General features: G+C 59.2%; 59 protein-coding genes (2 of these 59 only partly in view). 23 read left to right on the top strand and 36 right to left on the bottom strand.

Annotated elements, in window-relative coordinates; genetic code table 11:
- The 10 genes from JYJ39_RS04620 to JYJ39_RS04575 all read right to left on the bottom strand — a co-directional run.
- Positions 1–177, bottom strand: partial view of a hypothetical protein gene (locus tag JYJ39_RS04620; RefSeq protein ID WP_205202440.1) — the 5' portion only. 156 nt of this gene lie to the left of the window's left edge; only the first 177 of its 333 coding nucleotides appear in the window; the start codon lies at positions 175–177; its stop codon lies beyond the left edge, outside the window.
- 97 nt (positions 178–274) lie between these two features.
- Positions 275–1,735 (bottom strand): VapE domain-containing protein, encoded by a 1,461-nt coding sequence (locus JYJ39_RS04615; RefSeq protein WP_205202438.1) that lies wholly within the window; start codon positions 1,733–1,735, stop codon positions 275–277.
- A 91-nt stretch (positions 1,736–1,826) separates the two neighbouring features.
- The gene (locus tag JYJ39_RS04610) at positions 1,827–2,618 is read right to left on the bottom strand and encodes a hypothetical protein (protein WP_205202436.1); all 792 of its coding nucleotides are present in this window, start codon (positions 2,616–2,618) and stop codon (positions 1,827–1,829) included.
- 191 nt (positions 2,619–2,809) lie between these two features.
- On the bottom strand, positions 2,810–3,259 hold the full coding sequence (locus JYJ39_RS04605; protein WP_205202435.1) for an antirestriction protein: 450 nt from the start codon (positions 3,257–3,259) through the stop codon (positions 2,810–2,812).
- A gap of 462 nt (positions 3,260–3,721) precedes the next feature.
- Entirely contained in the window at positions 3,722–4,201 is a 480-nt protein-coding gene (locus JYJ39_RS04600) for a hypothetical protein (protein WP_205202434.1), read from the bottom strand.
- A gap of 74 nt (positions 4,202–4,275) precedes the next feature.
- Entirely contained in the window at positions 4,276–4,473 is a 198-nt protein-coding gene (locus JYJ39_RS04595; protein WP_205202433.1) for a hypothetical protein, read from the bottom strand.
- 294 nt (positions 4,474–4,767) lie between these two features.
- Positions 4,768–5,175: a hypothetical protein gene (locus JYJ39_RS04590; protein WP_205202432.1), complete on the bottom strand. Its 408-nt coding sequence runs from the start codon at positions 5,173–5,175 to the stop codon at positions 4,768–4,770.
- A gap of 187 nt (positions 5,176–5,362) precedes the next feature.
- Positions 5,363–6,115, bottom strand: coding sequence for a PDZ domain-containing protein (locus tag JYJ39_RS04585; RefSeq protein ID WP_205202431.1), 753 nt, complete (start codon positions 6,113–6,115; stop codon positions 5,363–5,365).
- A gap of 29 nt (positions 6,116–6,144) precedes the next feature.
- A complete protein-coding gene (locus JYJ39_RS04580; protein ID WP_205202429.1) occupies positions 6,145–6,909 on the bottom strand; it encodes a hypothetical protein in 765 nt (254 codons plus the stop codon).
- Complete coding sequence (locus tag JYJ39_RS04575) at positions 6,906–7,394, bottom strand: hypothetical protein (protein ID WP_205202427.1); 489 nt, start codon at positions 7,392–7,394, stop codon at positions 6,906–6,908. The genes JYJ39_RS04580 and JYJ39_RS04575 overlap by 4 nt, the downstream gene beginning before the upstream one ends.
- Before the next feature lie 165 nt (positions 7,395–7,559).
- Between JYJ39_RS04575 and JYJ39_RS04570 the strand changes: the two genes are divergently transcribed.
- Entirely contained in the window at positions 7,560–7,841 is a 282-nt protein-coding gene (locus tag JYJ39_RS04570; protein WP_205202425.1) for a helix-turn-helix domain-containing protein, read from the top strand.
- Positions 7,842–7,843: 2 nt separating this feature from the next.
- On the opposite strand, the gene JYJ39_RS04565 is transcribed toward JYJ39_RS04570, so the two are convergent.
- Positions 7,844–8,575, bottom strand: coding sequence for a hypothetical protein (locus tag JYJ39_RS04565; RefSeq protein ID WP_205202423.1), 732 nt, complete (start codon positions 8,573–8,575; stop codon positions 7,844–7,846).
- Between the two features lie 131 nt (positions 8,576–8,706).
- On the bottom strand, positions 8,707–10,017 hold the full coding sequence (gene aceA, locus JYJ39_RS04560; protein ID WP_205202420.1) for an isocitrate lyase: 1,311 nt from the start codon (positions 10,015–10,017) through the stop codon (positions 8,707–8,709).
- 311 nt (positions 10,018–10,328) lie between these two features.
- Between aceA and JYJ39_RS04555 the strand changes: the two genes are divergently transcribed.
- A complete protein-coding gene (locus JYJ39_RS04555; RefSeq protein ID WP_205202418.1) occupies positions 10,329–12,125 on the top strand; it encodes a methyl-accepting chemotaxis protein in 1,797 nt (598 codons plus the stop codon).
- A gap of 9 nt (positions 12,126–12,134) precedes the next feature.
- Here JYJ39_RS04555 and JYJ39_RS04550 read toward each other — a convergent pair whose 3' ends face one another.
- Genes JYJ39_RS04550 through clpS form a run of 4 tightly spaced genes read right to left on the bottom strand, consistent with a single transcriptional unit; the run spans position 12,135 to position 15,797 of the window.
- Complete coding sequence (locus JYJ39_RS04550) at positions 12,135–12,701, bottom strand: DUF922 domain-containing protein (RefSeq protein ID WP_205202416.1); 567 nt, start codon at positions 12,699–12,701, stop codon at positions 12,135–12,137.
- A 2-nt stretch (positions 12,702–12,703) separates the two neighbouring features.
- Positions 12,704–13,195: a ribonuclease E activity regulator RraA gene (rraA, locus tag JYJ39_RS04545; protein ID WP_205202414.1), complete on the bottom strand. Its 492-nt coding sequence runs from the start codon at positions 13,193–13,195 to the stop codon at positions 12,704–12,706.
- Between the two features lie 32 nt (positions 13,196–13,227).
- Entirely contained in the window at positions 13,228–15,489 is a 2,262-nt protein-coding gene (gene clpA / locus JYJ39_RS04540) for an ATP-dependent Clp protease ATP-binding subunit ClpA (protein ID WP_205202412.1), read from the bottom strand.
- Entirely contained in the window at positions 15,489–15,797 is a 309-nt protein-coding gene (clpS, locus tag JYJ39_RS04535) for an ATP-dependent Clp protease adapter ClpS (protein WP_205202410.1), read from the bottom strand. Before clpS ends, clpA begins: the two co-directional genes overlap by 1 nt.
- A 236-nt stretch (positions 15,798–16,033) precedes the next feature.
- Between clpS and JYJ39_RS04530 the strand changes: the two genes are divergently transcribed.
- On the top strand, positions 16,034–16,237 hold the full coding sequence (locus JYJ39_RS04530) for a cold-shock protein (protein ID WP_028994647.1): 204 nt from the start codon (positions 16,034–16,036) through the stop codon (positions 16,235–16,237).
- Positions 16,238–16,387: 150 nt separating this feature from the next.
- Here JYJ39_RS04530 and JYJ39_RS04525 read toward each other — a convergent pair whose 3' ends face one another.
- The 3 genes from JYJ39_RS04525 to purB all read right to left on the bottom strand — a co-directional run bounded on the left by JYJ39_RS04525 (position 16,388) and on the right by purB (position 18,523).
- Entirely contained in the window at positions 16,388–16,549 is a 162-nt protein-coding gene (locus tag JYJ39_RS04525) for a hypothetical protein (RefSeq protein ID WP_205202408.1), read from the bottom strand.
- Positions 16,550–16,779: 230 nt separating this feature from the next.
- Positions 16,780–17,097, bottom strand: a complete 318-nt coding sequence (locus JYJ39_RS04520) for a DUF2322 family protein (RefSeq protein WP_205202406.1) — start codon at positions 17,095–17,097, stop codon at positions 16,780–16,782.
- A gap of 58 nt (positions 17,098–17,155) precedes the next feature.
- Positions 17,156–18,523 (bottom strand): adenylosuccinate lyase, encoded by a 1,368-nt coding sequence (gene purB, locus JYJ39_RS04515; protein ID WP_205202404.1) that lies wholly within the window; start codon positions 18,521–18,523, stop codon positions 17,156–17,158.
- 110 nt (positions 18,524–18,633) lie between these two features.
- On the opposite strand from purB, the gene JYJ39_RS04510 reads away from it, so the two are divergent.
- Positions 18,634–19,242, top strand: coding sequence for a glutathione S-transferase family protein (locus JYJ39_RS04510; RefSeq protein WP_205202402.1), 609 nt, complete (start codon positions 18,634–18,636; stop codon positions 19,240–19,242).
- Positions 19,243–19,244: 2 nt separating this feature from the next.
- On the opposite strand, the gene mnmA is transcribed toward JYJ39_RS04510, so the two are convergent.
- From mnmA to JYJ39_RS04495, 3 genes are read right to left on the bottom strand one after another with little or no spacing between them, the layout of a single operon-like run.
- Positions 19,245–20,342: a tRNA 2-thiouridine(34) synthase MnmA gene (gene mnmA, locus JYJ39_RS04505; RefSeq protein ID WP_205202400.1), complete on the bottom strand. Its 1,098-nt coding sequence runs from the start codon at positions 20,340–20,342 to the stop codon at positions 19,245–19,247.
- A complete protein-coding gene (locus JYJ39_RS04500) occupies positions 20,335–20,892 on the bottom strand; it encodes a hypothetical protein (protein WP_240189540.1) in 558 nt (185 codons plus the stop codon). The genes mnmA and JYJ39_RS04500 overlap by 8 nt, the downstream gene beginning before the upstream one ends.
- Positions 20,889–21,335 (bottom strand): NUDIX hydrolase, encoded by a 447-nt coding sequence (locus JYJ39_RS04495; protein ID WP_205202398.1) that lies wholly within the window; start codon positions 21,333–21,335, stop codon positions 20,889–20,891. Before JYJ39_RS04495 ends, JYJ39_RS04500 begins: the two co-directional genes overlap by 4 nt.
- 102 nt (positions 21,336–21,437) lie before the next feature.
- Here JYJ39_RS04495 and JYJ39_RS04490 point away from each other — a divergent pair, with 102 nt between their 5' ends.
- The 6 genes from JYJ39_RS04490 to JYJ39_RS04465 all read left to right on the top strand — a co-directional run bounded on the left by JYJ39_RS04490 (position 21,438) and on the right by JYJ39_RS04465 (position 25,794).
- Positions 21,438–22,358: a branched-chain amino acid transaminase gene (locus tag JYJ39_RS04490; protein WP_205202397.1), complete on the top strand. Its 921-nt coding sequence runs from the start codon at positions 21,438–21,440 to the stop codon at positions 22,356–22,358.
- A gap of 18 nt (positions 22,359–22,376) precedes the next feature.
- The gene (locus JYJ39_RS04485) at positions 22,377–22,565 is read left to right on the top strand and encodes a zinc-finger domain-containing protein (RefSeq protein ID WP_205202395.1); all 189 of its coding nucleotides are present in this window, start codon (positions 22,377–22,379) and stop codon (positions 22,563–22,565) included.
- Between the two features lie 66 nt (positions 22,566–22,631).
- The gene (gene waaF, locus JYJ39_RS04480; RefSeq protein WP_205202393.1) at positions 22,632–23,645 is read left to right on the top strand and encodes a lipopolysaccharide heptosyltransferase II; all 1,014 of its coding nucleotides are present in this window, start codon (positions 22,632–22,634) and stop codon (positions 23,643–23,645) included.
- The gene (locus tag JYJ39_RS04475; protein WP_205202391.1) at positions 23,642–24,076 is read left to right on the top strand and encodes a YybH family protein; all 435 of its coding nucleotides are present in this window, start codon (positions 23,642–23,644) and stop codon (positions 24,074–24,076) included. The genes waaF and JYJ39_RS04475 overlap by 4 nt, the downstream gene beginning before the upstream one ends.
- A 15-nt stretch (positions 24,077–24,091) precedes the next feature.
- A complete protein-coding gene (locus JYJ39_RS04470; RefSeq protein WP_205202389.1) occupies positions 24,092–25,468 on the top strand; it encodes a phosphomannomutase/phosphoglucomutase in 1,377 nt (458 codons plus the stop codon).
- 14 nt (positions 25,469–25,482) lie between these two features.
- Positions 25,483–25,794 carry a hypothetical protein gene (locus JYJ39_RS04465; protein WP_205202387.1) on the top strand — a complete coding sequence of 104 codons (312 nt, stop codon included), beginning with the start codon at positions 25,483–25,485 and terminating at the stop codon, positions 25,792–25,794.
- A gap of 32 nt (positions 25,795–25,826) precedes the next feature.
- Here the strand turns inward: JYJ39_RS04465 and rfbC are convergent, their stop codons facing one another.
- The 9 genes from rfbC to gyrA are packed head-to-tail and all read right to left on the bottom strand — an operon-like array spanning position 25,827 to position 36,051.
- Entirely contained in the window at positions 25,827–26,372 is a 546-nt protein-coding gene (gene rfbC / locus JYJ39_RS04460; RefSeq protein WP_205202385.1) for a dTDP-4-dehydrorhamnose 3,5-epimerase, read from the bottom strand.
- Positions 26,369–27,253 (bottom strand): glucose-1-phosphate thymidylyltransferase RfbA, encoded by an 885-nt coding sequence (gene rfbA, locus JYJ39_RS04455; protein WP_430622462.1) that lies wholly within the window; start codon positions 27,251–27,253, stop codon positions 26,369–26,371. The genes rfbC and rfbA overlap by 4 nt, the downstream gene beginning before the upstream one ends.
- Positions 27,254–27,261: 8 nt before the next feature.
- Positions 27,262–28,329 (bottom strand): dTDP-glucose 4,6-dehydratase, encoded by a 1,068-nt coding sequence (gene rfbB, locus JYJ39_RS04450; protein ID WP_205202381.1) that lies wholly within the window; start codon positions 28,327–28,329, stop codon positions 27,262–27,264.
- A gap of 47 nt (positions 28,330–28,376) precedes the next feature.
- A complete protein-coding gene (locus JYJ39_RS04445; protein WP_240189539.1) occupies positions 28,377–29,213 on the bottom strand; it encodes a DNA ligase in 837 nt (278 codons plus the stop codon).
- A 2-nt stretch (positions 29,214–29,215) separates the two neighbouring features.
- Positions 29,216–30,094 (bottom strand): prephenate dehydrogenase, encoded by an 879-nt coding sequence (locus JYJ39_RS04440; RefSeq protein ID WP_205202378.1) that lies wholly within the window; start codon positions 30,092–30,094, stop codon positions 29,216–29,218.
- Entirely contained in the window at positions 30,095–31,195 is a 1,101-nt protein-coding gene (hisC, locus tag JYJ39_RS04435) for a histidinol-phosphate transaminase (RefSeq protein ID WP_205202376.1), read from the bottom strand.
- Positions 31,196–31,207: 12 nt separating this feature from the next.
- On the bottom strand, positions 31,208–32,287 hold the full coding sequence (gene pheA, locus JYJ39_RS04430; protein ID WP_430622464.1) for a prephenate dehydratase: 1,080 nt from the start codon (positions 32,285–32,287) through the stop codon (positions 31,208–31,210).
- Between the two features lie 31 nt (positions 32,288–32,318).
- Positions 32,319–33,425: a 3-phosphoserine/phosphohydroxythreonine transaminase gene (gene serC / locus JYJ39_RS04425; RefSeq protein ID WP_205202372.1), complete on the bottom strand. Its 1,107-nt coding sequence runs from the start codon at positions 33,423–33,425 to the stop codon at positions 32,319–32,321.
- Between the two features lies 1 nt (position 33,426).
- Positions 33,427–36,051: a DNA gyrase subunit A gene (gene gyrA, locus JYJ39_RS04420; RefSeq protein WP_205202370.1), complete on the bottom strand. Its 2,625-nt coding sequence runs from the start codon at positions 36,049–36,051 to the stop codon at positions 33,427–33,429.
- A gap of 134 nt (positions 36,052–36,185) precedes the next feature.
- On the opposite strand from gyrA, the gene JYJ39_RS04415 reads away from it, so the two are divergent.
- From JYJ39_RS04415 to JYJ39_RS04375, 9 genes are all read left to right on the top strand, one after another.
- Positions 36,186–37,529, top strand: coding sequence for a TRZ/ATZ family hydrolase (locus JYJ39_RS04415; RefSeq protein WP_205202368.1), 1,344 nt, complete (start codon positions 36,186–36,188; stop codon positions 37,527–37,529).
- Positions 37,530–37,581: 52 nt separating this feature from the next.
- On the top strand, positions 37,582–38,241 hold the full coding sequence (locus JYJ39_RS04410; protein WP_205202367.1) for an OmpA family protein: 660 nt from the start codon (positions 37,582–37,584) through the stop codon (positions 38,239–38,241).
- A gap of 182 nt (positions 38,242–38,423) precedes the next feature.
- Positions 38,424–40,694: a TonB-dependent hemoglobin/transferrin/lactoferrin family receptor gene (locus JYJ39_RS04405; protein WP_205202366.1), complete on the top strand. Its 2,271-nt coding sequence runs from the start codon at positions 38,424–38,426 to the stop codon at positions 40,692–40,694.
- Between the two features lie 59 nt (positions 40,695–40,753).
- Positions 40,754–41,698 (top strand): ChaN family lipoprotein, encoded by a 945-nt coding sequence (locus tag JYJ39_RS04400; protein ID WP_205202365.1) that lies wholly within the window; start codon positions 40,754–40,756, stop codon positions 41,696–41,698.
- 46 nt (positions 41,699–41,744) lie between these two features.
- Positions 41,745–45,683: a cobaltochelatase subunit CobN gene (cobN, locus tag JYJ39_RS04395; RefSeq protein ID WP_205202364.1), complete on the top strand. Its 3,939-nt coding sequence runs from the start codon at positions 41,745–41,747 to the stop codon at positions 45,681–45,683.
- Positions 45,680–47,839: a TonB-dependent receptor plug domain-containing protein gene (locus tag JYJ39_RS04390; protein ID WP_205202363.1), complete on the top strand. Its 2,160-nt coding sequence runs from the start codon at positions 45,680–45,682 to the stop codon at positions 47,837–47,839. The genes cobN and JYJ39_RS04390 overlap by 4 nt, the downstream gene beginning before the upstream one ends.
- 47 nt (positions 47,840–47,886) lie before the next feature.
- Complete coding sequence (locus JYJ39_RS04385) at positions 47,887–48,369, top strand: MotA/TolQ/ExbB proton channel family protein (RefSeq protein ID WP_205202362.1); 483 nt, start codon at positions 47,887–47,889, stop codon at positions 48,367–48,369.
- A complete protein-coding gene (locus JYJ39_RS04380) occupies positions 48,366–48,713 on the top strand; it encodes a DUF2149 domain-containing protein (RefSeq protein ID WP_205202360.1) in 348 nt (115 codons plus the stop codon). The genes JYJ39_RS04385 and JYJ39_RS04380 overlap by 4 nt, the downstream gene beginning before the upstream one ends.
- 73 nt (positions 48,714–48,786) lie before the next feature.
- Positions 48,787–49,179 carry a DUF423 domain-containing protein gene (locus JYJ39_RS04375; protein WP_205202358.1) on the top strand — a complete coding sequence of 131 codons (393 nt, stop codon included), beginning with the start codon at positions 48,787–48,789 and terminating at the stop codon, positions 49,177–49,179.
- Positions 49,180–49,240: 61 nt separating this feature from the next.
- Here the strand turns inward: JYJ39_RS04375 and JYJ39_RS04370 are convergent, their stop codons facing one another.
- From JYJ39_RS04370 to JYJ39_RS04350, 5 genes are all read right to left on the bottom strand, one after another.
- On the bottom strand, positions 49,241–50,224 hold the full coding sequence (locus JYJ39_RS04370) for a DUF808 domain-containing protein (RefSeq protein ID WP_205202357.1): 984 nt from the start codon (positions 50,222–50,224) through the stop codon (positions 49,241–49,243).
- Between the two features lie 106 nt (positions 50,225–50,330).
- Positions 50,331–50,828 carry a universal stress protein gene (locus JYJ39_RS04365; RefSeq protein WP_205202356.1) on the bottom strand — a complete coding sequence of 166 codons (498 nt, stop codon included), beginning with the start codon at positions 50,826–50,828 and terminating at the stop codon, positions 50,331–50,333.
- Between the two features lie 94 nt (positions 50,829–50,922).
- Complete coding sequence (locus JYJ39_RS04360) at positions 50,923–51,858, bottom strand: SdiA-regulated domain-containing protein (RefSeq protein WP_205202355.1); 936 nt, start codon at positions 51,856–51,858, stop codon at positions 50,923–50,925.
- Between the two features lie 39 nt (positions 51,859–51,897).
- Positions 51,898–52,878 carry a TerC family protein gene (locus tag JYJ39_RS04355; protein ID WP_205202354.1) on the bottom strand — a complete coding sequence of 327 codons (981 nt, stop codon included), beginning with the start codon at positions 52,876–52,878 and terminating at the stop codon, positions 51,898–51,900.
- Between the two features lie 23 nt (positions 52,879–52,901).
- A complete protein-coding gene (locus JYJ39_RS04350) occupies positions 52,902–53,867 on the bottom strand; it encodes a YcjF family protein (protein ID WP_205202353.1) in 966 nt (321 codons plus the stop codon).
- 241 nt (positions 53,868–54,108) lie between these two features.
- Here JYJ39_RS04350 and JYJ39_RS04345 point away from each other — a divergent pair, with 241 nt between their 5' ends.
- From JYJ39_RS04345 to JYJ39_RS04330, 4 genes are all read left to right on the top strand, one after another.
- Entirely contained in the window at positions 54,109–54,375 is a 267-nt protein-coding gene (locus JYJ39_RS04345) for a hypothetical protein (protein ID WP_205202352.1), read from the top strand.
- Between the two features lie 21 nt (positions 54,376–54,396).
- Positions 54,397–55,014 (top strand): 30S ribosomal protein S4, encoded by a 618-nt coding sequence (rpsD, locus tag JYJ39_RS04340; RefSeq protein ID WP_205202351.1) that lies wholly within the window; start codon positions 54,397–54,399, stop codon positions 55,012–55,014.
- A 14-nt stretch (positions 55,015–55,028) separates the two neighbouring features.
- On the top strand, positions 55,029–55,268 hold the full coding sequence (hemP, locus tag JYJ39_RS04335) for a hemin uptake protein HemP (protein WP_240189538.1): 240 nt from the start codon (positions 55,029–55,031) through the stop codon (positions 55,266–55,268).
- 202 nt (positions 55,269–55,470) lie between these two features.
- Positions 55,471–55,548, top strand: the start of a protein-coding gene (locus tag JYJ39_RS04330; RefSeq protein WP_205202346.1) for a DUF2325 domain-containing protein. 1,170 nt of this gene lie beyond the right edge of the window; the window shows 78 of its 1,248 coding nt (coding positions 1–78); it begins with the start codon at positions 55,471–55,473; its stop codon lies off the right edge, out of view.

The following is a 55,548-nucleotide window of genomic DNA, read 5'->3' as shown; positions in this document are numbered from 1 at the left end:
TCCGCATAATTCCTTGGCGGTGTAGGGGGTTGGTCGATTGGGTTCAAGAGAAGCTATTCGCGCAACGAGTATGTTGTGTAATTCCTCGAAAAATTGAGCGGATTCCGCTGAAATGTCTTTAGGTTCATTGTTGATGTGCTGATCAGGCGGCAGAGGTACTGCGTTCTTGTGGTGCATAATTTACTCCACTTGCTTTCAGTGCAGGTGCTACCCCCTCCCCCCCCCTTTTTTTTGCTGGTGGAGGAGGTGGTGGCAGATTTCGAAGTAACAGGGCTCAGTAGAGGTCATCAGGATCTGGTGCTGGCTGGTACCAGCTCGAACCAAAGCTGTTGAACTCTCTGAAAGGGATGCGCCATTTGTAATTGCCTTGGATTTTCTTTGGTTCGCCCAACATCTCGCGCAGGACTGTAGCGGCCTCCTTGCACTGCTGGTTGCTTGGTCGTTCGTAGCCGATCTGCCCAAGTGCCTGACCGGCGGTGTAGGGTTTTGTCTCCTTTTGCGTAGGTAAAGGGTCTGTATTGATTGCCGCGATAAGTCGTTCTCGGATGATGCTGACAGTCCGATGGTCCTTATTGTGATGTTCCAGTAGCTGTTCTTCCTCTTGCGTCAGCCACCAAGGAACGCCGTTTTTGTAATCAACAGCCACCTGGGCAAAAAGTTGCTGCATATCGACGTCGTGCTGGTATTTGATCGCAGTGACAGGGATCGTCCAGAACCGACTGTTCCCTGTTTGATCGACTAGGAATGCGTGATCGTTGACCGATGCACAGAAGACAGTCCTGCGTGGATACTCGGAATCACCGCGAGCGTAGGGGCGCCGAATTTTATCCCGGTCGCTGGTGATGAAGCCTTTCAGGCGGGCGACGTCCTTTTTCAGGCTGCTGTCGAGTTCTCCTATCTCAACGATCCAGTGGCTGATCGCGGTAAGTTTTGAGTCCTTGTTGCCCGCGTCAAGATGATGGTCAATTCGGATTAAATCTTTTTGCAGTTCAGGGACATCGATCAGTTTCCGAATCCAACTCGTCTTGCCGATCGATTGTGGCCCTTGTAGCGTCAGAATGCCGCGACAGCGAAAGCCATTTTCCATTAGGACGGCGGCCACGGCGCTGATCAGCCAACGGTGAATCAACGTCTTTTTCAGCTCGGCAGAGAAGTCAGACCTCTCGGTTAGCGTGCCGCAGAAATCCTGGAGGCGATCTATGCCATCCCACTGCCTACTGTTGATCCAATCTGCTGCCGGGCTGTATGGGTTTTGATTGGCAATCACCTCAAGCATCGCTGGCACCTGAGTGGGGGACATATGGTTCTTGAGCATCAGACTCATGACCACATTCAGTGCGGTAGAGGACAGATTTTCGGATACGCCCCGTTGCCCCTCCCAAAGAATCTCAGGCTGTTTTTTTATGACGTTGTAACGTATGGAAATGCCATGCTCTTTGAGTATGTAGGCGACGTTGCTAGCTGTGGTCGGTGGTGCGTGCTGGCCATGGGGACGATTGGGGAAGCGAGCAGGATCAAGTGCTGGATGCCGATCGAGTTCAGTGACGTATTCAACCCGTTGCGGCTCCTGGAGGGTGACGTCATTTTTCGCGTTAGAGCGAACGAACGGCTGATCGTTCGCTACTTCTGTGGTCGCAATGCTCGTGGTTTCTCGAAGGTGGGTGCCCTCGATGTTTGGCTTAAGGGGGGGCTTCAACTGGGCTGGGTTGAAAGAAGTGGCTAGCTTGCTACTCATCGTCGTTTCTCCTTGATTGGTTACGGCGATGAGGAGTTTCGGCCTGAGTGGGTGTCCCCCTTCAACTATCCCCTAGTGCACAATTTTTGGGTCAGAGGGTATAGCCGATCTTTTTGGCTTTCAGAAGATTTTCCCATTGTCTGTTGAAGAGCTTGGTTTCGTATCGCTTCTGGTGTTCTGTCGAGCGCTCTGGGTGCTGGAATAGCTGAGAACCTGGAGTCACAAGCTGTTTGCGGACTTCGGCTTTAATTCCCCCTCTGTTGCTGGTGTGAGTCTTGGGGAGCTCCGTAGGTTCATAGCCGAGTTCAGTGATTGTTTTCAGGATGACACGGCAAACGAGTTGGCCTTTGTTCCTTGGCTTGGCTACCTTCGCCGGGTCCTGTTCGTCGATATCGATTTTGAATTGCCGCTTCGCCCAGTCACGCAGGCTTGCCGTGACTATCAGGTCAGGGTTGCTCCTGTCAGTTTTGAGCGGGCTGTTTTTCCTGTCCAAGCTTGCTTCAATGGCTTTGAAGTACTTTGCTGCTTGCTCGCCGATGTTGTCCCAATAATCGAAGTCGGCCTCGCGAGCAGCGACGATTTCAAAGAGCTCGTTGCGTTTCTTGTCAGAGAATTCAGACGACTTTGTGCTTGCGAACCATGCATCTGCAGCTTCGAAAAGTTTTAGCCGGGCAGTTTCACGTTCGTCGTGGATGATTTTCATCAAAGGCTCGGGCAGTCGATAAAGTCGAACGAACTGAGTTCGATCAATTCCATCGAGGGTGACCTGCAAATGTGGAATCCGCCGCTCGGTACGCATCCAGCCGATCAACTTTGCGACTGCTTCATCAATCGTGACTGTTCTGTCGTCGGCGAAGTACGTCGTTTCGTATTTTTCATGCATGGTGTTTATGGTCTCAAATCAATAGGGCCCGGTGTGGATGAAATTCGTTTTGAGAGTAGCTATGTCTTGCGCCATGGACCAACTGGCAATGTAGTTAAGCACAGATTTTTTTCTGAACGGCGTTCGTTGCTACCCCTCCCCCCACCACCCCTTAATCTGCAGGGGGGGCAGGTGGGAGCAGGTTCGGTGGGTCAGTCTATTGCTGCCCGGATTTCTCCAACCTCGGGGTGCATCATGGCGAAGTCAAGTAACTGGTGGTAGTGCTCTGCACACGTTTCAGCGAACACGCCTTCGCCAAAGGACAGGTTGCTGAATGCGTACAGGCATGCCGTGATCCCGAGCGCTTCCGCCGACAGATTGCCCGAATACCCATTGTCGGCGATGACGTCGAATGTTTCGTCCATGTTTGGTGCCATGAAGAAGCCGCCGTTAGTCAAGGTGTAGAAGTGCCAGTATCCACCGGTGTATGAAGGCGCAAGCTGTGATGCGAACTGAAAGATCATGGGTTCTACGTTGATCGGAAAGCGGATGCCGAAATGTTTGTCAGCAACATCCAGTCGTTCTGCTTCCTGGACGATGGTTGAATTAATGAAGTGTGCGCTCGTTTCGTGCATATAAATCCCTGAAAGAATGGTGTGCAACCCCCTCCCTGCCGCTAAAAATGGCGTGCAGATGCCTCCGTGCTAACGGATGCGGGTTTGATACTGCTCAGATTTTGTGCTTGTGGGAGGGGGGGGCTATGGGATATCTGCCGCTGGCAGATCAGGTGATGCGGTAATGCGGTTTGCTGATATTCACTGTTCGAAATGAGATACCGCCATGGAATGAGCTGTCGGGATGAACAGTTCAGGTGTTTCGAGTTCCAGCATTTTGCTGATGACAGATTGCAGATGATATTCGTACATGGTGATGCTCCTTTGAGTGTGGTTACTTACGAAACTTGAAGAGGTAAATCCAGGCTGCAATGCATAAGCCGACGACTGCTGCCAGCCAAGGCCGGTCAAAGGCGAGGGCCGATGTAGCAGCGATGCCCAGCCATCTTGTCGTGCTGAAGCACATCCCGAGCAATGCAGCGGTGACCATGGCGGCAGTCATGCCAGTGATCAATTTGCTCTCTTGGTTTTACGCGGCGTGGCTTTATGGCTCGTTGCCTGGTCTTGATCCGGGGGTGATGCTTGCTGCGTGTTCATCGAGATAGCTGACTGCCGGAAGGCCTTGATGTCCCCAGACAGATAGCCTTTGTCTTTGTCATCCTGTGAGATCACCAAAGCTTCAGCTTTCAACGCGGCGAAGAGGAAGGCTGGGCTATTGCTGCTCTTGCCTCTGTATAGCGGCAGCAGCGCCGTAGATGACAGCGCTCTCTCGGGGGGTATTGCTGAAATGATGGCTTCGATATCGTCCAGCGAAATCCAGTCAGCGTTGAACTGACCGCTGCCCGTGTTCTGTGTGATGCGAAAGTGGATATCGCCTGAGGTGCCCTTGGCAATCTGGTAGCTCAGTTGTGACCTTCCGGACAGGCTTGGGCAGGTATCCACCTTGACGATGCTTATTTCGGTGGCGAGAGTGGTTTGCTGATCTTGCATGCTGAATCCTCTGTGTTGGTTGATAGTGCTTCATGAAGTAGTCCTTCATATAAGGTGGCAGGAAGAGCGCCTTTTCAAAGTTGATTCGATTCGTTCCATCTGTATTTTTTGATGACTTCCAGCAGCGCCCATGCTTCAGCCAGGTGTCGATCGACACCGGCATCGAATTCCAGAATTGCGGCGCGTTCTTCGTATGCTTCGCGTTGCGTTTCATCCAGGCTGGCCACCATCTCAGCGACGAGGGGGTGTTGCTTATTACTGCTATGTGACATACAGGACTCCAAAAAAGGAAACCCCCGAGAGGCTGAAACCTGTCGGGGGCGGTTGATTGGTAGGATGGGGTTTGATCGGTGTCGAAGTCTTAGCCACATTTCCGGTGCTGTGAAAGTAGCCAGCAGACCTCTTGCCGGTTCTTCATCGGCTTAGGCATCGGGACCAAGCCCATTTGCTGGGCAACGGAAATGTTCGGGTTTTGCATATTGTTGTCCTCCATAAATGACTAATGCCGCCGAGACCGTGATGGCCAGGGCGGCTTGGATTGAGAAGTGCAGGGTGGTGGTGGTGGTTTACAGTTGATCTGGGTTTTGTGTGGCATAGGCCTGACAAAATGCAAGTAGAACGGGATCAATGCCGGGGGTGTTCTGGATGAAGATGTCGTAGCCATATCCGCCATCGCTGACGATATAGACCAGTTCGAACAGGTGATCCCCATGGGATTCTGCGAACTCGAACGAGGGGGCGAAATTCTCGTCACCAAAGCGGGAATCGTCGAATAGCCCTTCGATGATTGAAAAGCCCGTGACTGCCTCAAGATCGCGCACGGTATCGATAGGCTCGATGACGATGATGGGACCGAGTTCATCGGGGTCCCCTGAGCAGTATTCATTCCGTTCATTAATTCGTTGTTCAATGAGTTGCCTCAGGGGCAGGTTACTGATTGCGGTAGTTTGGGTTTGGTCAGTGATGACGAGCATTTGACTCTCCAGTGTTTAAGCATATGAGGCAGGTGTGTGCAGGAGGGGGTGTATTCGCGATGGACTCCATAAAGAAAAACCCCCGAGAGGTATTCCTGTCGGGGGCTTGTTTTTCAGTGATCTATTGCTAAGAGTAATGATTTTCGCCGAAAATGTTTGCAGATGAACTATCGGTCTGGTGTGGTCCTTATTTTAGATTTAATACAAGGTCGATTGTCTTTCCATCTCTTAGGATTGATAGATCAACAGTTTTCGTATCTTCTGGAATTGCATTGAGTACCCTTCCTAGGTGCTCCGTATTCAATACCTCTCTGTTATTGACATGGGTTATAACGTCGCCCTTGAATAAGTTAGCGTTGAATGCTGGCGTGTCATCGAATACGATCATCACCAGTACTCCTTTATTTGTCCCTAGATTTTTCCTTGTTTCTGGATTTAAATCTTCCGGGCCAATGCCAAATCTAGGTTTTGTTTTTGACTTTGCCATAAATGCTGCTAATTGGTCGAAGCGTAACTGTTGGCCTATCATTGTAGTCGACGAAAATCCACCAAATCCATTAGGTAGTATCAGCGGAGAGCTAGTGATCTGGCTATTCGTGTATTTTGAAGTGTAAACTACGTGCGTAGCCTTAACTTTTGTTGCCTGCTGTATAAGTAGGTCTTTTGAGTGAATTTTTCCGTTAAATAGCGAGTGCCCAATTAGTACGTGATTTTTTGATTTTAATATGTCGATGTCGCGGTCTGGGTTGTCACTCTCATAAATTATTGGCATTTCGCCTGCTTTTAAAAGTATTAGTTCTCTTTCGGCCTCGATGCTGTTCACATTCTGTGTGTAAAAGTCACTAAAGCCGTTCGCGCAGCCCCCTAGGAGTGTTAATGCCACTGTTAAAAGTGCAGCTTTTGCTTTTGTCTTTGTGATTTTGTGGTGTCTCGATGGCATGTTGCTTCCTCAAAGTATGAATGCGTTGTTTATTGATTTCTGCTGTTTTTATCTTTCTGGTTATTTTTATCGCTGTTATTCAAGCTACTTGGCAGTGCTGTTTTGACGGTTTCTATACATTGGCTACCGTAACTTTTTAGTGTGTTTCCCGCAACTGAGGCTGCTTCGACTGACGCTTCAATGACGGAATTTGCTGTAGTGACCGTATGATTTAGAGTGGCTATCACTTTATCTGTGGCGCTGCGAGTGATGTCGTACAGTGTTCTGCCAAACACTGCAGCTTCTTTCTCTATGTATTCCTTCAGAAGCTTTACGTTATTTGAAGTTACAACAGAGGCAATGCCGTTTAGAATGTACTGGATTATTGACTTAATGAGTTCAATGCCAATTTCTAGGCCTCGGCTCAGTTTGTCGAGTATGTCATTGCGTTCGGAATCATTAAGTGCATTCCAGCCATAGTATATTGCCCCGATTGATGCGCACGTCATTGCAATCGGATTCGATATGGTTGCAGCTGTGGCAACTGTCGTTATCACTGACAGAGGGTTTCCAAGTAGCATTTGGCCAGTAGCGATTGCTATGATGGGTGCGGCGTATCCCAAGCCAAATCCAAACTTTGCTCCCTCTAACACTTTGCCGGTGCGTGATACTGTGATGTTTTCACTTTCTTGCATCGACAGAATATGTTTGTTCATCCAGTCGTTAACATCAGTTGCAACTCCATATAATGTAACTATGCTGCTGACAATCGATGATGTGGCGAACGCTGCGAGGGGGACTGCTGCCGGAATCATATCGTTATCCTAATTTCAAATGGCTGGGGATTTTTGGGCCTGTATTTTACGGCTACATACATTTGCAAGGCAGATGCAATTGCGAATATAAATACTCCAGGCCCATTCGATAGCAGTGGCAAGTTGGCCAATGCAAGAAGCAAGAGTAAACTGATTAATATCGATGCTGCCCCAGAGATGATTAGTGCCTTTCTCCCGATCTCTTTTTTTAAAACGTAAAAAATTATGATGCTGACACTCATCGCGATGATTGGGAATATCGATGGATCAAATCCGTCAATATCTTTAAATAGCCGAACCTCCACCCATGTCGAAGTTACCGATACTAGGTACATTATTAGGATTGCTATTAACTTTAGTTTTGTTGCGGTGGTGTTGTGGTTGTCAATCTTGTCTTGTTTTATCTTGCGGATTATGTAATATGCTGTCGCGATTGTTGCGGCTAGTGTAATTGCTATGATCGCGGGGAGAATCCAGTTTTTCATTTGGTTATTTATTATATTTTTTTGTTACGCTCTTGGACTATCTAACCTTCTTGTAAGGTTAATTGTAACGAAAAACGTGACAACACAGCGGCATTTTGTCACGAGACTCGCAACATGTCTCGCCCAACTGCCACCCAATGTTCACCGAGCGTCGTCGGACGTCGGATGCGTCAAGTACGCGAGGCTTTGGGCTGGTCTCAGGAGCGGGTGGGCGTTGCGATTGGAATTGACGAATCAAGCGCCAGAGCGCGGATCAGTCGTTATGAGCTTGGTGTTCATGAGCCGCCCTTGCCAACCGTGAGACTTATCGCTGATTCGCTTCGAGTGCCTGTTGCCTACCTGTATTGCGATGATGATCAAGTGGCTACGTTGCTGCTCAAACTGAGTTACCTTGATGCCGCAGCTAGGACTGAACAGGTGGCGCTGTTCCTTGCTGAACTTGGCTGATGTTATCGGCCTGGTAATTTCATTCCACAAACAGCAGAGTGATCTGTGGCTGGCAGTCCGTGGGCAGACTTCAATTCATTCATGTCCCGGAGTGTGTCGCACATATCCTTGATGTCCCACAGCGTCATTCCTGCCGCCATTACTGTGCCGACGATAGGGGCAACTTTTGCAGGGAGTGACGACGCGCTACGTCTGGCGGTGTTGGTTATGCGCGGAGTGATTCGTTCAGACACGCGCTTTGCAACTGCTGCTTGCTGGGTCTGTTGCTTGGTGAGTGCCGCATGTTCGGAACTGACTCTTGCGTGGCGAGCCTCCAAGTCACCATAGCTCTTCAGTACCGCCTGATGTCGGCTATCAAGATCACGGTGTTTGGCTGCCAAAGCATTGTGCCGCTCAATCTCAGTGCGATGCGTGCTTTGTAGCGTTCTATGCACTGATCGTTCATTGTCGAGTTCAGTACGAATCCCGGCTGTCGCCTGCTTGATATGGACTTCTTGTTTTGAGGTAGGGCTCTGTGCAAGCAGCTTATGTGAGACTGCCTCAGCACCTACTCGCATGAGCAGCGTATCAGCGACGCCGAGAATGTTCTGGATGCCGTTATAGGCAAATTGGTGGGCTCCGTCATGCATGAGTGTCGCGACGTTGAGCGATCCAAGCCCGAAGATCGAGGATGCTGTTACCCACACCCTCAAGCTGGGCTTGCTCTTATGCTTTTTCTCTTGTGCTGTGTCCATGGGTGCTCATGTCTTTGTGATTAGTACATTGTACTCATGGGGGCGATGGATCAGGAACGAAAAAAGCCGATCCCTTTTGAGGATCGGCCTTCTGGATGCCGCAGGATGTCGCGGCAATCGTAAGCGGTTGCTTAGTGGAACTGCTCTTCTTCGGTCGAGCCGGTCAGGGCCTTCACGGAGGAGGAACCGCCCTGGATGACGGTGGTGACTTCGTCAAAGTAACCGGTACCGACTTCCTGCTGGTGCGACACGAAGGTGTAGCCCTGTTCGCGAGCGGCGAATTCCGGTTCCTGAACCATTTCAACGTAGTGCTTCATGCCTTCGCCGCGAGCATAGGCGTGGGCGAACTTGAAGGTGTTGTACCAATTGACGTGGATACCGGCCAGGGTGATGAACTGGTACTTGTAGCCCAGCGCCGACAGTTCTTCCTGGAAGGAGGCGATCTGGCTGTCGTTGAGGTTCTTCTTCCAGTTGAAAGACGGCGAGCAGTTGTACGACAGTAGCTTGCCTGGGCAGGCGGCCTGCACGGCCTGGGCGAATTCGCGGGCGAAGCCGATATCGGGCACGCCGGTTTCGCACCAGACGAGGTCGGCGTACGGGGCGTAGGCCACGCCGCGGGAGATCGATTGCTCCAGACCGTTCTTGACGCGGTAGAAGCCTTCCTGGGTGCGCTCACCGGTGAGGAAGGGCTTGTCGTTGTCGTCGTAGTCGGAGGTGATCAGGTTGGCGGCTTCAGCATCGGTACGAGCCAGGATCAGCGTCGGAACGCCCATGACGTCAGCAGCGAAACGAGCGGAGATCAGCTTCTCGACGGCTTCGCGGGTCGGGACGAGCACCTTGCCACCCATGTGGCCGCACTTCTTGGCGGCAGCCAGCTGGTCTTCGAAGTGCACACCGGCGGCGCCGGCGGCGATCATGTTCTTCATCAGTTCGAAGGCGTTCAGCACGCCGCCGAAACCGGCTTCTGCGTCGGCAACGATCGGCAGGAAGTAGTCGATGAAGCCTTCGTCGCCCGGATTGATGCCACGCGACCACTGGATTTCGTCAGCGCGCTTGAAGGTGTTGTTGATGCGGCGAACCATCGTCGGGACGGAGTCGTAGGCGTACAGCGACTGGTCCGGGTACATGGTTTCCGAGGTGTTGCCGTCGGCAGCAACCTGCCAGCCGGAGAGATACACGGCTTCCAGGCCAGCCTTGGCCTGTTGCATGGCTTGACCAGCGGTGATGGCGCCGAAGGCGTTCACATAACCCTTCTTGGCACCGCCGTTGACCTTTTCCCAGAGGACCTTGGCGCCGCGCTGGGCCAGGGTGTATTCCGGCTGCAGGGAGCCGCGCAGACGAACCACGTCAGCAGCGGAGTAGCCGCGCTTGACGAGCTTCCAACGGGGGTTTTCAGCCCAGTCTTTTTCCAGGGCGGCGATTTGCTGTTCGCGAGTGCTCATGTGTCTTCCTTCGTAGTCAGGGTGGTATTTCTCAAAAAACCGTCGGTTTTTTTGTCCGACAGCATGGGCAAAGTATAGAGCGTTTTTTGCAGAGCAGCAAGAGTCTTATATAAGACACAAGACAAAAATTTTTCCATATTTTTCATTGTATTAAGCAATGTGTTTCACAATGCGGGATTTAATCCACGCCTGTGAAACGCACTGCGGCATACCCCGGATCGGCGCTTTATTGCGAATTTGTTTCATCCGCTTGACGGTTACTAGCAAACCGGTATTGAATTCGATACTTTTAAAAATTCCGGGTGATTCCAATGAAATTATTCTGGCGTCTTTACGATTGGAATGAGCGCACTTTCTGGAACTCATTGACCAAGAAGTTGATGAGTTTTCTGGTTCTTTTCGTCATTGATCTTGGCTATCTGGTGGTCTACTTCCGCGAAAAGCAAGCCATCATGGCGGAGCTGGCGCAATCCAGCATCGGTCAGGATGCGTTATTACGGGTTTCGCAAGGACTGGATACCACCCTGACACTGATGATCGGCCTCACAGTGGTGGCTTTGTGCTGGAACGTGATGCAGATTCTCTACATCCGTTTTCTGATCTTGCGGCCGGTACGCATGATTGCGCAGATTTTCGACGAAATCGGGCGCGGCGAAGGCGATTTTTCACGCGATCTTCCCACCATGACCCATGATGAACTGCGCACCCTGGCCGAGGCATACAACCGCTTTGCCGACAAGATGCGCGAAATCATCAGCGAAGTCCGCCGCGCCAGTGTGGACATCGCCCGGGAAGCCGTCGTGGTGCGCCGTGCCGTGACAGTGACGGCACGCAGCGCCGACGAGCAAGGCGAGCTGGCAAGAGCAGTATTTTCCGCCAGTGGCGAGGCCATCCAGGCCATCCAGGAGGTGTCCGCATCGGCCGCCATGATCTCCAACGATACCGAGCGCAACCTGAGTACAGCACGCAATTCGCTGCTGGAAATGCACGATTTCGTCAGCAAGGTACAAAACGTCAGCAACAAACTGGCCGCCTTCAACGATACGGTCGGCATGCTGGCCGAGCGTTCCGACAGCATTCGCCAGATCGCCAGCCTGATCAAGGATATTGCCAATCAGACCAACCTGCTGGCTCTGAACGCAGCCATCGAGGCCGCCCGCGCTGGCGAAATGGGGCGCGGTTTTGCCGTGGTCGCCGACGAAGTGCGCAAACTGGCCGAACGGGTCGATGTCGCCACGCAGGAAATCACCAGCAATATCGCTGGAATGACTGATTTGGTGCTGGAAACCCAGCAGGAAAACGAAGCCATCAACGCAGACATCATGCAAGCACGGCAGGTTGTCGAACATTCCGCTGCTGAATTCCAGAACATGGTGGGCAATTTCGAGCGCACCGGTGATCAGCTGAACCAGATCGCCAGCGCCATGGAGGAACTGACAGCCACCAACGGTCAGGTGCATGATTCAGTGCATCAGGTGCAGACGCTTTCCGGCAATGTCGCCGCCAGCATGGAAGATTCGAGCAAAACCTCGGAAATGCTCAGCCAGGCTGCGGAAAGCGTGCAGGAGCTGGTGTCGCGTTTCAAGATCGGGCGAGGGGCATTCGACTTCAACGTCGACCAGGCCCGCCTTTTCCGCGACCGGATTCAGGAACGACTGACCGCGCTCGCCGCCGAAGGCGTCAATATCTGGGACCAGAATTACCAGCCACTGGCACGCACCAATCCGCAGAAATACGACGTCAGTTACTGCGCAGCGTTTGAACGCCAGCTGCAGCCCCTACTTGAAGACACGCTGAGCAAGCTGAAGGGCGGTATTTTTGCCCTCATCATCGACACCAAAGGCTACGGCGCCATCCACAACCTGAAGTTTTCCAGACCGCTGACCGGCGATTACCAGACTGATCTGCTCGGCAACCGCACCCGCCGCATATGGAGCGACCCCACCGGCCAGCGCGGCGCGCACAACACCGCCCCCTTGTTGGTACAAACTTACGCCCGCGATACCGGTGAAATTCTGTCGGAAATCAACCTGCCAATCATGATCGACAATCGGCACTGGGGGACCGTGCGGGTTGGCTGCGACAGCACGGTACTGCTGGAGGACTAAGCCGACTGTTCAATCCTCCTGCAAAGTGGCGCCCTGTCGGGCGCCGTGGGCAGTCTGGCGATCCATCTCCCGCTCGGCTGCCACTGCTTCTTGCAGCAGCTTTTCCCCCAAAGTATTGGCAGCACGGCTCAAGGCTGCGCAGGAGGTCATTTGCGGCAGGCGCCGGATACCTTCGTCAATACGACGCGCATAGCGCCGGCCAATCGCCACGTGTTCTATTTCGTGTGCCCGCAGCGCCCCCAGGTAACGGTCAAAACGGCGACGCACCGCTGGATCACTGGTGACCAGGCGAGGCAGCGTGATTTCCACCTGCAGACGGGTCTGATTACTGGTGATGCGGCAACGGCCATCGCGCTCTTCCCACCAGCGGAAATTCCACTGAATATTCCAGCCGGTGTAGGCATGAAAGATCTGGCTGTTCTGGCGGATCGGGGAATAGTGGTTCAGGGTCGCCAGCAGCATCGTCCCGGCACGATGCTCGGCACTGTAATACGTGCTGCGGATATTTTCCTGCAACTCGGCGCAGGCCAGCCCGGCAAACTGCGCCAGCAGCCAGGCCACCGCGACAAGACGCACCTTCAGCGTAGCGGCTTGGCCGAAACGAGAATACCGTCTTCATCGACGTAGATAGACTCGCCCGGATGGAAGGTGACACCGCCAAACATCAGGGGAAGATTGCGGTCGCCGATGCCTTTTTTGACGGTTTTTTGTGGGTGCGTGTTCAGCGCCCGCACCCCGATGTCAATGCCGTTGATGTCCCCGGAATCGCGGATGCAGCCATAAACGACCACACCTTCCCAACCATTCTTGTGCGCCAGAATGGCCAGCTGGTCACCCACCAGGGCGCAGCGCAGCGAACCACCGCCATCGATGACCAGTACCTTGCCCTGACCGGGTTCGTTGAAAATTTCTCGGACCAGCGTGTTGTCCTCAAAAATCTTCAACGTGACGATTTCGCCGGCAAAAGCCGTGCGGCCGCCATAACGCTGAAACATCGGGGCAACAACGCGCACTGTCTTGCCGAGTTCGGCTTCGTACTGGTCGCAGAGGTCGGGCGTCTTGAAGGTCATGATGATTTTCCGTCAATAAAAGAAGAGCCTGCTCAGACTGCCGCTGCCTCACTGGCTTCTTCAACAAAATCCAGGCGCACCTGACCGTCCGCGTCGACATCCACCGTCACCTTGCCGCCGTTGGCCAGGCGACCGAACAGCAATTCGTCGGCCAGCGCGGCACGAATGCTGTCCTGGATCAGACGGCTCATGGGCCGGGCACCCATCAGCGGGTCGAACCCCTTCGCTGCCAGCATTTCCTTGATGGCATCGGTGAAATGCGCCTCTACTTTCTTCTCGTGCAGCTGTTCCTCCAGCTGCATGAGGAATTTATCCACCACCCGCAGGATCACGGCGTGATCGAGCATGCGGAAGGAAATCGTGGCATCCAGGCGATTGCGGAACTCCGGCGAGAACAGGCGTTTGATTTCTGCCATTTCGTCGCCGGCTTCCTTCACGGAGGTAAACCCCATGCTCGATTTCTGTAGATCGGCCGCCCCGGCATTGGTCGTCATGATGATGATGACGTTGCGGAAATCGGCCTTGCGTCCGTTGTTATCGGTCAGCGTCCCATGATCCATGACCTGCAGCAGGATGTTGAAGATATCCGGGTGGGCTTTCTCGATTTCATCCAACAGCAGCACACAATGCGGTTTCTTGCTGATCGCCTCGGTCAGCAGCCCCCCTTGATCGAAACCGACATAACCCGGCGGTGCGCCAATCAGACGTGACACCGCGTGCCGCTCCATGTACTCGGACATATCGAAACGCTGCAGTTCGATCCCCAGGCAAAACGCCAGCTGCCGCGCCACCTCGGTCTTGCCGACTCCGGTAGGGCCGGAAAAGAGGAAGCTGCCGATGGGTTTGCCCGGACTACCCAGACCGGAGCGGGCCATCTTGATGGCCTTCGCCAGCGCATCAATCGCCGGGTCCTGGCCGAAAACGACATTCTTCAGGTCGCGGTCGAGGTTTTTCAGCGCACTACGATCATCCACTGACACGTGTTGCGACGGAATGCGCGCAATCTTGGCGACGATTTCCTCGATGTCACTCTTGCTGATTGTTTTTTTCTGCTTCGATTTCGGCAGGATGCGCTGCGCTGCGCCGGCCTCATCGATCACATCAATCGCTTTGTCGGGCAGGTGACGGTCGGTAATGTAGCGTGCCGACAGCTCCACGGCCGAAGTCAGTGCCGTATTGGAGTATTTGATACCGTGGTGCGCCTCGAAACGCGATTTCAGCCCCTTGAGAATATCAATGGTCTCGGCGACGGAAGGCTCGGGAACATCAATCTTCTGAAAACGCCGGGAGAGCGCACTGTCTTTGTCGAATACACCGCGAAACTCGGTGTAAGTCGTTGCCCCAATGCACTTCAACTGCCCGGAAGAGAGTGCCGGCTTGAGCAGATTCGAAGCATCCATGGTGCCCCCCGAAGCTGCACCCGCACCGATCAGGGTATGAATCTCATCGATGAAGAGCACAGCATTCGGATTGTTCTGCAAAGCTTTGAGCACCGATTTGAGGCGCTGCTCGAAATCACCACGGTACTTGGTCCCTGCCAGCAAGGCCCCCATATCGAGAGCGTACACCTGAGCCTGGGCCAGCACCTCCGGCACATCACCCTCCACAACCCGCCGCGCCAAGCCTTCGGCGATGGCGGTCTTGCCAACGCCGGCCTCACCAACCAGCAGCGGATTGTTCTTGCGCCGCCGACACAATACCTGAATCACCCGTTCCAGCTCGTCATGGCGCCCGATCAAGGGATCAATGCGTCCAGCCAGTGCCTGCGCATTCAAATTATGCGTGAATTGCTCCAGCGGTCCGGCCTCCCCCTTGTCACTGCCGCTCTCCGCCCCCTCTTCCGGCACAGCCTTGGCTGGCTGCACCTTGCTGACGCCGTGAGCTATGTAATTAACCACATCGAGACGGCTGACGCCCTGCTTCTGCAGGTGATACACCGCGTGCGAATCCTTTTCTCCGTAGATCGCCGCCAGCACACTGGCCCCGTTGATTTCCTTCTTGCCGGAAGATTGCGCATGCAGAATGGCCCGCTGCACGACACGCTGAAATCCCAAGGTCGGCTGGGTATCGTAATCTCCCTCGCCAGTCATGGTCGGAGTATGGTCAGCAATGAATTTCGACAGCTCGCGGCGCAGCACCTCCGGCTGGGCCCCGCAGGCGCGCAGGGCATCCGCAGCGGACGGGTTGTCCACCAAAGCTAGCAGCAGATGCTCAACGGTAACGAACTCGTGACGCTTCTGGCGCGCCTCGACAAAAGCCAGATGCAGACTGACTTCGAGTTCCTGGGCAATCATCAGTTTTCCTCCATGAGACAAGCCAGCGGGTGCTGATGCTGACGAGCAAAGGCGCTGACCTGCTCAACCTTGGTTGCGGCAACATCACGCGAAAACACGCCACAGGCAGCACGGCCCTCGTTGTGGACTTTGAGCATGATGCGCGTCGCCTGTTCAGTATCGAGTGAAAAAAAACGCTGCAAGACCGTAATGACGAAATCCATCGGGGTGAAATCGTCATTGAGCAACAGCACGCGGTACATTTTGGGCGGCTGCAACTTGCTGCGTAGTGCTTCAATCTGCCCGTCTTCTATAATTTTGCTAGCCATGGGTAGATTCTAACCATTCCCGCCGCGCAAAGTACGCGCTTTCGTCTTGTTTTTGTAGCAAAAATTGCTGCGCTGCGGCATTCAATTATGTTGACGGAAAAATTCAAGTCGCGTAAAAATCAGGCTGTTGGATTCAGATTGCATCGCAGGTGCGCCAAGTGCCGAGAGGTCGGGATCAAACAGGGAGACGGGGCAACCCGGCAATTCGTTCGTTTTTTGTAGGAAATTAGCACATCATGGCAATCGGTACGGTCAAATGGTTCAACGATTCGAAAGGCTTTGGCTTCATTACGCCGGATGACGGCAGCGAAGACCTTTTCGCACATTTCTCGGCCATCAACATGAATGGTTTCAAGACCCTGAAAGAAGGCGAAAAAGTCTCTTTCGAAGTGGTGCAAGGCCCGAAAGGCAAGCAGGCTTCCAACATCCAGCGCGCTTGATACAGCAACCAGCTCCTTCTGAGCCGGCATGCCTCGTAGTCATTTACTGCGAGGCTTTTTTTTGCCGGTTCACACCGATGCAAGTGCCCCACTTAGACGAAAAAAAAGCCCGGAATCCCGGGCCTCTCTACAGTGGACTGTTCTCTACGCCTAGAGATAGCCTGCGCCAAGCAGACCAAACACGATAAAGCCCCCCAAAAACACGCTGAAGGCAGCCGCGAAATACCGTGTCTGCGTCAACTGACGATTGATCGATGCACGCAAGATCGCCAAGTCTTCTATTTTTTTTTCGTTTCCCTGTTGGTCCGTCATGGTTGCTCTCCCATAAAAACAACAAAAGCGGCAATGTATTGTTTTTCTTGACTTATTCTAAACACTGCAGCGACGCTTTAGACTATAGGAAAAAAGGCGGAGTGACACAAGGAAACTCAAGGCGTTCTCATAGATTTTTTCTGCATATGCCGAACAGGAAAAGTGCAAACCCTGACCAGACAAGGTTTGCAGACCATCACCCAGCAGATACGCGGGATACCGGTTTACCCCTATAGCGCGAACACATGCTTGGCACGCAACGCCGGTTCACCATCGGCAATGCGCAACAAGCGGGCAATATTGGGATGTTTACCCGGATGCGCGCGTTCTTCATCGACGTGCTCAGCAAACAGCTCTAGCCCCTTTCTGGCTGCCTCGGCATTGATGAGACCATAGGTCTGCGCCAGGTGATTGTAGATCGCCAGCGAACCCTGGCTGCCGGCCTTGTTTTCTATGCTCGCCACGACCTGTCCTGCGTCATCAAGCAGGTTAAGGGCTGCCAGATGGGACACCTTGGGAAGTTTTTTCAAATTTTCCACAAAACTCATTGTTCGCTCCAGACAAAAAGGCCAGCCTGAGCTGGCCTGCCATAAGCCACAGCGCCGCTCAGATACGGCGGGCGAGCTCGGCCGCCTTGCCGGTGTAATCCCAGGGCGTCAGCTTGAGCAATTCTGTTTTGGCGGCCTCGGGAATTTCCAGCGTCGCCACGAAAGCCTGCATGCCGGCGCGTGAGACACGGGCGCCACGGGTCAGATCCTTCAGTTTTTCATACGCGTTCGGCACAGCGTAACGGCGCATCACTGTCTGGATGGGCTCGGCCAGAAGCTCCCAGTTGGCATCAAGGTCAACATGCATGGCTTCGGCGTTGATTTCGAGCTTCCCCAGCCCCTTGAGCAGGGAGTCGTAAGCAAGCAAGGTGTAGCCGAGACCGACGCCCATGTTACGCAGCACGGTGGAGTCGGTCAGGTCACGCTGCCAGCGCGAGATCGGCAATTTCTCGGCCAGGTGCTTCAGGACCGCATTGGCCAGGCCGAGATTGCCTTCGGAGTTTTCGAAGTCGATCGGATTGACCTTGTGTGGCATGGTCGACGAGCCGATTTCGCCCGCCTTGACCTTCTGCTTGAAGAAGCCGAGCGAGATGTAGCCCCAGACGTCGCGATCGAGGTCGATCAGGATGCTGTTGGCGCGGGCAAAGGCATCGAACAGCTCGGCCAGCGCGTCGTGCGGCTCAATCTGGATGGTATAGGGGTTGAAGGTCAGGCCGAGCGACTCGACGAACTTCTTGGCGAAACCTTCCCAGTCGTAGCCCGGATAGGCGGCGAGGTGGGCGTTGTAGTTGCCGACGGCGCCGTTGATCTTGCCGAGCAGTTCGACCTGGGCGATGCGGGCACGGGCGCGCTGCAGGCGGTAGGCGACGTTGGCCATTTCCTTGCCCATCGTCGACGGCGTCGCCGGCTGGCCGTGCGTGCGGCTCATCATCGGGATGTCGGCGTAGGCATGGGCCAGTTCGCGCAGGCGCTCGATGATCTTGTCCAGCACCGGCAACATGGCCTGTTCGCGGGCGCCCTGGCACATCAGCGCGTGCGACAGGTTGTTGATGTCTTCAGAAGTACAGGCAAAGTGGATGAATTCGCTGACTTTCTCCACCTCGGCATTGCCCTTGGTGTTTTTCTTGATCCAGTACTCCAGCGCCTTCACATCATGGTTGGTGACGGCTTCTTCAGCCTTGACCTCTGCTGCCTGCGCCGGGCCGAAATTTTCCACCAGCGCGTCGAGTGCAGCGATCGTAGCTGCTGAAAAAGGCGGAATTTCGTTGAAATGCGGCTCGGCAGCGAGCGCCTTCAGCCACTCGATTTCCACCTTGAGACGAGCACGGATCAGGCCAAACTCGGAAAAATGTGCCCGCAGGGCATCGACCTTGCCGGCATAGCGGCCATCGAGCGGAGAAATTGCAGTCAGTGGATTGAATTCCATAACAAGTCCTTGGTGTATAAGCCGCAATGCAGAAAAGCCGGCTATTTTACCCGGCAGGCAGGGGACTGGGCCATAGGTTATAATCCACATCCCGCATTCATGAGCATGCAATGAAGCTGATCGGAACCCATACCAGCCCTTACGTACGCAAAGTACGTGTCGTTCTGGCCGAAAAAAAGATGGATTACGACTTCGTCGTCGAATCGCCTCGCGCGCCTGGCAGCACCCTGCTGGACATCAATCCTCTCGGCCGCGTGCCGACGCTGGTGCTGGACGACGACACGCCGCTCTTCGATTCGAGCGTGATTGTCGAATATATCGACAGCATCACGCCCAACAACAAGCTGTTCCCTGCTCCCAACCGCGAACGCACCGAAGTCAAACGCTGGGAGGCGCTGGCGGATGGTCTGTGTGAAACGGCCATCAACATCGTCCTGGAACACCGGCGCCCGGAAAAAGAGCAAAGCGCCGAGTGGATCGCCAGGCAGCAGGAAATCCTGACCCGGACCTTGCGCTTCATGGAAAGCCAGCTGGGCGAAAAAAGCTTCTGCATGGGCACCCACTTCTCACTGGCTGACATCGTGGTGGGTGTTGCCTTGAGCTATCTTGACCTGCGCTTCCAGGGCATACAATGGGCGGACAATCACCCCAACCTTGCCCGACTATACGAAAAACTGCAGCAGCGACCGTCTTTCATGGAGACGGTGCTGCACGACTAACGTCAGCGGATGACCCCACCGCCCAGGCAGACCCGGCTCTCATAGATGACCACCGACTGCCCTGGGGTCAGCGCCCATTGGGGCTCAGCAAAATAAAGAGCGCAGGCATCCCCGTCCACACTGAGCAGATGGCAGGTCTGGTCTGCCGTGCGGTAACGCGGCTTGGCGGTATAAACCCAATTGGCACGTGGCGCACGGCCAGCTACCCAGCTCAATTGTTCAGCCTGCAGTTCATTCTTGAGCAAGGCGGGATGATCGTGCCCCTGGACAACGTAGAGAATGTTCCGCTCCATATCCTTGCCTGCCACAAACCAGGCATCGTGCTCGCCACCACCAGCCTGGCCTTTTTCCTTCAGCCCACCGATATGCAGCCCCTTGCGCTGGCCCAGGGTATGAAACATCAGGCCATCATGCATCCCCAGCACCTTGCCGTCGTCCAGACGCCGGATCTCCCCCGACTTGGGCGGCAGATAACGCGCCAGAAACTCCTTGAACGGACGTTCGCCGATGAAACAGATGCCAGTTGAATCCTTCTTCAGGGCCACGTGCAGGCCGGCGGCTTCGGCCATCTTGCGCACATCACGCTTGTAGAGATTGGCCAGTGGAAACAGGGTTCTGGCCAATTGCGCCTGATTCAGGCGATAGAGGAAGTAACTCTGATCCTTGGTGCCATCTTCGGCTTTCAGAAGCTGAAACTTGCCTTCGAATTCACGCACGCCGGCATAGTGACCGGTCGCAATCCTGTCCGCGCCAAGCTTCAGCGCATGCTCGAGAAAAGCCTTGAACTTGATTTCGGAATTGCACAGCACATCCGGATTGGGCGTGCGCCCAGCCTGGTATTCGCGCAGAAATTCGGCGAAGACACGATCACGATATTCAGCGGCAAAATTGACCACTTCGACATCGATGCCGATCTTGTCAGCAACACTCATCACGTCGATCAGATCCTGGCGTGAAGAGCAATATTCCTCGGTATCGTCATCTTCCCAGTTCTTCATGAACAGGCCGATCACGTTCCAACCTTGCTCTTTCAGCAGCAAGGCGGCAACCGAAGAATCCACACCGCCCGACAGACCCACCACCACCGTTTTCTTAGACATCCGGCCCAGCCCCTTTCTTCCACTCGGCCAGCGGCAGAATCACCGCCGGCTCACCATTATTCACAAACCAGCTATCCACGACAAAACGCCCCGGCACCGCTGCCGCATTTTCCTCGATCACCGCCGACCAGTGGCTCGGAAAAACACCCAGAAAATAACGCACATCCGGCGCCAGCACCCGATGCCAACGCAACATTTCCGCACGCTCCAGCATCGCGAGCAGGCGGGTGGTCGAGGCGGAATGATCGATGCAATCCATTTTCCCCGGCACATGCCCGTCGGCATAATTGCCGGCGCGGTCATTGCGCACCACCGACTGCTCCCCGGCCCAGCGGTACAACAACCCCACGACCTGTGCCAGGCGCGCGCGTTCTTCCTCTGCATCACTGGCGCCAGCCAACAGACGCCGGACCTCACCCAAGCGTTCAGCCGAATACCAGATTTCCGCCTGGGCGATACAAGAATAGCCGTGGCAGATACTGACCCGCGCCTCACCCCAGGCCAGCGGCCCATGCAAGGCCGCGAGCGCAGCCAGAACATACAACCTCAAAGCCAGTGCACCAACAATTCAAGCGGATAACGCCGACCACTCAACCAGTCGTCGCAGCACCGCTGCACCAACGGACTGCGGTGCCGATCAGAAACGGCTGCAATTTCCGCCAGCGTCAACCAGCGTGCAGCCACGATGCCCTCGTCCAGCGCCCGCGGCAAGGCCTCACCCTGCAACTCGCCACTGAAGGCGAAACGCAGGTAAGTCAGGTCCTTGACCGGATGCCGCCATTGATAGATACCCACCAGTGCCGTTGGGCGAAACGGATAGGCCGTTTCCTCCATGGTTTCCCGCACCACGGCATCGAGCAAGGACTCACCGACCTCCAGATGGCCCGCAGGCTGATTGAACGCCAACCCGCTCTCGGTTTCTTCCTCGACCAGCAAGAACTTGCCGTCACGCTCGATGACGGCAGCAACAGTAACGTTCGGTTTCCAGATCATGTCCGGCGAATCCATAGGATGCAAACGCAAAAGGCGTTATTTTAGCCCCTGATTTCGGCTAGAATTCTCGGTTTCAACGAGAGTTTCACGGAGAGTTCCACCATGTCCATGTCGGATCGCGACGGCTTTATTTGGCAGGATGGCAAACTCGTGCCCTGGCGCGAGGCGACCACCCACGTTCTCACCCACTCGCTACACTACGGCATGGGCGTTTTCGAAGGGGTCCGTGCCTATAAAACCGAATCGGGCACGGCAATTTTCCGTCTCAAGGAACACACCGAGCGGCTGTTCCGCTCCGCCCACATTTTCCAGATGCAGATGCCGCACAGCATCGAGGAAATCAACGAAGCGCAGAAGGAAGTGATTCGCGCCAACAACCTCGAATCCGGTTATCTGCGCCCGCTGGCCTTCTACGGTTCGGAAAAACTGGGCGTTTCGCCCAAGGGCGCCAAAGTGCACATCATCATCGCTGCCTGGCCGTGGGGTGCTTATCTCGGTGAAGACGGCATGCAGCGCGGCATCCGCATCAAGACCTCGTCCTACACCCGGCACCATGTCAACATCACCATGGTGCGCGCCAAGGCCTCCGGCAATTACATGAATTCCATCCTCGCCAACAACGAGGCTCTCGGCGATGGTTACGACGAAGCCCTGTTGCTCGACCCGGAAGGCTATGTCTGCGAAGGTGCCGGCGAAAACATCTTCATCGTCCGCGACGGCAAGCTGTACACCCCTGACCTGACCGCCTGCCTGGAAGGCATCACCCGCGCCACGGTGATGCAGCTGGCACGGGAAATGGGCATTGAGGTGATCGAAAAACGCATCACCCGCGACGAAGTCTATTGCGCCGACGAAGCCTTCTTCACCGGCACTGCAGCCGAAGTCACGCCGATCCGCGAACTCGACAACCGCCAGATCGGCCCCGGTCACCGCGGCCCGATCACCAAGGCCCTGCAGGAAAAATACTTCGACGTCGTCTACGGTCGTTCGGCTGCCCACGCCGACTGGCTGGCCTACGTCTGATCAGGAGGGAGAATCCGCATGTCCGATAGCCAAAGCATTGCCGTCACCGCCAGCGACCTGCCGCTGCACTGTCCGCAACCGGACGCACCGCTGTGGAGCCAGCACCCGCGCGTATTCCTTGACGTCCTGCCTACCGGCGAAGTCGTCTGCCCTTACTGCAGCGCCAAGTATGTCCTGACCGGCGAACGCCCCAAGGCCCACCACTGAGCACGATGCGTCAAACAACAACGGCGGGTCGAACACCCGCCGTTTTTCCATTGCCAGAACAAAACCATGCGTAAAGCCCTGATCATCGCCCCCAGCTGGATTGGCGACACCATCATGGCGCAACCTCTGTTCGCCCGCCTGCAACAGCGCCATCCCAGCCTGCAGCTGGATGCACTGGCGCCACGCTGGGTCGCTCCCGTACTACGGCGCATGGCGGGTATCGGCGAGATCATCGACAACCCCTTCGGACACGGCAGCCTGCGTCTCAAGGAACGCTGGCAACTGGCACGACAGCTGGCAACCCGCGGCTACGACAGTGCGCTAGTTCTGCCCAATTCGCTCAAATCCGCACTGATTCCCGCTTTTGCCGGTATTCCGCGACGGATCGGCTTTACCGGCGAAGCGCGCTACGCTCTGATCAACCAGCGACACCACCTTGACCCGCAGGCGCTACCGCTGATGCTCGAACGTTTCATGCAGCTGGCAGAAATCCCGGGAGCAACGCTCGAGCGCCCCCTGCCCTATCCCGTTCTGCAGTCAACACCGGAGCAGCAGGCGCAAACACTGGCCACCCTCGGCATGCGGCGCCCGGACAAAATCGCCGCCTTTTGCCCGGGCGCCGAATACGGTCCGGCCAAGCGCTGGCCCGCCGCGCATTTTGCTGAACTCGCCCGCCTGCTGGCGGCGCAGGGCTATCAGTGCTGGCTGTTTGGTTCGCCCAAAGATCACTCCGTTGCCGAAGAGATCAGCCAGCTGGCGCCGGGCTGCTGCCTGAATCTATGTGGCACGACGAGCCTGGATCAGGCGGTCGACCTGATCGCCCTGAGTGATTTCGTCGTCTGCAACGATTCGGGGCTGATGCACGTCGCGGCCGCGGTTGGCCGCCCCTTGGTGGCCCTCTACGGTTCTTCCTCGCCAGGATTCACCCCTCCCTTGTCGACGCAGGCCCGCATCCTCAACCTCGAACTCGACTGCAGCCCCTGCTTCAAACGCGACTGCCCGCTCGGCCATCTGGACTGCCTGAACAAACTCATGCCGGCAGATGTCCTGGCCGCCTGCGCTAATTGGATCGAACGATGACGAGCCAGATCACTTCCTTTGCCACCCCCGAAGAGTTGGAAAATGCGTTTTACGATGCCGTTGCCGCGCACGATGCCGATACCCTGATGCGCTACTGGTCGGATGAAGAAGAATTGCTCTGCATTCATCCGACCGGTGTGCGCCTGACTGGCCAGGCCGCCATTTACGAAAGCTGGCGCGCCATCTTTGCCAACACCGCCATGCGTATCGAATACGACACGGTGGCCAGCTGGCAGGGCAGCGTGATGGCGGTGCACCACCTGACCGAAACCCTTTACATTGCCGATGACCCGAACCCGCACGGGCCGCTGTACGTCACCCACCACTACCTGCGCGGCGCCCATGGCTGGCGTCTGGTCTGCCGCCATGCCTCGGCGGCCGATGACAGCCATCAGGCCATGGCCGACGCCCTCCCCCACACCCTGCATTGACCCACGGAGTCTTTCATGCCCCAACTACCTGCCGAAATTTTCAAAGCCTACGACATCCGCGGCATCGTCGATAAAAGCCTGACCGCCGATGTCGTCCGAAAGATCGGCCAGGCCCTCGGCACGCTGGCGCTCGAGCAGGGCCAGACGGCCATCGCGGTCGGTCGCGACGGCCGCCTGTCGGGACCGGAACTGGCCGGTGAGCTGATGGACGGGATCATGGCCGCCGGCTGCGACGCCATTGACGTCGGCTGCGTGCCGACCCCGCTGACCTACTTCGCCGCCTACGAACTCGGTTGCAATTCCTGCGTCTCGGTCACCGGCAGCCACAACCCGCCCGACTACAACGGCCTGAAGATGGTCATCGCCGGCACGACGCTGGCGCTCGACGCCATCCAGGACCTGAAGCGGCGCATCGAAGCTGGCCAGATACGCAGCGGCCAGGGCAGCAAGCGCAGCGCCGATGTCGTTGCCGCCTACGTCGACAAGATCGTCAGCGACGTCAAGCTGGCACGGCCGCTGAAGATCGTCATGGATTGCGGCAACGGCGTCGCTGGCGCGGTCGCACCGGAACTGTTCAAGCGCCTGGGTTGCGAGATCGTACCGCTCTATTGCGAAGTCGACGGCAACTTCCCCAACCACCACCCAGACCCGTCCAAGCCGGAAAATCTGGCCGACGTGGTCCAGGCGCTCAAGGATACCGACGCCGAAATCGGCATCGCCTTCGACGGCGACGGCGACCGTCTCGGCGTCGTCACCAAGGACGGCGAGATCATCTACCCGGACCGCCAGCTGATGTTGTTCGCCGCCGACGTGCTGTCGCGCGTGCCGGGCGGCACCATCATCTACGACGTCAAATGCACGCGCCTGCTGGCGCCGTGGATCAAGCAGCACGGCGGCACGCCGCTGATGTGGAACACCGGCCACGCGCTGGTCAAGGCCAAGCTCAAGGAGACCGGCGCCCCGCTGGCCGGCGAGATGAGCGGCCACACCTTCTTCAAGGAGCGCTGGTACGGCTTTGACGATGGCCTGTACACCGGCGCCCGCCTGCTCGAAATCCTCAGCCGTTCGGCCGACGTCAATGCGCCGCTGAAAGCGTTGCCGAATTCGCCGTCGACCCCGGAACTGAACATCAAGATGGCCGAAGGCGAACCCTTTGCCCTGATCGAACGCCTGCAAAAAGACGGTCGCTTCACCGCTGCACAACACATCATCACCATTGATGGCGTGCGCGTCGAGTATGCCGATGGTTTCGGACTGGCGCGCGCCTCCAACACCACGCCAGTCGTCGTGCTGCGCTTCGAAGCCGACAACGCCAGTGCTCTGAGCCGCATCCAGGCCGACTTCCGCCAGGCACTAATGGCCATCTGGCCCGGCGTCACCCTGCCTTTCTGAATCGCGGAGCCCGCATGCAGCCCTTACCGCAACCTCCTGGCAACCTGCTCACCCGCATCCTGGCGTTCATTCTGAGCGCCGCTCTGCTGGTGGCGGGGCTGATGTTCTCCCTGGTTTTTCTCGCCATCGCCGCTGTCGCCGGCCTCGCGCTCGGCGGCTGGCTCTGGTGGAAAACCCGAGTCTTACGCCGCAACATGCAGAATTTCAATGACACCCTGCAGCAGGCAGCCAGAACGCCGGAGAACGGCACCATCATTGAAGGCGAGTTTGCGCGTGAAGCCGACAAGACGCCGGACGGCGACACTGCGCTGAGACGCCTACCCTGAACAAGCCGCGCCCAGGTCAGGCGCCTTGGTGTTCAATCTCCTCCGGCCAGGCTGGCAAAGCTGGCGCCCTGCGCATCCTTGGCGGACAACAGAGGATTTTCCAGTGGCCAGTCGATCGCCAGATCCGGATCATCCCAGCGGATGCAGCGCTCGCATTCCGGCGCATAGTAATCGGTGGTTTTGTAGAGAAATTCCGCCGTATCGCTCAGGGTAACAAAACCATGCGCAAAACCCGGTGGTATCCACAACTGCTTCTTGTTTTCGGCGGACAGAATTTCCGCCACCCACTGGCCATAGGTCGGCGAACCGGCGCGGATATCGACCGCCACGTCGAACACCTCACCGGCCACGACACGCACCAGTTTGCCCTGGGCATGCGGCGCAAGCTGATAATGCAGACCGCGCAGAACGCCACGGGATGAACGTGAGTGGTTGTCCTGGACGAACTCGACAGTGGCGCCGAGCGCCTCTGAAAACACCTTCAGATTGAAGCTTTCGAAGAAGAAGCCGCGCGCATCGCCAAACACGCGCGGTTCGATCAGGAGCACTTCGGGAACACGGGTTGCGGTCACTTTCATCCGATCACCCGATCCTGCAGCAGGGCCAGGAGATATTGACCGTAGGCATTCTTGGCCAGCGGCTGGGCCAGTCTGGTCAGTTGTTCGGCATCGATCCAGCCTTGACGATAAGCCAGCTCTTCCGGACAAGCCACTTTCAGGCCCTGGCGTTTTTCCAGGGTGGCAATGAACTGACTGGCATCCAGCAGACTGTCGTGGGTTCCAGTATCCAGCCAGGCATAACCACGGCCCATGATTTCAACATTGAGCTGACCACGTTCCAGATAGCAGCGGTTGAGATCAGTGATCTCCAGTTCGCCGCGCGGCGAAGGTTTGAGCTGACGCGCCAGTTCAACCACCTGCTGGTCGTAAAAATAAAGGCCCGTGACCGCGTAATTCGATTTCGGCTGCGCCGGTTTTTCCTCCAGACTCAACACCCGCCCTGCCGGATCGAATTCCGCCACACCATAGCGCTCCGGATCGGTCACATGGTAGGCAAACACACTGGCACCCTCACCGCGAGCATCGGCATTTGCCAGCAAGTGGTGAAAATCATGACCGTAGAAAATATTGTCCCCCAGCACCAGCGCCGAAGGCGCGTCGGCAATGAAATCCGCACCGATGATGAAGGCCTGCGCCAGTCCGTCCGGACTGGGCTGCACGGCATATTGCAGCTGAATCCCCCACTGGCTGCCATCGCCCAGCAACTGCTGGAAACGTGGCGTATCCTGCGGCGTCGAAATCACCAGAATTTCACGGATACCCGCCAGCAACAAAGTACTGAGCGGGTAGTAGATCATCGGCTTGTCATAGACCGGCAGCAGCTGTTTGGATACTGCCAGGGTGGCCGGATGCAGACGGGTGCCAGCGCCGCCGGCGAGGATAATGCCCTTGCGTTTCATGCCTGTACTCATGCTTTGTCCGCTCCATACTGTTGCCCCACCCAGTCGCGATAGCTGCCGCTGGTGACGTTCGCGACCCATTGTGGGTGATCAAGATACCAGCGCACCGTCTTGCGCATGCCGGTCGAGAAGGTTTCCGCCGGCTTCCAGCCCAGTTCCTGCTCCAGCTTGCGCGCATCGATGGCGTAGCGGCGGTCATGACCGGGGCGGTCGGCGACATAAGTGATCTGGCAACGATAGGACTGCCCATCCGCACGCGGGCTGAGTTCATCGAGCAAATCACACAGCGTGTGCACCACCTCCAGATTGGCCTTTTCATTCCAGCCGCCGACGTTATACACCTCGCCCAAGCGTCCGGCCGCAAGGACCCGGCGAATGGCACTGCAGTGATCCTTGACGTAGAGCCAGTCACGAATCTGCTGGCCATCGCCATAAATTGGCAGGGGTTTGCCCGCCAGCGCGTTGTGGATCACCAGCGGAATGAGCTTTTCCGGGAAATGGAAGGGGCCATAATTGTTGGAGCAATTGGTGGTCAGCACTGGCAGACCATAGGTGTGGTGGTAGGCACGCACCAGGTGGTCGGACGCCGCCTTGCTCGCCGAGTAAGGACTGTTCGGCTCGTAGCGGTGGGTTTCACTGAATGCGGGCGCATCCTTTTCCAGCGAGCCATAGACTTCATCCGTGGAGACATGCAGAAAGCGGAAAGCCTCCCGCTCCACATCCGCGAGGGTGGCGTAATAGGCGCGGACAGCTTCGAGCAGGCGGAAGGTGCCGACAATGTTGGTCTGGATGAAATCTTCCGGCCCATGGATGGAACGATCGACGTGCGATTCTGCAGCGAAGTTGACCACCGCGCGTGGCTGATGTTCTGCCAGCAAGCGGGCCAGCAGATCGGCATCGGCAATGCTGCCATGGACGAACACATGGCGAGCATCACCGGCCAGGCTGGCCAGATTCTCCAGATTGCCGGCATAGGTCAGGGCATCGAGATTGAGCACCGGTTCATCGCTTTGCGCCAGCCAGTCGAGAACGAAATTGCTGCCAATGAAACCAGCGCCGCCGGTGACAAGAATCATGACGTTTTCCTTACGCAAGAAAACCGCCATTTTAGCTCAGACGGTGCTCATTCCTGACGCTGACGCAGGAAGCTGGCGAAGCGTGGCAATCCTTTGCCGGTCAATTCCCGGTAGCGGTAGGTCACGGTACTCCCCAGTGGCGGAGGCTCTCGCCGCTGGGCATCGCTGAATCCGGTACCCAGACGAAATTCCCTACCATCGGGAGCACGTACCAGCAGAGCCCCCAGCTGCCCTTGATATTTCCCCTTACCCGGCAGGTGAGCAATGACAACAGCTTCCGCATCAAGCCAGGGTTTCAATTTGAGCAGGGTATCGGAGCGCCCGCTCTCGTAAAGCGCATCGGCACGATGCAGCATCAAGCCTTCGCCACCGGCCTGCACCACCTGCGCCAGAATTTGCTGCAGTTCGGCGGCACTGGCCACCTTGTTCTGCCCCACCGCCTGCACCCAGGAGGCGCCAATGCGTCGGGTCAGCGCTTCGATACGCCGCACCCGTTGGGAAAAATCGCCCGCCGCCCCGGGCAGCTCGAACACCATGTAGCGCACCGTGCGCCAATCGCTGTCAACGGGAGTCTCGCGCCGGACAATGCCGGAAAGGCGCTCGAATTGTCCGCGTCCCAGCCACAGCTCGCCATCCAGCGGGACATCCGCGGGCAAGGGCTGGGTGAACCAGGCCGGTGCGGCAATCGGATAACCGTTGCGAGAGACCAGCTGCTTGCCGTTCCAGATGGCACGCACACCATCATATTTCTCACTGACCAGGTAGCGACTGACATCGATACCCTCACGATAGACATTGGCCAGCAGGATATCCGGCGGTGCGGCGCCGAGCAGCAGTGAATACAGCGACAGCAACCCACAAAGGATGGCGCGCCGGAATTTCACGGTCAGCCGCCCGACCACTCCCGGCGTGCCTGTCGGGCAATGCCGAAAATATCCTCCAGACGCTCGCCATCGCTGGCAGTGAGTGCATCATGCAGCTCGCACAGTTGCGCCTGGTAACGTTCCAGTTCCTGCAGCAGGGCCTGCCGGTTGGCCAGGCAGATATCCCGCCACATTTCCGGATGGCTGGCGGCGATACGAGTGAAATCGCGAAAGCCGGAGGCGGCAAAAGTGAAGAACAGATCGGCATCCTCACGCGTTGCCAGATCATGCACCAGCGCATAGGACAGCACGTGGGGCAGATGGCTGACGGCAGCGAAGACGCGGTCATGCTGCTCCGGAGTCAGCTCGTAAATATCCGCACCGCACAGCGCCCAGGCGCGCTTGATGCGATCCAGGCGCTCATCGTTGTTTTCCGCCAGGGGCGTCACCACCACTTTCTTGCCCCGGTAGAGATCCCAGCGCGCCGCAGCGGGCCCGCTGTTCTCGGCCCCGGCGATGGGATGCGCCGGCACGAATTTTCCGATATGCCCCTTGAACGCGGCCCGGGCCGCCGCCACCACATCACCCTTGGTCGATCCTCCGTCGGTAACCAGGGTATTCGGCCCGAGATAGGGGGCGATACGGCTGAAGATCTCCGGCATCTGCGCCACCGGCGTGGCCACCAGAACGATGTCGGCATCGCCGATCTCATGTGCCGGATTGATGCCGGCACGATCGATGACGCCCAGCTCTTGCGCGATGCGCAGGGTGCCTGGCGCGCGGCCAAAGCCCACCACTTCCTCGACCGCCCCTGCCGCTTTCAGGGCCAGGGCGAAGGAGCCGCCAATCAGTCCGGTACCGAAAACGACGATCTTGCCGAATTCCGGCTGGCGGCTGTCCATCTACTGCGCTCCCGCCAGAACCCGCTCAAGCGCCTCGATGAAGCGGGCATTTTCCTGCGCCGTGCCGATGGTCACCCGCAGCCAGTCTGGCAGGCCATAGCCGGCAATGGGACGGACGATGACGCCCTCAGCCAGCAGCTTCTGGTTCACTACCGCAGCATCGCGCACCCGGAAGGCAACGAAATTACCACCCGAGGGGATGTGCTGCAGCCCCAGTCGGCCAAGCGCATTGACGATATCCGCCATACCGGTCCGATTCAATTCATAGCTGGCCTGCAGGAAATCCTCGTCATCCAGCGCCGCCATGGCCGCTACCAGGGCCAGGTTATTCACATTAAAAGGCTGCCGTACGCGATTGAGCAGATCGACCACTGCCGGCGCCGCCAGGGCGTAGCCGATACGCAAGCCAGCTAGCCCGTAAATTTTCGACAGGGTACGGCAGACCACCAGGTTCGGAAACTCTGCGATCCAGGCCGCCATGTCGACACGTGCCGCCGGCGGCAGGTAGTCGTTATAAGCCTCGTCAAGCACCACCAGCACGTCCGCCGGCACATTCTCCAGAAAGGCGCGGATATCGGCGTAAGGCAGAAAATTACCGGTCGGATTGTTCGGATTGGCAATCCACACCACTCGCGTGTCCGGGCGAATCGCCGCCAGCATTTCGGCCAGATCATGGCCGTAATCGAGCGCCGGCACCTGGATCGACTCGGCACCGCTGGCCTGCGTCGCCAGCGGATACACCGCAAAGGCGTACTGTGAAAACACCGCCGAACGCCCTGGCGCGAGAAACACCCGCGCCACCATCTCCAGCACGTCGTTCGACCCATTGCCCAGCACCACCTGGCCAGCCGCGACACCCGAGCGTGTAGCCAGCTTGTCAATCAGTTCGTACTGATCCGGATAACGCGCCACGCCCGACAACGCCGCCGCCACTGCCGCCTGCACCCGCGGACTGGTGCCCAGCGGATTTTCATTGGAGGCCAGTTTGACAATGCGCTCCAGCGGGATATTCATTTCCCGCGCCAGTTCGGTAACGGGCTTTCCCGGCTGATAGGGCGAAATGGCACGCACGTAGGGCAAAGCGAAATCGGCGATGGACATTGCTGAAACCTCTTAAAAAACGGCCGCCGGGTAGGAGCCCAGTATCTTCAGATAAGCCGCATTGGCAGCCAGTTGCGCAAGCGCCGTCTTGATCTCCGGCGTTTCACGGTGGCCCTCGATATCAACGTAGAACACATATTCCCACAAGGCATTACGCGCCGGACGCGATTCCAGTCGGCACATCGACACGCCAGCGGCCGTCAGCGGCGCGAGCAGGTCATGCAACGCCCCCGTGCGATTAGGCGTAGACATCACCAGCGACGTCTTGTCGCGCCCGGAAATCCCGGCGTCCTGCCGGCCCAGCACCAGAAAGCGCGTCGTGTTGTTGGGCTCGTCCTCGATCTTTTCAGCCAGCTTGGGCAATTCATAGCGCACCGCCGCCGCTTCCCCGGCAATTGCCGCAGCGCCTTGCTCGGCTGCCGCCAGCTGCGCCGCCTGTGCATTGCTGCCGACCGAAATGCGCTGCGCCTGCGGCAACATGCGGTTCAACCATTCGTGGCACTGCGCCAGCGACTGGGCGTGCGAATAAACCTTCTGGATGGCCGACAGATCCGCTGCCCTGGACAGCAGATTCTGGTGAATACGCAAGACCACTTCACCGCAGATCTTGAGCGACGTCGACAGAAGCAGATCCATGGTCCGCCCCACGGCCCCCTCGGTCGAGTTTTCCACCGGCACGACCGCATAATGCGCACGCCCGGCCTCCACTTCACGAAAGACATCGTCGATCGAATTCTGCGGCAGCAGACAAGCGGCATGCCCGAAATGCTTGCTCGCCGCCGACTCGGAGAAGGTACCCAAAGGCCCCAGGAAGGCAATCGACAGCGGCTGTTCAAGCGACAGACAGGCGGACATCACCTCGCGAAAGAAGAAAGTGATGTTCTCATTCGGCAAAGGCCCGGGATTGGCCTCCTGCAAGCGGCGCAATACCTGCGCTTCGCGTTCCGGCCGATAGATGAATCCGGCATCGCCAAATTCGGCCTTGATCTCGCCCACCCGCTGCGCACAGCGGGCGCGCTGGTTGAGCAGTTGCAGCAATTCACCGTCGATGCGGTCAATCTCGGCGCGGACGCCGGCAAGGGCTTGTTGCAGATCGTTGCTCATGAAATATCGACACCTGTCATCAGCCGTTGCGGCGGGCAAAATCGTTCATGAAATCGACCAGAACGCGCACCGATTCCAGCGGCACGGCATTGTAGATCGACGCGCGCATGCCACCGACCGATTTATGCCCTTTCAGCCCGACCAGGCCGGCTTGCTTCGCTTCGGTCAGGAAGCTTGCATCAAGCTCGGGGTTGGCCAGCACGAAGGGCACATTCATGCGCGAACGGCAATCCGGATCGACCGGATTGACATAAAAACCCTGCGAGCTGTCGATGCAGTTGTAAAGCGCCGAGGCTTTTTCGCTGTTGACCTGCTCGATACCGGCCAGCCCCCCCTGTGCCTGCAGCCACTTGAACACCAGGCCCGCCATGTAAATACCGAAGGTCGGCGGCGTATTGAGCATGGAGCCGTTTTCAGCCTGCACCGCATAATCGAGCAACGTCGGCACTGTCAGCGGCGCCATACCGAGCAGGTCGCGGTGCACGATGACCAGGGTCAGCCCGGAAGGGCCGATGTTTTTCTGCGCGCCGGCGTAGATCAGGCCGAATTTCTCGACATTGACCGGCCGCGAAAGGATGTGCGACGACATGTCGGCAACCAGCGGCACGCCGGTGTCCGCGATGCGCTCAGCGGGTATCTCGACGCCGTGAATGGTTTCGTTGGTGCACACGTGCAGATAGGCGGCGAAAGGATCAAGCTTGATCTCCTCGGCTTGTGGCAGACGGGTGTAATTGCTCTCCCGGGTGGACGCCGCCAGACGAACACAGCTCCCCTGAGCCAGCCCGGGCGCAACCCGCTGTGCTTCCTTGAAGGCTTTTTCCGACCAGCTGCCGGTGACGATGTAATCCGCCGACCGCCCCGCCAGCAGATTCATCGGAATCTGCGCGAACTGCTGCGTAGCCCCCCCTTGCAGGAACAGCACCCGGTACTGTTCGGGTATGCCGAGCAAGGCCCGCAAATCGGCTTCTGCCTGCTCGATGACCGAGGTGAATTCCTTGCCGCGATGGCTCATTTCCATCACCCCGCAGCCGGCACCATGCCAGTCGAGCAACTCTTCCTGCGCCTGGCGCAGCACCGCTTCCGGCAGCGCAGCGGGGCCGGCACTGAAATTATGAATCCGGCTCATTTCAGTTGCCCTCCGCCTCGCCTGCAACCGCATCGGTATCGCCCTCCGCCGGCATATCAGCAAGTTCATCCGCCACTTCTGCCCCAGCATCGCCCACCGACTCGGCAACCTTTTCCAGGCCAGCGAGCTTTTCGCCATTGTCCAGAGCGATCAGGGTAACCCCCTGCGTTGCCCGGCCCATGCCGCGAATTTCGGACACCCGGGTACGGATCAGCACACCCCCCGTGGTAATCAGCATTACTTCGTCATCGTCATTGACCAGCTTGGCCGCAATCACGACCCCGTTGCGCTCGGAATCGGCAATGGCCTTGACCCCCTGCGTGCCCCGTCCGGAGTGGCGGAAATCAGCCAGCACGGTCCGTTTACCAAAACCGTTCTCGGTCGCCACCAGCACGGTCTGCTGGTCATCCTCGGCCACCAGCAGGGAAATGACCGCTTGCCCGTCCTGCAGCTTCATGCCGCGCACACCGCGGGCACCACGACCCATCGGGCGGACATCCTCCTCGTCGAACCAGACCGCCTTGCCCGCGTCCGAGACGAGCACGATGTCACTCTGGCCGGTGGTCAGCTCAACACCGATCAGGTAATCGTCATCGAGCAGGTCGACAGCGATGATGCCGGCCTTGCGCGGGTTGGAGAAGTCGGACAACGGCGTCTTCTTGACCGTACCGCTGCGGGTCGCCATGAACACGTACTTGTCCTCGGCAAACTCCTTGACCGGCAGCACGGCATTGATCTTCTCGCCCTCTTCCAGCGGGAACAGGTTGACGATCGGCTTGCCCCGGCTGACACGGCTGCCCTGCGGCGCCTCGTACACCTTCAGCCAGTAGCAGCGGCCACGGTTGGAGAAACACAGGATGTAATCGTGCGTATTGGCAACGAACAGGTGATCGATGAAATCTTCGTCCTTGATCGCCGCCGCCTGCTTGCCGCGACCACCGCGCCGTTGGGCGCGATAGTCGGCCAGCGGCTGGGCCTTGATGTAACCGCCATGCGACAGGGTCACCACCATGTCCTGCGGCGTGATCAGGTCTTCGATACCCAGTTCCTGGGTATGCAGCACGATTTCCGACTTGCGCTCGTCACCGTACTGCTCGCGCACCGCGTTCAATTCGTCGACGATGATGGCGGTGATGCGCTCCGGACGGGCCAGGATGTCGAGCAAATCAACAATTCTGTCCATCACTTCCTTGTACTCGCCGACGATCTTGTCCTGCTCCAGGCCGGTCAGGCGCTGCAGGCGCAGTTCGAGAATCGCCTGGGTCTGCGCTTCGGACAGGCGGTAGCCTTGGCTCGACAGACCAAATTCCGGCGCCAGTCCTTCCGGACGGGAAGCGTCGGAAGCTGCGCGCTGCAGCATTTCCTCGACCACCGGGCTGCGCCACAGACGCGACATCAGGCTCAGCTTGGCATCCGCCGGCGTCGGCGCGGCCTTGATCAGGGCAATGATTTCATCGACGTTGGAGAGCGCGACCGCCAGACCTTCGAGGATGTGACCCCGCTCGCGCGCCTTGCGCAGTTCATAGACAGTACGCCGGGTGACGACTTCACGCCGATGCGACAGGAAGCACTCAAGCATCTGCTTGAGGTTCAAGAGACGCGGCTGGCCGTCGACCAGCGCCACCATGTTCATACCGAAGGTATCCTGCAGCTGCGTCTGCTTGTACAGGTTGTTGAGAATGACCTCACCGACCTCGCCACGCTTCAGTTCAATGACGATACGCATGCCCGACTTGTCGGACTCGTCACGAATGTCGGAAATCCCTTCGATCTTTTTGTCATTGACCAGTTCGGCGATCTTCTCGATCAGGGTCTTCTTGTTGACCTGATAGGGAATCTCATCAACGATCAGTGCCTGCCGGTCGCCCTTGCCGATGTCCTCGAAATGCGTACGGGCACGCATGACGACGCGGCCACGCCCGGTGCGGTAACCTTCGCGCACGCCCATCACGCCATAAATCAGGCCGGCAGTAGGAAAGTCCGGGGCAGGAATGAGTTCGATCAGATCATCGATGCTCAGCGCCGGATTCTCCAGCAGCGCCAGACAGCCCGCCACTACCTCACGCAGGTTGTGCGGCGGAATATTGGTCGCCATGCCCACCGCAATACCGGCTGAACCATTGATGAGCAGATTGGGAATGCGTGTCGGCAGAACCGAAGGCTCCAGCTCCTTGCCGTCGTAGTTGGGCACGAAATCGACGGTTTCCTTGTCGATATCGGCAGTCAGATCGGAGGCAATACGATCCAGACGGCATTCGGTGTAGCGCATGGCCGCCGCATTGTCGCCATCGATCGAGCCGAAATTACCCTGACCATCGACCAGGGTGTAACGCAGGGAAAAGTCCTGCGCCATACGCACCAGCGTATCGTAAATCGCCGAGTCGCCATGCGGGTGATACTTACCCATGACCTCGCCGACGACCCGGGCACATTTGACGAACGGACGGTTCCACACATTGTTGGTTTCGTGCATGGCGTACAACACGCGCCGATGCACCGGTTTCAGGCCATCGCGCGCATCGGGCAAGGCACGGCCGACGATGACGCTCATCGCATAATCGAGATAGGAACGCCGCATTTCCTCTTCGAGGCTGATGGGCAGGGTTTCTTTGGCGAATTGATCCATGTTTGTGCAGTCCGTGCCGCCGGAGCGGCGCTGAGATTGGCGCGAGTCCGACAACAAGCCCCAGGGTTGTCGCTATCGGATGACGGAGAATCTGTTATTTTACCACGCCACCCCCTACCCCGCTTGCCATACACATGACACCAACACCCCGTAGCATCAATCTCTTGCTGGAAGCGCGCTGGATTGCCACCGCCGAACAGGACGAGGTCCTGAAAAATCACGCCATTGCCATTGACAACGGCAAGATCCTTGCCATCCTGCCCATTGCCGAGGCCCGCGAACGCTACCTGCCACGCGAAAAAACACAACTCGACGAACACATCCTGATTCCCGGCCTGATCAACCTGCACACCCACGCCGCGATGAATCTGCTGCGTGGCATCGCCGACGACCTGCCGCTGATGGAGTGGCTGCAGAAACATATCTGGCCGGCGGAAGGTGCGCTCGTTTCCAGCGCCTTCGTCCTTGACGGCACACGTCTTGCCTGTCACGAAATGCTGCGCGGCGGCATCACCTGCTTCAACGACATGTATTTCTTTCCCGAGGCCGCCGCCCAGGCCGCGAGCGAATTCGGCATGCGGGCCATGCTCGGCATGACCACCCTGGAATTCCCCACCAACTATGCCAGCGACGCCGAAGACTACCTGCGCAAGGGCCTGGCCGCACGCGACAGCACCAGCGACCCGCACATTCATTTCGCCCTCGCACCGCACGCCCCCTACACGGTCAGCGACCACAGCTTCGCGCACATCGCCACTCTGGCCGAGCAGCTCAATCTACCGATTCACTGCCACATTCATGAAACCCGTGCCGAAATCGAACAGTCGCTCGCCGAACACGGCGCGCGCCCACTGGCCCGACTGCATCGCCTGGGCTTGATCGACCCCGGCTTCATCGGGGTGCATGCAGTGCACCTGACAGATGCAGAAATTGATCTGCTCGCCGAACAGAACGCCAGCATCGCCCATTGCCCCACCTCCAATCTCAAGCTTGGCAGCGGCATTGCCCGCATTGCCGATCTGCTCGCCGCAGGCGTCAACGTCGGTCTGGGCACCGATGGTGCCGCCAGCAACAACCGGCTCGACCTGTTCCAGGAAATGCGCTTGGCCGCCCTGCTCGCCAAAGGCCACGGCGAAAATGCCAGCCTGCTGCCTGCCACCCAGATCCTGCGCATGGCCACCCTAAACGGCGCCAGGGCGCTCGGACTGGAGCACGTCACAGGCTCCCTGGCCACAGGCAAAGCAGCCGATATCGTGGCGGTCGCGCTAGGCGACATCGACAGCCAGCCTTGTTATGACCCCTTGTCACATCTGATCTACGTTGCCGGTCGCGAACAGGTCAGTCACGTCTGGGTCGATGGCATGTGTCGTATCTACAACAAAACAGCGCAGTTTCCGCACGCAATAAGCTTGGAAGCCGGCTTGGCCCTGTGGCAGAATAGAGCGCAAGTTTGCGCAAGGGGTCATGAAACGTCATAATCACCTGCTGCTAACCGTCACAACCATCAATTTCTCAACGAGGGAAGAGATTATGCTGAAGAACATCGCCAAGAAAACCCTGGCTGCCGCCCTGCTCGCCAGCGTCGGCTTTGCTGCCGTTGCACAAGAGCGCGTTTATGTCATCGACCAACGCGACGTCGTCGCCAAGTCCGGCTTCGATCTGTGCTGGCGCACCGGCTACTGGACCCCGGCTGCTGCTGCCGCCGACAAGGCCGGTTGCGAGTGCGACAAGGACCTGATCCCGGCTGACGTCTGCGCCGGCAAGGCCGCCCCGGCTGCCGCTCCGGCTGCCGCCGCTCCGAAACCGGCTGGCGAAAAGATCACCATCGCCGCTGACGCCCTGTTCGACTTCGACAAGGCCGTTCTGCGTCCGGAAGGTCAGGCCAAGCTCGACGAACTCGCCAGTAAGGCCGGTCAACTGAACCTCGAAGTCATCCTCGCCGTCGGCCACACCGACCGCCTGGGTGGCGCTGCCTACAACCAGAAGCTGTCCGAGAAGCGCGCTGCCGCCGTCAAGGAATACCTGGTTGCCAAGGGCATCGAAGCCAACCGTGTTTACACCGAAGGCAAGGGCAAGTCCCAGCCGGTTACGGGTGACACCTGCAAGGGTAACAAGAAGACCAAGGCGCTGATCGACTGCCTGCAACCGGATCGTCGCGTTGATATCGAACTGATCGGCACCAACAAGTAAGCCGGTTGTTTTGACGAAACCCCGCCTCGGCGGGGTTTTTTTACGCCTGCGATTTCACCCAGACGACTTCCCAGATCTGCTCGCTCATGTAATAATAATGGTTCGCATTTAGCCAGCTAGCCAGATTTTCTGCCAGCCAGCCACCAGCGTTCATTTCGCTCAAACTGACTGGAGAAAATTCAATGCACTCCCCGTTCCGGTTCGGCCTGCGCGCCGTTCCCTTGGCGCTGCTCGGCGCTTTCTCGCAAACACCTGCGCTGGCAGCCGATACCAGCCTCGCCGAAACCATCGTTTCGGCGAACCGTCGCGACTCCAGCATCGACGACGCAACCACCACCGTCACCGCAGTCAATCGCGAACAGCTCGACCGTCGCCAACCCATGGACGCCGCCGATCTGTTCCGCGACGACACCGACGTCGTCATGTCACGCGACTTGCGCCGCTACGGCTCGACCCGCGTCAACATCCGCGGCATTGACGACAACCGCGTCGTCCAAACCGTCGATGGCGTGCGCATGCCCGACTATCTGGACAAAAGCGGCCCGACCAATTACATGATGAGCTCCCCTCCAGGCGTCATGCCCGATTTCCTGCGCCGCGTCGAGATCGTGCGCGGCCCGGCTTCCAGTCTCTACGGCTCCGACGCTCTGGGGGGCTTGGTCGGCTACGTGACACTCAACCCGGAAGACATCGCCCATGACGGCGCCAGCTACGGCGCGCGCGTCAAAACCAGTTACAGCAGCGCCAACAAGGGATTCACCGGCACGCTGATCGGCGCCTGGCGCGGTGAAGTGGCGGACGTCATGCTCGGCTACTCGCAGGCCAGCAGCGACGAATACGACACCATGGGCAAGGACGGCAGCTTCGGCGCCAACCGCACCAAGCCCAACCGTCTGGACAACAACGACAAGGGCGTCATCGCCAAACTCGTGCTGCGCCCGGCCACCGGCCACCGCATCACGACCGCGCTGGAAGGCCGTCATACGCAGACCGATTCCGACATCCTGCGTCACACCTCGGCTTATTCCCGCGTCAGCGCGATGCAGGGCAACGACGACAGCAAACGTCTGCGCGGCAGTATCGAATACGAGCACAAGCCGACCAACGCCTTCTACGACCGGATGACCGCCCGCCTGTCGCACCAGGTCATGAAGACTGACAACACCAACGACCAGCGGCGCGGCAATGCCTCCTATTCCCCCATGGGCACGGGGTGTTCTGCCGTCACCCCAGGCAGCACGACCTGCGACATGCTCCAGAGTTTCGAGCTTGAACAGCGTCAAACCGCCTTCAACGTGCAGTTCGACTCCATGTTCGAACATGGCGGCATCTCGCACATCCTCACTTATGGCCTCGATTTGTCGAGACAGGAAGTGGAAACCTACCGTGATGGCACGGTGATCAACCGCAACACAGGTGTCGTCACCAAGAACGTGGCCGGTGAAGTTTATCCGCTACGCGATTTTCCCAACGGCAAAACCGACACCCTCGGCGCCTTCATTCAGGATGAAATCGGCCTGTTCGGCAACCGCCTGACGCTGACTCCGGGCATCCGCTACGACCGTACCCAGCTGAAACCGGATCACGACCCGCTGTCGGTCAAGATGCTCAACTCCCTCGGCCTCGAACCGGAAAACGCCACCTGGAGCCGCGTTTCCCCGAAACTCGGCGTGCAATGGCGGTTTGATCCGGTGTTCAGCACCTATGGCCAGATCGCCAGCGGTTTCCGCGCCCCGAATTACAACGAAGTGAACGGCGCTTTCCGCAACACCACCTACGGCTACGGCATCGCCGCCAATCCGGACCTCAAGCCGGAAACCAGCATCGGCGTCGAACTCGGCCTGCGCGGACGCACTGAACGCGGTCATTTCCAGGTCGCGGTGTACGACAACCGTTACAAGGATTTCATCGAGAACATCCAGTTGCAATGCCCGACCGACCCCGCCTGCATCGCAGGTCTGAGCGGCGGCACCTACCAGAACCGCAACCTCGCTAAGGTACGCATCTACGGTGCTGACGTGCGCGGCGTCTATCGCCTGAACAATCAATGGCAGATCGACGGCTCGCTCTCCTACACCCGGGGCAAGGACGAGGACACCGGCGAAGGTCTGGGCAGTGTCGAACCGATGCGCGCCAGCCTCGGGCTTACCTACGAAACCGGCAGCTGGGGCACAGAAGGCCGCCTGCGCCTGGCGAAAGCCAAATCGAAGGGCAGCCTGAGCACGGACTCAACCCTGTTCCGGCCTGCCGGCTACGGCGTCACCGACCTGACCGCCTGGTACCGCCCGAGCAAGAACACCCGCATCGTGGCTTCGGTAAACAACCTGTTCGACAAGAAATACTGGCTGTGGGGCGACGTCCGCCACTACGGCCTGGGCGCCACCGAGCCAGGTGCCGATTTCTTCACCCAGCCAGGCCGAAACTTCCGCCTGTCCTTCCAGGCCGATTTCTGACCCCCATCGGCAGGCACTCCGTACAGAGTGTCTGCCTTTTTCATTTTCAGGACGCATACATGCACATAGCGCAGACGAATACAGCGAAAAAATTACGCTTTGGGTACAAAACCTCGCATCCAAAGCGCAGTTTTTTTCACGCCTCGAAAATCAAGACCCTGTTTGCCGCCTGCCTGATAGCGGGCTGCGGCGCGGCGGTGGCCGCCGAGCGCATCGTCGACCTCGGCAATCAACGGGAAATCTCCCGCGAAGCCTTGGTGGCCTCGTTGAAACAAGGCGAATTCATCCTCCTGGGCGAGTTGCACGATAACCCGGCGCACCACGCCGACCGCGCCTGGTTGCTGGAAAAACTGGCGGCGGCGCGGCCTGTGATCGTTGCGGAGCATCTGGAGCGCGGCCGCAGCGCGGCTGGCGAGGGGGAACTGCTGCCTACCCTGGAAAGCGCAGGTTTCGATGCCAGAAACTGGCGCTGGCCCTTGCATCGACCCTTGTTCGAGGCAGCCCGCCAATCCGCCCGAGCGCTCGTGGGCGGCAACATCGAGCGCCAGACGGCCCGCGCCATCGTCAAGGAAAAGGCAAGCGCCCTGCCCGCCGACATCGCGGCGGCCATCGCTGCGGCACCGCTGACCGAATACGCCCGGCAAACGCTGGAGCAGGATTTGCTCGACAACCACTGCGGGCAGATTCCCGCCAGCCTGATTCCCGGCCTCAACCTCGCCCAGCGCGCCCGCGATGCGGCGATGGCGCTGGCGCTCGAGGCAGCCGTCAAAGACGGCACGCCCGCCCTGCTCCTGGCGGGTAACGGTCACGTCCGGCGCGATTACGGCGTACCTGTGCTGCTCGATGCCCTGGCATCGGCACGCAAAACCATCGCCGTCGGTTTTCTCGAAAGCGACAAAACGTCCGAACTGCACGATGCCACGCTCAAAGCCCGCTACGACTTCATCTGGATCACCGATCCGGCGACGCGCGAAGACCCCTGCCTGAATTTCCCCAAACGCTAGGCGGCTTCACCCGATTCTTCAATTTCCATTCCCAGCCAGGCACTCCATGACCCAGCTACGCGCCCTTCTCGTTTCGATCTTCGCCACCCTGCTCCTTGTCTGCACCGGCAGCGCCACCGCCCAGAACGTACTTTTCGTCGCCGTTTCCCCGGTTCCGCCCGGCAAGTTCAAGATGGTGAAGGAAGTCGCCACCAAGTACGGCCTGACCGTGGAGGCGCATTTTGCCGAGCGGATTCCGCCCAATCTGGCCGACACGCTGCTCGACAAGCGCGATGCAGTGTTTTTCGACGCCGGGCGGCCACACATGCGGGACGCGGTGAAACGCCGGCTGGAAAAACCGCTGGCGGCTTTCAAGGGCCGCCACATCTGGATGAACGACGAGGGGCCGCAGGCTGAAGGCTTTGCCGGGCCGCTGGCCAAGCGCCTGCACGCTTATTACGTCAATGGCGGCCGGGCCAATTTCGAGGGCTTTTTCGCCACGCTGGCCGCTGAACTGCGCGGCCAGCCGGCGCCGAAAGTCGCCGATCCCTTCATTTTCCCGGACGACGCCGTCTATCACCCGCAAGCGCCGAACCAGGTATTCGCCACGCCCGCCGAGTATTTCCGCTGGCGCGGCATCGACCCCGCCAAACGCCCGCCGACGGTGGCGATCGCCTTCCACCAGATCCACATCGGCGCGGAACAGACCGCCTTCATCGACGACCTGATTACCCGCATCGAAGCCGGCGGCGGGCTGGCCCTGCCCTACTACGCCGGGGTGATGACGCTGCACGCGCCGATGCTGACCATCGATGGCAAGCCGGTGGCCGACGCGCTCATCAACACGCAGATCATCCTCAACCCGGAAGGCTGGCGCAAGGAACTGGCAGCGCTCGGCATCCCGGTGACGCAGGCGCTCGCCTATCGCCGTGGCGACGAAGCCGCCTGGCGCGCCGACGCCCAGGGCATGCCACTGATGGACGTGCCGTTTTATCTCTCGCAAGCCGAGTACGCCGGCATTTTCGATCCGATGATGAGCAATGTCGTCAGCCGCGAGGGCGACGTCAAGGTGCTGCCGGAGCAGACCGCCGCCGTGGTCAACAAGGCGCTCAAGCTGATCCGCCTGCAACGCCTGCCCAACGCCGAGAAGAAGGTGGCGGTGCTGTTCTGGAACTACCCGTCGGGCGAAAAAAATTTTTCCGCCTCCTACCTCAACGTGCCGCGCAGCATGGAAGCCACGCTCAAGGCGCTGCGTCAGGCCGGTTACGACGTGACGCCGGAAACCGAGCAAACGCTCATCGCCAACCTGCAACGCCTGCTCGCCTCCCACTACCGCGACGGCGAACTCGAATCGCTGCTGCGCGACGGTCTGGCCGAGCGCCTGCCGGTCAAGACCTACCGCGCCTGGCTGGCCAGGCAGCCGGCGGCGGCGCAGGCCGACATGAAGGAACGCTGGGGCGATCCGGAAAAATCGACCATGGTGGTGAAAGACGGCGGCGAAGCGTATTTCGTCATTCCGCGCTACCGCATCGGCAAGCTCATCCTGACACCACAGGCCCCGCGCGGCGAGCGCTGGGAGGACAAGGAAAAGGCGCTCTACCATTCCTCGGTGGCCGCCCCCTCGCACTACTACATGGCGCATTACCTGTGGGTGCGCGAACAGTTCAAGGCCGACGCCATCGTGCACTACGGCACGCACGGCTCGCAGGAATGGCTGCCCGGCAAGGAACGCGGCCTGCCGGTGACGGATTACCCGTTTGCCGCCATCGGCGACGTGCCGGTGGTGTATCCCTACATCGTCGACAACATTGGCGAAGCCCTGCAAACCAAGCGCCGCGGCCGCGCCGTCACCGTCACCCACCAGACGCCGCCGTTTGCCCCCGCCGGCCTGCATCTGGCGCTGAACGAAATCCATGACCTGCTGCACGCCTGGGTGGGCCAGGACGAAGGTTCCGTGCGCGAGAAAATCGCCACCGATCTGATGAAGAAGGTGAGGAAGGAACGCATCGACAAGGACATGGGCTGGGACGACAAACGCATCGCCGCCGACATGCGCGGTTTCGTGACGGAACTGCACGACCACCTGCACGAACTGGCGCAGACCGCGCAGCCGCTCGGCCTGCACACGCTCGGCACGCCGCCGCCGGAAAAATTCCGCCTCGGCACGGTGCTCCTGATGCTCGGCAAACCCTACTGGGAAGCCGCCGCCAAGGCCGCCGGCGTGCCCAGTGAAGACCTCGACGAAACCTTCGTCGGCGATTACGAAAAAATCAGCGACACACCGCCCTTCAAGCTCCTGCGCAACCACCTCGCCGGTGCGGCGGTGAACGTCGATGAAAAACTCAAGGCCCAGCTCGAACAAGGCAAGCAGTGGTACGTCGACCTCGGCGCGGCAGGCGAAATGGCCGGCCTGCTCTCGGCGCTGGCCGGCCAGCACCGCCCGACCTCCTACGGCGGCGACCCGATGAAGAACCCGGACGCGCTGCCCACGGGCCGCAATCTCTACGGCTTCGACCCCTCGCGCGTTCCCACCAAGCAAGCCTGGGAAGCCGGCAAGGATGCCGCCGAGCAGTTGATCGCGGCGCACACAGCGAAAACCGGCAAGCCGCCGAAGAAGCTCGCCTTCTCGCTGTGGTCGGTCGAAACCATGCGCCATCAGGGCATGCTCGAAGCGCAGGTATTGGCGGCGCTGGGCGTCGAACCGGTGTGGGATGCCGGCGGGCGCGTCATCGACGTCAAGCTGATGCCGCGTGAAAGCATGCAGCGCCCGCGTGTCGACGTCGTGATTTCCGCTACCGGCCTGTACCGCGACCATTTCCCCAACGCCATGAAGCAACTGGCGAAAGCGGTCGAACTCGCCGCCCGCGCCAATGAGGCCGACAACCCGGTGCACGCCAACAGCCTGCGCATCGCCGCCAGCCTCAAGCAGCGCGGCGTGCCGGAAGCAGCAGCACGGCGGGCGGCGGAAACCCGCATCTTCTCCAACGAATCGGGCCGCTACGGCACCGGCCTCGACGACGCGGCGCTGGCCACCGACACCTGGAAAAGCAAGGCCGAAGCCGACCGCAAGATGGCGCAGCTTTACCTGAAGAACATGCAGTACGCCTTCGGGGCCGACGAAACCGCCTGGAACACCAAGGGCATCGCCGGGGCCGACGGCGTCGACGTCAACCTCTACGCCGAGCAGTTGAAAGGCACCGAGGGCGCGGTGCTGTCGCGCACCTCCAACCTCTACGGCATGCTCACCACCGACGACCCCTTCCAGTACCTCGGCGGCATCGGCGCGGCGGTGCGCCATCTCGACGGCAAGGCGCCGGAACTCTACATCTCCAACCTGCGCGGCAGCGGTTCCGGCAAGGTCGAAGGGGCCGACAAGTTTCTCGCCAAGGAACTCGCCACCCGCAATTTCCATCCCGGCTACATCAAGGGGCTGATGGCCGAGGGCTACTCCGGCACGCTGCAAGTGCTCGATTCGATGAACAACTTCACCGGCTGGACCACCGTGGCCCGCGAAATCGTGCGCGACGACCAGTGGCAGGAGTTCGTCGACGTCTACGTGCGCGACAAGCACCAGCTCGGCCTGAAGAACTGGTTCGAGCAGAACAACCCGCACGCGCTGGCGCAGACCATCGAGAAGATGCTGGAAATGGCCCGCCACGGCTACTGGCAGGCCGACGCCAAGACGGTGGCCGAACTCAAGGATCGCTACAACGACCTCGCCCGCCGCTTCGACGTGCAGACCGACAACGCCGTATTCGAGAAATTCGTCGCCCCCGGCTTCGGCCTCGCCGCCGTCCTGCCCGCTGCCCCCGCGCCGACCCGCCCGCAAAGCGCCGAAGATCTGGTCATGACGCCGCCCGCCCCGCCGCCGCCCGTCGAAGGCATGGTGCTGAAAAAAGTGGATGACAACGAACCGCCCGTCCCGCCGCTGGCTCTCTTTGGCGCTTCGCTGCTGCTCTTTGCCGGCTTCGGCGGCGGTATCTCGGCTTACCGGAGACAAGCATGAAAAAACGCCTCACCCCGCATCTGACCTGCATCGCCCTCGGCCTGGCGGCCTTTCCCACCGCCGCCGAGGAAACCCGCACGCTCAAGGAAGTCACCGTCACCGCCAGCAGCGATGCGCTGGAGAAACAACAGGCGTCAGTCACCCAGAAAACCATCATCAACCGTGCCGAAATCGAGGCGCTGGGCGGGCTGACCGTCAATGAAGTGATCCGCAAGCTGCCCGGCATCGACGCCAGCGGCCACAGTGGCGACGGCGGGCCGTCCGGCAACGCCCGCGGCATGGGCCGCGACGCGGTGCAGTTCCTGGTCGACGGCGAGCGCCCCAGCGCTAACGCCCGTTACGCGCTGACCACGGTGGGTCGCATGCCCTCCGGCGAACTCGAACGCATCGAGATCCTGCGCGGCGCTTCCGCCGAACACGGCGGCGCGGCAGCGGTCACGGTGAACCTCATCATGAAGAAGGCGCGCCCGAACACGCCGAACGCCCCGTCCACCACCCTGCGCCTAGCCGCCGGCACGCGCGGCGACGAGGCCAACGGCCAGTTTTCGACCAGCCTGGGCGGCGGCGACAAGGATTTTTCCTGGAGTCTGCCGATCTCCATCAACCACCACGGCCTGCCCACCGACAAAAAGCTCGACCGCCAGCACGCCAGCGCCGGCGTCCGCGACCAATGGCAAAGCGAGCGTGAGCGCGGCGCCTACACGCTCAACGAATTCGTCCTCGCGCCACGCCTCACCTGGCGCGGCGCGACGGGCAGCTTCACCCTGTGGCCGAGCATTTACCACAACGAAGGCGAGCGCACGACGCGCGCCCAACGCGCCGCCTACGCCAACCCGGCTGCCGGCACCGGCCTTGCCGCCGACGGCAGCCGGCGCGAGGATGAAGACAGCCGCATCACCCTGCTGCGCCTGCGCGCCGAGGGTGAAACCAAGCTCGACCTCGGCAAGCTCTCGGGTCGCATCGCCGTCCTCGACGGCCAGCGCCACACCAATACCGACCGCCGCTGGCGCGATGCCGCCGGCCTCGTTACCGCCGCCAACAACGAGCGCCTGCGCCGCGACGAGAACGAAGTATCCTCGGCAGTGCGCCTGGATCGCGGCGTCGGCTTGGGGCTACTCTCCCTCGGCCTGGAGCAAAGCTGGCTCCGACGCGAGGAAACGCAGCGCATCACCGGCAGCGCTGGCGGCAACACCGCCTGGCGCGGCGACCACGAGGCCACCGCGAAACAGTGGACCGCCTGGCTGCAACACGAAGCGCCGGTCAGCGACAAGCTGACCCTGACCGGCGGCCTGCGCGGCGAACACATCGCGCTCGAAGCCGATGGCCGCTCACAGCACGCCAGCCAGATCGCCCCCTCGCTCGCCGCCCGCTATGAACTGGCCGCCGATCTCGTCCTGCGCTCCTCCATCGGCGCCGGCATCAAGGCGCCCAAACTCGACGAAATTTCCGGCCTGACCGTGCATGCCACCACCGCCAACAGCCCGCTCGAACCTGACCGCGCCGGCAATGGCAACCTCAAGGCCGAGCGCAACGTCAATTGGGAAGCCGCGCTGGAAAAACGCCTGCTCAACGAACTCGGCACCGTCGGCGCCAACGTCTATCTGCGCCGCACCGAGAACTTCATCGAGCGGCGCACGCAACGCGAAGGTACGCGTTGGGTCGAACGCCCCTACAACGAAGGCACCGCCCGCCACTGGGGGCTGGAACTCGACGCCAAGCTGAAAACCGATGCCCTCGGCTGGAAAGGTGCGGCACTGCGCAGCCACCTGACCCTGCCGCGCGCCCGCGTCGACGACCAGCGCCTGAACCGCCAGCGCGATGCCCGCGAACTGCCGCGCTACCAATGGACACTGGGCGTCGACCAGGCGCTGCCGGCCTGGCAGATGAGCGCCGGTTTCCATCTCACCCTGCACGGACGCAACCGTACCGCCATTGCGGGCGAAACCGCCAGCAGGCAAAACCGCCGCGAACTGCTCGACCTTTACCTCAGCCGCCGCCTGACACCGCAACTCAACCTGCGCCTGGACGCCCAGAACGTGCTGCGCGCCGACACCCGCCGCCTGTCCACCTACGCCGCCGGCAGCGACGACTGGCGTCTGGCCAGCACCGAACGCGGCCAGCGGACGCTGCTTTTATCACTCGAAGGCAAGTGGTAAGCAACTGTTTTCATTTATTTTCCCCTGACAACACACACGGAGTCACCATGTCGCACCTTGTCGAACTCACCATGTACCAGATCTCGCAGCTGTTCCTGCTACCGACCCTGGTACTGATCGCTGCCCTGTTCCTCTACGCCTTCTGGGTCCTCGGCGAATTCCTCGTCCTAGCCCTGCGCCGCAAAAGCGGCAAGGGCCGCCCGCTGCTGGCACATTTCATCCGCCAGCCCAGGCTCTCCGACGATGAACTCGACGTTTTCGCCCACAAACTGCTGGAAAATCAGCGCATCGCCAGCCGGGTGACACCGATGCTCGGTCTGGTCGCCACCATGATCCCGATGGGTCCGGCGCTGAAATCACTCTCCGACGGCAATCTCGCCGACGTTTCGCACAATCTGACCATCGCCTTTTCGGCAGTCATCCTGGCGCTGATCGCCGCTTCCATCACCTACTGGGCGGTCAACGTGCGCCGCCGCTGGCTGGCCGAAGAACTTCTGGAAATCCAGGCGCTACGCGGAGCAAACGCATGAGCCTCAAACTGCTGCACGAACCGGAAACCGAAGATCCGATCCTGTCGGTGGTCAATCTGATCGACATCTTTCTCGTCATCATCGCGGCCCTGCTCATCACCGTGGCGCAGAACCCACTGATCAACCCCTTCAACCAGCAGGACGTGACAGTCATTACCGATCCCGGCAAACCGACGATGGAAGTGCTCATCAAGAAGGGCGAGAAGATCGAGAAATACAAGGCCAGCGGCGAAATCGGCGGCGGCGATGGCGAAAAGGCCGGCGTTGCCTACAAGATGAAGGATGGCTCGATGGTCTATGTACCGGAGGGCACGTCAGAACCTGCCGCGCCCTCCGGCAACTGAGCCACTGCAATAGTCTTAGCCGGCTACAATGTGGCGGGCACCTCCCGAGGGGCGCCCGCCACAAGGAGAAAGCATGTTCCGTACCTGGATCACCCTGGTCAGTCTGTTCGGTGCCGTCGGGGTCGCCCTCGCCGCCTGGAGTTCGCATGGGCTGGCCAGTTTCATTCCTGCCGAGCAACTGGCGGTAGCCGCCGAGCGCGCCCGCGCCGCCAGCCTGCACCACCTGCTGCACACCCTGGCCCTGTTCGGCGTCGCCCTGTGGTCACGCCAGGCGCCATCCGGGTGGCTGAATCTGGCTGGTGGCTTGTTCTCCCTCGGCATTCTCTGTTTCGCCGGCGGCATCTATGTCCTGCGTATCTTTGCCGGCATCCACACCGGGCCGCTCATCAACGTCGTTCCCTTCGGCGGTTTCTGCCTGATCGGCGGCTGGCTGGCCCTGGGTGTGGCGGGGTGGAAGCAGCGCTGAACAGGCTTGGTAGTTCGCACTGTCATCAACAGCACACCACCGAAATACACAGAACGAACCATCACCCCTTACCGGCGCGTAATTTCAACAGCGGCGTCACTGCCGCCAGCAGCACTGCGCCGGCGGCAATGCCAGCCAGCCCATTGAGCGCATTGGTGGTCAGAGCCGACCACAACCCGGCAAAAGAACCCACTGTTGCCGCAGCCCCAGCAGCTTCGACGGCGTGATGCAGGAACGGCACGCCGTGCACCAGAATGCCGCCACCCACCAGAAACATGGCAGCGGTACCGGCCACCGAAAGAAAGCGCATCAGCCACGGCGTAGTCACCAGCAAGCCTCGTCCACAGGCCTGTGCCAGTACGCTGCGCTTGCCGTTGAGCCACAAGCCCAGATCATCGAGTTTGACGATACCGGCAACCAGACCATACACCCCCACAGTCATCAGCAAGGCAATACCTACCAGCACCGCGACCTGCTGCGGCAAGGGCGCGCTGGCGACCGTGCCCAGGGCAATGACGATGATTTCCGCCGAGAGGATGAAATCAGTACGGATCGCGCCCTTGATCTTGCCCCGCTCGAACGCCACCATGTCGCGCGCCGCATCGGCATTCACGGCGACGTGCGCGGCGTGGGCGGCGGCATCGTCACTGGCACGGTGCAGGAATTTGTGGGCCAGTTTCTCCACGCCTTCGTAACACAGGAAGGCACCTCCCAGCATCAAGAGCGGCGTGATCAGCCCGGGCAGGAAGAAGCTGATGGCCAGGGCGGCGGGCACCAGAACCACTTTATTCAGCAGCGACCCTTTGGCCACCGCCCACACCACCGGCAACTCACGGTCTGCCCGCACACCGGTGACCTGCTGGGCATTCAGCGCCAGATCGTCGCCGAGTACGCCCGCCGTTTTTTTCGTTGCCAGTTTGGTCATGGCAGCAACGTCATCAGCCACCCCAGCACTCTTCTTGGCGGCCACTTTGGTCATCACCGCCACATCGTCAAGAACGGCGGCAATATCATCGAGCAAGGTCAACAGACTGGCACCAGCCATCACAACTCTCCGGAAAAACAGCTAACGCGCACCACAGCGTGCGCCAGACATTGATGCCGAACGACACACACGCATGCGCGCCGGCAAGCACCACTCGCCTAGCCGGTCACGGCACGACCAGCACCGGCACCGGCGATTGCTGCAGCACCTTGTCGGTCACCGAGCCAAGCAGCAGGCTCTGCGCCGCATTCAAACCACGCCGGCCGAGGACCACACCTTGCGGTTGCAGGCGCCCGATCGCGTTCAGAATGCAGTCAGCCGCTTCGCCCATGACGACATGCAGGCACCATGCCCTGCGGGCCTTGGCAAACAGTTCACGCACCGCCTCCGTATCCGCCAGGGCGCGCTGTGCCAGACCATTTTCCGCCGCCTCGCGCGCCAGCCAGGGCTGGATGTTGATGAGCTGAACCGCCACCTCCGTGCCCGCCGCCTCGGCCAGACGAATGACTGCAGCAGCCGCACGCCAGGCATGGTCAGAACCGTCAACCGCCAGTAGCCAGCTATTTTCTGTCGCTGCCGGCGACTGTGTGCCACTGGCAAATACCAGACCGACCAGACGCCCGTCGGCATCGCGCTCGCTGTGTTGGAGCAAAGGCATGTTCATGTGTGATCTCCTGTCCATCATTGGAAAAAAACAGCGGCGGTACGGACATCAGTCCAACGCACCGACACACCGGGTAACGGGGAAAGCAGCACTTTCATTGCGGCCCGACTTCCCGCTCGAAACGGTAAAACAAATTAGGTTCGGACACGATATACAGACTCCCGTCCGGCCCGATGGCAATTCCTTCTGCCCGTGGCACGCGACCACGCAGACCATGCAAACCCGGCCACATGGGCAGCATGCTCAACAATCGCCCCTGCTCGTTATATTCCGCCACCAGGGCCGATTCGTCACTGAGTAAGAACAGATTGCCAGTTTCCTCGTGCAAGGTGATCGAGGACAAATCTTTCAGGAACAAGGCATTTCTCGGCACTGGCCGCCACTCGTTCACCTGCACATCAAAGCGCTTGCCCTGATACAGGGCAGACAAACCAGAAATCGCCAGGATACGCAGCGGTTTTTTCTCCTTGACGACGAACAGACGCTGCTGCGCGCCATCCCACGACACCCCTTCGAAACCACGGTTGCCATTGAGATCGATCCCCAGTTCGAAACGCGCACTCTGCGCCAGATCGACCAGAGTCTGCCCTGCACCAAGACGGATGTGGTACAGCTGCTGCCGGCGCTCATCGGCAAGAATGAAATCATCGTCACGCACATGGCTGATGCCTTCAAGATCTTCCGCCCCGACAACCGTGATCCGTCGGAGAAGACGCCCCCGCGTATCCAGTTCCACGATCTGCGCGGGATGATTGATGACCGCAAACAGGGTGCCGCTCTGCCGGTTGAAGGTCAACCCGGACACATTCGCCGGTACGCCCTCAATCGGCCGTGCTTCGATGCGAACCCGGTAATCGGGTAGCCAGACACTCCGACTACGCCACTCATCGGCACTGGCCGTCGTCTGTACCCAGTAGTAAGCCAGCGTCGGCAGCTTGTAGTGCAGCAGGACACCGGCCAGCAGCACCAACGCACAACCGAGAAAGACGCGCGCGAACACCCTTTTTTTCAGATCTGCGCCAGGCAACATGTCTCCTTGCGGACATTCAATCCAGCAGCGGCCACGGCTTCAGCCCTCCTCACCCGCCGGCGCCCTGGCGGCGACAGCCTTGCGCGACAGTGTCAGGCTGGCGACGATGGAAATGAGGATGATGCTGCCAACGACCGACAACGACCACTGCACCGGAATGTGGAACCAGGGCATGATCAGCATCTTGCCACCAATGAAGATGAGGACCAGCGACAAGCCGTACTTGAGCAGGTGGAAGCGCTCCGCCATGTCGGCCAGCAGGAAATACATGGCACGCAAGCCCATGATGGCGAAGATGTTGGACGTGAAGACGATGAAGGGATCGGTCGTCACCGCAAAAATGGCCGGGATGCTATCGACGGCAAACACCAGGTCGCTCGCCTCGATCAGGATCAGCACCAGGAACATCGGCGTTGCCCACAGAACTCCCTTGTGGCGGACGAAGAAATGCTCGCCATGAAACTCCGGGGTGATACGCAGACGACGGCGCAACAGGCGCAGTAAGGGATTTTGTTCGAGGTCGGGCTCAGCTTCGGCAAAAACCAGCATCTTGATGCCGGTAATGACGAGGAAGGCACCGAAAACGTAGAGAATCCAGGCGAACTGCTGTACCAGCCAGACCCCGGCCAGGATCATGCCGGCCCGCATGACGATCGCCCCGAGCACGCCGTAGAGCAGCACGCGCCGCTGCATCTCGGGCGGCACCGCGAAGTAGGTGAAGATCATCACGAACACGAACATGTTATCCACCGACAACGACTGTTCGATCAGATAACCCGCCAGAAACTCCAGCGTTTTGGTGCGCGCCACTTCGGCGCCCTGGGTATCGTTGAGATACCACCAGAGCAGGCCGGCAAACGTCAGTGCCAGACTGACCCAGGCCAGCACCCAGGCCAGGGCTTCGCGCACCGGCACACGATGTGCCTTGCGGCCGCCGAAAACAAACAGATCAAGTGCCAGCATCAGCAGCACAAAAACAATGAAGCCTGCCCACATCGGGCCCGTTGCAAACGTACTCATCACATTATCCTTCGCTAATCAACTCAGGCCCGCAGCAGGGCAGTAATCTGACCGGCATCGAGGGTTGCTGCCTTCTGCTCGATCTGCGGCAAGTATTGCGTCTGCAGCTGTTTGGCCGGGCCGAGCAGACCCTGAAAGGTTTCCCGCAACAAGGCCGTCGACATCACCCGACCACCGGCATAGTAACGCTGCGCCACTTGCCCCAGGGCATAGGTGGTGGCAAAGGAAAAGGCCATGCCGGTGGCTGCGCTGCCAACCTTGCCGAAGGTCTTGCCTGCCGCCTTGCCGAGCAAACCTCCCAGCAACTTGCGCCCGAACTGTTCAAGATACTGCGAAGTCAGACCAACACCGGCAGCGGCGATGAATTCCTTGATGTGCCCCTGATCGAGGGTGACGCCGTGCGCCTTGCCAATGCTGTACACCAGCTTGATCTGCAGGGGAATGATCGCCATCGAAGCCCAGGATTGCGGCAGAAGTTCAAGTGCGCCACACAGCAGGGCGTAATTGAGGATGCTTTTATCCTGCGCTGCCGCCGGCGCAGCCGCGGTGATGGAAGGTGCGGCGACAGGAACGGGTGCCGGTTGCAGTGCAGGATGAGCGCCAAAATCGTACGCATCGAACTGCCGCTCGACTGCCGCCTCGATCTGCGCCGCCTCTCCCCCCGGCAGGGCGAGCAGCTGGCGCAACTGATCCAGAAAAGCCCGTTCGCTATCCGCCAGGCGGCCATCCGCCTCACACACGCACAACGCCATTTCATAGGCAAACTGGCGCTCGCCGATATCACTCAATACCGCTGTGGCGTCGGCCAGGGTCGAGCGCTTGAGCAGCACATCCTGATACAGACGGGAAAGATCGGGCGCACCTTCTGCGCCCGCCAGATTTTCCGCCACACGGCGGACCGCCTCGCGCTCCCGCTCATCCTTGGCACCATCGGCAAAGGCGGCGTGAATGGCAATAGCAAGAATGGCGTGGTTTTGTTCGCGTTGCATAGCTGCTCCTGTCGTTCAAATATGATCATGCACAACAAGAGCGCGATTATCCGCAGGCATAACTTCGAAACAAACAGACAGATGCGGACTTAAGATTCGGTTTTTCGGAAGTCTCATACTCGATCCCAGCGACGCGTCGATATCACTTGACATCAATTTACATATTGCGAATAATTCGCATTACCAGCCAGCCCACCTCTCCCGGTTAGCCAGCCAGCCCCCATCTACGACTGGAACACCTATGGAAAGCGTCACGCTGCCGTTCGCTCTGCGACTCGCCGCCATCATTCAGCTGCTGTCTTCGTCGGCACTGCGCGGCACCACCTTCAACAAGACCGTGGCCTTGTGCCATCACCTGCAGCAGGCGGCCACGGCGGAAGACATCGACCCCTGCCTGCACAGCGCCTTGCGGGAGGTACTCGACAGCTGGCAAGGCGTCTCCTGTCACCCGGCTTCGATTGCAGTGAACCATTACCCCGCAATCGCTCCTGGCTACTCAACCCATTGAATCATCGAAACGAGAGAACTCATGTCCCGTTACACCGGCCCTCGCCTGAAAGTCCTGCGCGCCCTCGGCGTCGATCTCCCTGGTCTGTCACGCAAATCGATGCAGGAACGCAACCAGCCGCCTGGTCAGCACGGCGCGCGCAAGGTCGCCGCGCGCAAATCCGAATTCGGCCTGCAGCTCATGGAAAAGCAGAAACTGCGCTACAACTACGGGCTGACCGAGCGCCAGTTGCGCCGCGCCGTCACCGATGCCAAGCGGCACCGTGGTGCCACAGGCGACAAATTGGTCGAACTGCTCGAACGCCGCCTCGACAACCTGGTTTTCCGCGCGGGTTTCGCCCCGACCATCCCCGCCGCACGGCAACTCGTCAGCCACGGCCATTTCCAACTCAACGGCAAGCGCGTCACCATTCCTTCGATCCGCCTGCGCGTCGGCGACAGCTTCGGCCCGACCGAAGCCGGCAGCAAGATCGACTTGGTGCGCTTCACCCGCGAAGCTCCTTCGCTGGAACGCCCGGAATGGATCAGCCTGGACGACACGACGCTAACGGCCCGCCTGAGCCACCTGCCAGATGCCGATGCCGCCCCCTTTCCTCTCGACCTGCAACGCATCGTCGAGTACTACGCCACCCGCATGTAAATAGCGGCCACATCATGAACCAGCCGCCTTCCCGGACTTCGACGACACCCCGGCACTCTGCCACCGACTGTCTCGGCAGCGATGCCGCCGCGCCAATGGTCGGCACCAACGCAGCAGACGCCTGTCCTCCACCGACCAGGACCCTCCTCAGTCAAGCCCTGTTCGGCAACGCCAGCGAAATCTGCATTCACCACATGGGCACCGACTACCGTCTGCGCATCACCCGCCAGGGTAAGCTGATCCTGACCAAGTAAACGCACCGATCCCACCCGAGCGGAAGGCAGGCCACCCCGACCGCTCACCGGAAGGCACCGTCCAGACAGCGGTGCCTTCCTCCTATCCCACCTGCGTCCGCCTCTGCCGGCGCGTTTCTATTGACAGCGCAGCGCTTTATATTGAGAATAATTCTTGTTATTCTGAACGCAGCCATCTGCGCACGCCTCACGGAATCCGATCATGGAACCCACCTCGCCACACACGACGGCTGATAGCTTCGCCCTTTCTCTGGCAACCACGCCAGTGGACAGTCGTCCT

It is taken from the genome of Azonexus hydrophilus (assembly GCF_905120355.1).
In the GTDB taxonomy this organism is placed as follows: Bacteria; Pseudomonadota; Gammaproteobacteria; order Burkholderiales; family Rhodocyclaceae; genus Azonexus.
This window is presented reverse-complemented; position numbering and strand designations above follow the sequence as displayed.

What these genes read in the sequence shown, in the direction of transcription:
- JYJ39_RS04570 (WP_205202425.1), top strand. Translation starts at nt 7,560, where the DNA reads ATGCGTCAAGTACGCGAGGCTTTGGGCTGGTCTCAGGAGCGGGTGGGC.
- JYJ39_RS04495 (WP_205202398.1), bottom strand. Translation starts at nt 21,335, where the DNA reads ATGATCTGGAAACCGAACGTTACTGTTGCTGCCGTCATCGAGCGTGAC.
- JYJ39_RS04345 (WP_205202352.1), top strand. Translation starts at nt 54,109, where the DNA reads ATGGAAAGCGTCACGCTGCCGTTCGCTCTGCGACTCGCCGCCATCATT.
- rraA (WP_205202414.1), bottom strand. Translation starts at nt 13,195, where the DNA reads ATGACCTTCAAGACGCCCGACCTCTGCGACCAGTACGAAGCCGAACTC.
- JYJ39_RS04590 (WP_205202432.1), bottom strand. Translation starts at nt 5,175, where the DNA reads ATGCTCGTCATCACTGACCAAACCCAAACTACCGCAATCAGTAACCTG.
- rpsD (WP_205202351.1), top strand. Translation starts at nt 54,397, where the DNA reads ATGTCCCGTTACACCGGCCCTCGCCTGAAAGTCCTGCGCGCCCTCGGC.
- JYJ39_RS04380 (WP_205202360.1), top strand. Translation starts at nt 48,366, where the DNA reads ATGAGCCTCAAACTGCTGCACGAACCGGAAACCGAAGATCCGATCCTG.
- clpA (WP_205202412.1), bottom strand. Translation starts at nt 15,489, where the DNA reads ATGATTGCCCAGGAACTCGAAGTCAGTCTGCATCTGGCTTTTGTCGAG.
- hemP (WP_240189538.1), top strand. Translation starts at nt 55,029, where the DNA reads ATGAACCAGCCGCCTTCCCGGACTTCGACGACACCCCGGCACTCTGCC.
- hisC (WP_205202376.1), bottom strand. Translation starts at nt 31,195, where the DNA reads ATGTCCATCGCCGATTTCGCTTTGCCCTACGTGCGTGCCATTTCGCCC.
- JYJ39_RS04610 (WP_205202436.1), bottom strand. Translation starts at nt 2,618, where the DNA reads ATGCATGAAAAATACGAAACGACGTACTTCGCCGACGACAGAACAGTC.
- JYJ39_RS04525 (WP_205202408.1), bottom strand. Translation starts at nt 16,549, where the DNA reads ATGACGGACCAACAGGGAAACGAAAAAAAAATAGAAGACTTGGCGATC.
- JYJ39_RS04370 (WP_205202357.1), bottom strand. Translation starts at nt 50,224, where the DNA reads ATGGCTGGTGCCAGTCTGTTGACCTTGCTCGATGATATTGCCGCCGTT.
- JYJ39_RS04485 (WP_205202395.1), top strand. Translation starts at nt 22,377, where the DNA reads ATGTCCGATAGCCAAAGCATTGCCGTCACCGCCAGCGACCTGCCGCTG.
- cobN (WP_205202364.1), top strand. Translation starts at nt 41,745, where the DNA reads ATGACCCAGCTACGCGCCCTTCTCGTTTCGATCTTCGCCACCCTGCTC.
- JYJ39_RS04390 (WP_205202363.1), top strand. Translation starts at nt 45,680, where the DNA reads ATGAAAAAACGCCTCACCCCGCATCTGACCTGCATCGCCCTCGGCCTG.
- JYJ39_RS04595 (WP_205202433.1), bottom strand. Translation starts at nt 4,473, where the DNA reads ATGTCACATAGCAGTAATAAGCAACACCCCCTCGTCGCTGAGATGGTG.
- JYJ39_RS04615 (WP_205202438.1), bottom strand. Translation starts at nt 1,735, where the DNA reads ATGAGTAGCAAGCTAGCCACTTCTTTCAACCCAGCCCAGTTGAAGCCC.
- JYJ39_RS04470 (WP_205202389.1), top strand. Translation starts at nt 24,092, where the DNA reads ATGCCCCAACTACCTGCCGAAATTTTCAAAGCCTACGACATCCGCGGC.
- mnmA (WP_205202400.1), bottom strand. Translation starts at nt 20,342, where the DNA reads ATGTCTAAGAAAACGGTGGTGGTGGGTCTGTCGGGCGGTGTGGATTCT.
- JYJ39_RS04565 (WP_205202423.1), bottom strand. Translation starts at nt 8,575, where the DNA reads ATGGACACAGCACAAGAGAAAAAGCATAAGAGCAAGCCCAGCTTGAGG.
- JYJ39_RS04375 (WP_205202358.1), top strand. Translation starts at nt 48,787, where the DNA reads ATGTTCCGTACCTGGATCACCCTGGTCAGTCTGTTCGGTGCCGTCGGG.
- JYJ39_RS04510 (WP_205202402.1), top strand. Translation starts at nt 18,634, where the DNA reads ATGAAGCTGATCGGAACCCATACCAGCCCTTACGTACGCAAAGTACGT.
- clpS (WP_205202410.1), bottom strand. Translation starts at nt 15,797, where the DNA reads ATGGCTAGCAAAATTATAGAAGACGGGCAGATTGAAGCACTACGCAGC.
- JYJ39_RS04490 (WP_205202397.1), top strand. Translation starts at nt 21,438, where the DNA reads ATGTCCATGTCGGATCGCGACGGCTTTATTTGGCAGGATGGCAAACTC.
- JYJ39_RS04440 (WP_205202378.1), bottom strand. Translation starts at nt 30,094, where the DNA reads ATGGACAGCCGCCAGCCGGAATTCGGCAAGATCGTCGTTTTCGGTACC.
- rfbA (WP_430622462.1), bottom strand. Translation starts at nt 27,253, where the DNA reads ATGAAACGCAAGGGCATTATCCTCGCCGGCGGCGCTGGCACCCGTCTG.
- JYJ39_RS04385 (WP_205202362.1), top strand. Translation starts at nt 47,887, where the DNA reads ATGTCGCACCTTGTCGAACTCACCATGTACCAGATCTCGCAGCTGTTC.
- JYJ39_RS04405 (WP_205202366.1), top strand. Translation starts at nt 38,424, where the DNA reads ATGCACTCCCCGTTCCGGTTCGGCCTGCGCGCCGTTCCCTTGGCGCTG.
- serC (WP_205202372.1), bottom strand. Translation starts at nt 33,425, where the DNA reads ATGAGCCGGATTCATAATTTCAGTGCCGGCCCCGCTGCGCTGCCGGAA.
- JYJ39_RS04415 (WP_205202368.1), top strand. Translation starts at nt 36,186, where the DNA reads ATGACACCAACACCCCGTAGCATCAATCTCTTGCTGGAAGCGCGCTGG.
- JYJ39_RS04600 (WP_205202434.1), bottom strand. Translation starts at nt 4,201, where the DNA reads ATGCAAGATCAGCAAACCACTCTCGCCACCGAAATAAGCATCGTCAAG.
- JYJ39_RS04350 (WP_205202353.1), bottom strand. Translation starts at nt 53,867, where the DNA reads ATGCAACGCGAACAAAACCACGCCATTCTTGCTATTGCCATTCACGCC.
- JYJ39_RS04585 (WP_205202431.1), bottom strand. Translation starts at nt 6,115, where the DNA reads ATGCCATCGAGACACCACAAAATCACAAAGACAAAAGCAAAAGCTGCA.
- JYJ39_RS04465 (WP_205202387.1), top strand. Translation starts at nt 25,483, where the DNA reads ATGCAGCCCTTACCGCAACCTCCTGGCAACCTGCTCACCCGCATCCTG.
- JYJ39_RS04555 (WP_205202418.1), top strand. Translation starts at nt 10,329, where the DNA reads ATGAAATTATTCTGGCGTCTTTACGATTGGAATGAGCGCACTTTCTGG.
- rfbC (WP_205202385.1), bottom strand. Translation starts at nt 26,372, where the DNA reads ATGAAAGTGACCGCAACCCGTGTTCCCGAAGTGCTCCTGATCGAACCG.
- JYJ39_RS04410 (WP_205202367.1), top strand. Translation starts at nt 37,582, where the DNA reads ATGCTGAAGAACATCGCCAAGAAAACCCTGGCTGCCGCCCTGCTCGCC.
- JYJ39_RS04475 (WP_205202391.1), top strand. Translation starts at nt 23,642, where the DNA reads ATGACGAGCCAGATCACTTCCTTTGCCACCCCCGAAGAGTTGGAAAAT.
- JYJ39_RS04580 (WP_205202429.1), bottom strand. Translation starts at nt 6,909, where the DNA reads ATGATTCCGGCAGCAGTCCCCCTCGCAGCGTTCGCCACATCATCGATT.
- JYJ39_RS04360 (WP_205202355.1), bottom strand. Translation starts at nt 51,858, where the DNA reads ATGTTGCCTGGCGCAGATCTGAAAAAAAGGGTGTTCGCGCGCGTCTTT.
- purB (WP_205202404.1), bottom strand. Translation starts at nt 18,523, where the DNA reads ATGGAATTCAATCCACTGACTGCAATTTCTCCGCTCGATGGCCGCTAT.
- waaF (WP_205202393.1), top strand. Translation starts at nt 22,632, where the DNA reads ATGCGTAAAGCCCTGATCATCGCCCCCAGCTGGATTGGCGACACCATC.
- JYJ39_RS04400 (WP_205202365.1), top strand. Translation starts at nt 40,754, where the DNA reads ATGCACATAGCGCAGACGAATACAGCGAAAAAATTACGCTTTGGGTAC.
- JYJ39_RS04355 (WP_205202354.1), bottom strand. Translation starts at nt 52,878, where the DNA reads ATGAGTACGTTTGCAACGGGCCCGATGTGGGCAGGCTTCATTGTTTTT.
- JYJ39_RS04575 (WP_205202427.1), bottom strand. Translation starts at nt 7,394, where the DNA reads ATGAAAAACTGGATTCTCCCCGCGATCATAGCAATTACACTAGCCGCA.
- aceA (WP_205202420.1), bottom strand. Translation starts at nt 10,017, where the DNA reads ATGAGCACTCGCGAACAGCAAATCGCCGCCCTGGAAAAAGACTGGGCT.
- JYJ39_RS04520 (WP_205202406.1), bottom strand. Translation starts at nt 17,097, where the DNA reads ATGAGTTTTGTGGAAAATTTGAAAAAACTTCCCAAGGTGTCCCATCTG.
- gyrA (WP_205202370.1), bottom strand. Translation starts at nt 36,051, where the DNA reads ATGGATCAATTCGCCAAAGAAACCCTGCCCATCAGCCTCGAAGAGGAA.
- rfbB (WP_205202381.1), bottom strand. Translation starts at nt 28,329, where the DNA reads ATGATTCTTGTCACCGGCGGCGCTGGTTTCATTGGCAGCAATTTCGTT.
- JYJ39_RS04365 (WP_205202356.1), bottom strand. Translation starts at nt 50,828, where the DNA reads ATGAACATGCCTTTGCTCCAACACAGCGAGCGCGATGCCGACGGGCGT.
- JYJ39_RS04530 (WP_028994647.1), top strand. Translation starts at nt 16,034, where the DNA reads ATGGCAATCGGTACGGTCAAATGGTTCAACGATTCGAAAGGCTTTGGC.